Here is a 57199-nt window from a genome sequence, read left to right as displayed (position 1 = left end):
GTCCCAGCAGGACTCGTCCCGCGTCGCCCACAGGTAGAGGCTCGCCTCGCTGTGCTCGATGCGGAATCCGTGCCCCTCCAGCGCCGCGCGCAGCGCCGTACGGCGGGCCGCGTACCGCTCCCGCTGCTCGCGGACGTGGCTGTCGTCGCCCAGGGCCGCCACCACGGCCGCCTGCGTGGGCGCCGGCGTCATCATGCCGCCGTGCTTGCGGATCTCCAGCAGCGGGCCCAGGACGGCCGGGTCGCCGGCCAGGAAGGCCGCGCGGTAGCCCGCGAGGTTGGACCGCTTGGAGAGGGAGTGGACGGCCACGACGCCCTCGAGGGAGCCGCCGTTGACGTCCGGGTGCAGCACCGAGACGGGGTCGGCCTCCCAGCCGAGCTCCAGGTAGCACTCGTCGGAGACGACCAGGACGCCGTGGTCACGGGCCCAGGCGACGATCCGGGCCAGCTCCTCCTTCGGCAGGACCCTGCCGGTGGGGTTGGAGGGCGAGTTGAGCCAGAGGAGCCTCAGCCCCTCGGGGTCGAGCTCGGTCGGGTCGTCGTAGGCCTCGTACGCGGCGCGGGCCAGGCGGGCGCCGACCTCGTACGTCGGGTACGCCAGCCGCGGGTGGGCGACCCGGTCGCCGGGGCCGAGGCCCAGCTGTGTCGGGAGCCAGGCGACGAGCTCCTTGGAGCCGACGACGGGCAGGACGTGCCGGTGGGTGATCCCGCGGGCGCCGAGCCGTCGCTCCACCCAGCCGGTGATCGCGTCGCGCAGCGCCGGGGTGCCCCAGACCGTCGGGTAGCCCGGGGAGTCCGCCGCGTCGATCAGGGCCTTCTGGACCAGGTCGGGAACGGGGTCGACCGGGGTGCCCACGGAGAGGTCGACGATGCCGTCCGGGTGCGCGGCGGCCGTCTTCTTGTACGGCTCCAGCTTGTCCCAGGGGAAGGTGGGCAGGCGTTCGGAGACTGCGGACACGGGATCTGGCTCACTTTCTGGTACGGCAACCGGCCCCGGCACGGCAAACGCCCCGGTCCCGCACGGCGATCGGGGCGATGTGGCCGTACGGGACCGAGGCGGCACGGTGTGCGGGCCGCCTGCTGGTTACTCGGCCTGCGGCGGCAGCGCGGCGATGAAGGGGTGGTCCCGCTCGATCAGGCCCAGCTTGCTGGCGCCGCCGGGGGAGCCGAGCTCGTCGAAGAACTCGACGTTCGCCTTGTAGTAGTCCTTCCACTCCTCCGGAGTGTCGTCCTCGTAGAAGATCGCCTCGACCGGGCAGACCGGCTCACAGGCACCGCAGTCGACGCATTCGTCCGGGTGGATGTACAAGGACCGCTGGCCCTCGTAGATGCAGTCGACCGGGCACTCCTCGATGCACGCCTTGTCCTTGACGTCGACACAAGGCTGCGCGATGACGTAGGTCACGCTGTCGTTCCTCCTCGATTGGGCGCTGGCGGGCCTCCGTAGGCTCCGCCGCCTGGCGCGCGGGAGCGCGGCGTCGTCGATGCCCGCCCCTAGTATCTCCGTTCCTGGGCATGATCCGAACAGGAGGGGTGAACCGACCTGTGGAAATCTCGGCCAAAGGACGTCTCGAGGTCCGCATCACCGCTGCTGACGTGGGGAAACGGGTCTCGATCCGGTGCCTGACCGAATCATCGATCCCGGAGGAGAAGTTCACCGACACGGTGGGTGTTCTCACATCATGGGACGACGGTGTGCTGCTGATCACACGGAAGGACGGCGAAAGCGTCCGCATCGCGGAATCCGCGCTGGTCGCGGGGAAGACCGTGCCCCCGGCCCCGGCGCGGCGCCGCGGGCCCGCCGCCCCCTACGAGGAGCTCGCCCGGGTCCTCGCGCGCGCGTGGCGGCCGGTGGAGAGCGAGCGGCTCGGTGAGTGGGAGCTGCGGGCCGCGTCCGGGTTCACCCGGCGCGCCAATTCCGTGCTGCCGCTGGGCGACCCCGGGCTGCCGCTCGACGCGGCGCTGAGCGCCGTACGGCGCTGGTACGGCGAGCGCGGGCTGCCCGCCTACGTCCAGACCGCCACCGGCGCCGAGGGCACGCAGGAGCCGCTGTGCGCGGAGCTGGAGCGACGCGGGTGGGTGCGCGAGGTGAGCGCGGAGGTGTGGACCGGGGCGCTCGCGCCGGTCGCCGACCGGGCGGAGGGAGCGGACGTCACGCTGTCCCGGGACGCCGACGAGGGGTGGCTCGCGCGCTATGGGCGCAAGGGCGTGAGCGAGGTGGCGCTGAGGGTGCTCGCAGGCGGCTCGCCCGGTCCGGGCGGGGCCGGGAGCGGGGGAGGTCCGTCGGTGTGGTTCGCGTCGGTCCCCGGTGACGGCGCCCCCGCCGCGATCGGGCGGTGCGTGGTGGACGGCCGGTGGGCGTCCTTCGCCGCCGTCGAGGTGGACCCCGCGGTCCGGCGCCGCGGCCTCGCCACCACCGTGATGGCGGCGCTGGCCGGGCGGGCGCTGGCCGAGGGCGCCTCGGCCGCCTGCCTCCAGGTCGAGCGGGACAACGCCGGAGCGCGGGCGCTGTACGCCGGGACGGGCTTCGCCGCGCACCACGCGTACCACCACTACCGGGAACCGGCGGCTCCCGGCGGCGAGCAGTACCGATCGCCGTGAGGGGGCACGAGCCTGCTATGCGTCCCCCCTACCCCCCTCCGCCCGAGCGGTCCGCCGAGCTGCGGCGGCGGTTCGCCGAGGAGGCGCGGTCCGAGCGGCCGGACCTCTCGCAGCTCTGCCTGCTGGTGGGCGCGGAGGCGGACGGGGCGCTGGACGAGGCGGGCATCGACGCCGCGCAGATGGAGCTGGACCGGCTGGCGGGGCAGCTGCCGTTCCGGCCCGGCGGCCCGATGTCCTGGGCGACGGCGCTGCACCATCTGCTGGGCGCGCGGGAGGGCTTCCGCGGCTCCCCCGCCGACTACCGGCGCCTGGAGTCCTCGCTGCTGCACGAGGTGCTGCGGCGACAGCGCGGGCTGCCGATCCTGCTGTCGGTGGTGTGGGTGGAGGTCGCGCGGCGGGCGGGGGCTCCGGTCTACGGGGTCGCCCTGCCGGGGCACTTCGTGGTCGGCTTCGGCCCCGAGGACGCGCAGGTCCTCGTCGATCCCTTCGCCGGGGGCCGGGTGCTGACCGGCGGCGACGCGGAGGTGCTGGTGGCCGGGGCGACGGGAGCGCCGCTGGACCGGTCGATGCTGGTGCCCGCGGCGCCCTTGGAGGTGGTGTCGCGCATCCTGAACAACGTCCGCGCGTGGGCGGCCGCCCGTCCGGAGCGGTCGGACGTGGCGCTGTGGGCGGTGGAGTTGTCGCTGCTGCTGCCCTCGCATCCGGCGCGGCTGCGCTACGAGCGGGCCCATCTGCTGGTGCAGCGGGGCGATTTCGTGCGGGGGGCCGCCGAGCTGGAGGCGTACGCCGAGGTGGTGGCCGCGGCCGACGAGGCCGCGGCGGAGCGGGTGCGGGGGCAGGCGCGGGTGGCTCGCGCGATGCTGAACTGAGCGCGCCGCCTCGCCACGGGGGTTCGCGCGGCGGGGCGAGTGCGGGTGCGTCGTGGCGCGTCGCGCAGTTCCCGGCGCCCCTGGAGGTGCGTACCGGGACGGAGCTTCAGAGCCAGCCCTTCTCCCGTGCCGTGCGCACCGCCTCCGCCCGGTTTCTGACCGCCAGCTTCTGGATCGCCGTCGAGAGGTAGTTGCGGACCGTGCCCTGGGAGAGGTGGAGGGCCGCCGCGAGTTCGGCGTTGGTGGAGCCGTCGGCCGCCGCGCGGAGGATCTCGCGTTCGCGGTCGGTGAGGGGGTTGGCACCCTCCGCGAGGGCCGCCGCGGCCAGCGTGGGGTCGATGACCCGCTCGCCCGCCAGCACCTTGCGCACCGCTTCGGCGAGCTGGGCGGCCGGGGCGTCCTTGACCAGGAAGGCGTCGGCGCCCGCCTCCATGGCGCTGCGGAGGTAGCCGGGGCGGCCGAAGGTGGTGAGGACGACCAGTTTCACCGCGGGCAGCGCCCGGCGGACCTGGGCCGCCGCCTCGATGCCGGTGCTGCCCGGCATCTCGATGTCCAGCAGGGCCACGTCCACGCCGTGCTCGCGCACGGCCGCCAGCACCGCGTCACCGCGCGCCACCTGGGCCACGACCTCGATGTCCTCCTCGAGTCCGAGGAGGGCTGCCAGGGCCTCGCGGACCATCGACTGGTCCTCGGCGAGCAGAACCTTGATCGTAGGGCTCATGCACCGGATCCTACGGCCGGCGGGTTGCCTGCCGGCACGCGGGCGACCAGCCGGAAACCGCGCCCGGCGCGGCCCGCCTCCAGGGTGCCGCCCGCCTTCTCCAGACGCTCGGTCAGACCCGTCAGGCCGTTGCCCGGGTCCTTGCCGGAGCCGCCCGATCCGTCGTCCTCGACGGAGAGTTCGAGCATGTGGCCGTCCAGGGTGTGCCGCTTGAGCACCTCCACGGTGCAGCGCCCGGCGCCGCTGTGCCGTACGACGTTGGTGACCGCCTCGCGCAGCGCCCAGGCCAGGGCCGCCTCGCTCTCCTCGGGGACGCCGTCGAGGTCCGGTTCGCCGGGCACGTCGGCGACGATGCCGGCCGCCGTGAGGGCGACCTGGGCGCCCGCGATCTCCGCGGCCAGGCGCGGGCGGCGGTAGCCGGTGACGGCCTCGCGGACGTCCACCAGGGCCTGCCGGCTGACCTGTTCGATGTCGGCGACCTGCTGGGCCGCCTTGCCGGGGTGGTCGGGGAGCATCCGGCCCGCGAGCTCGCTCTTCAGCGTGATCAGCGACAGCGAGTGGCCCAGCAGGTCGTGCAGGTCGCGGGCGAGGCGCAACCGCTCCTCGTTGGCGGCCAGTTGGGCGACGGTGGCGCGGGCCTTGCGCAACTCGACCGTCGTGCGCACCAGTTGCTTGACGCCGGTCATGGCGAAGCCCAGGAGGACGACCACCAGGACCAGGCTCCAGTCGAACCTGCTCTCGGTCAGGCCCACCGAGACCATCGCGAGGGCGTTCAGCCCGATCGCCCAGTAAGCCGCCCGGATCGGGAGGGTGGCGCCGCAGGCGACGGAGACGTAGACGAACAGGCCGATCCAGGCGTAGCCGAGGGTGAGGCCCAGGACGACGGCGAGCGCGCCGAGGAACACCACCAGGACGGCGACGCTCCGGCCGGTGATCGGACGGCCCATGTTGCGGAAGACCAGCGTCAGGTAGACCGCGGTGAAGGACACCAGGGCCAGCCAGCCGGCCGCCGTCACGGCGGCCGGGTGCGCGCCCGAGGTCAGGTCCTGCACCGGCGCCCCGAGGAAGATCAGCCAGGGCAGGATCCAGACCAGCTTGCGCAGGGCCTCGGCCCGGTCGCGGGGCGGCTGGCCCACCCGGATCGCGTTCTCGGCCCGGCATTCCTCGGGCAGCCCGTCATCCGTCATCGTGCTCACGCCTTCAGCGTGTCCTTCCGGTACAGCCAGGCCGCGCCGCCCGCGAAGAGCAGGAAGAAGACGACGAGGATGGCGACGTCCTCGGTGTGCGGGGCCCGGCTCTGCTCGATGGCCTGCCCGAGAGCAGCGTACGCGTGCGTGGGCAGCCACTTCGCGATGTCCTGGAGCCACTGGGGGAACGTGGTGGAGGGGAACCACAGGCCGCCGAGGATCGACAGGCCGAAGTAGGTGATCATCGTGATCGGGCGGACCGTGTCCCCGGAGGCGATGTAGCCGATGGCGACGCCGAGGGCGGCGAAGACCAGGCTGCCGGCCCAGATCGCGCCGGTGAGCGCGAGCCACTGCCAGGCGTCCAGGCGCACGTCCTTGACGGCGGCTGCGACCAGGAAGACGACCACGATGGAGGGGAGGCTGACCACGGCGGCGCCGGCGGTCTTGGCGAGGACGTAGCCGCGCCCGGGCAGTGTGGTCAGCCGCAGTTGCCGCACCCAGCCGTTCTCGCGCTCCTTGGCGATGCGCTCGCTGTTGCCCATGAGGACGGCGGTCAGGGCGCCGAAGGAGGCCATGGAGACCATGACGTACTTCGCGACGCTCAGGCCGGTGCCCCGGACGTCACCCGTCTGGTTGGCGACGAGCAGGAAGATCACCGACGGGTAGATGACCGAGAAGAACAGGAACTTGCGGTTGCGCAGGGCCCGGGTGAGCTCCAGCTTGATCAGGCTGTTCATGACTGCTTGGACTCCTCGGCGGTGGTGATGGCGACGAAGGCCTGCTCCAGGCCGAGGCCGGCGACTTCGAGGTTGCGGGGGTAGACGCCGAGGCCGTAGAGCGCGTGCACGGTCGCGTCGGCGTCGGTGGACTGCATCCGCACGGTCTGTCCGGAGATGTCGACGGAAGTGAGGAACGGGAGGTCGCGCAGCGGGGCTTCGTCGATCGTCCCCTCCAGGTCGAAGGCCACCCGCCGGGCGCCGGCCTTCGCCTTGATCTCGGCGGCGGTGCCGTCGGCGAGGAGCCGTCCCCGGTGCAGGACGAGCACCCGGTCGGCGATGGCGTCGGCCTCTTCGAGGTAGTGGGTGGCGAACAGCACGGTGCGGCCCTGGTCGGCCTGCTCGCGCATGGTGGCCCAGAAGGCCTGGCGGGCGGAGACGTCCATGCCGGTGGTGGGCTCGTCCAGGACGATCAGGTCGCTGTCGCCCGCGGTGGCGAGGGCGAACCGGACGCGCTGGGCCTGGCCGCCGGAGAGCTTGTTGACCTTGCGGTCGGAGATCTGGGTGATGCCGGCGCGGGCGAGCACGTCGGCCGTCCTGTAGGGCTTCGGGTGCAGGTCGCAGGCGAGCTTCACCAGTTCGGCGACCGTCACCTCGTCCATCAGCCCGCCGCTCTGCAGCATGGCGCCCACCCGTCCGGCCACGATGGCCTCGCGGGGGCTGGTGCCGAAGACGCTGACCGTGCCGCTGTCGGCGTGCCTCAGCCCGAGCAGCAGGTCGAGCGTGGTCGACTTGCCGGCCCCGTTGGGCCCCAGCAGCGCCACGGTCTCCCCCGGGTGCAGCGCGAGCGTCAGCCCGTCCACGGCGCGGACGCTCCCGTACACCTTGCTCACCTGCTCGAACCCGACCACCGGCGCGGTGGTCGCTGTCGCTGTCGTCGTCATGTGATCCATGGTGTCCGCGGGCGGCGGATCACGGCAGTGTCGGCCGTCCGCAGTGCCGGATGACAGATGTCATGCGCCGGGTGTGACCTACGGCGAGAGGGCACCCGGCGCGTGCCGGGTGCCCTCTGCCGCTTGGTGTCGCGCGGTGCGTCAGTTGGGGTTCGTCTTGATGATCCCGACCCGGTTCGACGTGCTCAGCAGGGCCTGACGCAGGGCGCCGTAGACGTCCTGCGGGGTGACGGCCGTCTTCTTGCCGGTGGCGCGGGTGATCAGGACGCCGTCGAACTGGCCGCCGTAGAGCTCCTTGAGCGCGGCGAGGTCCGGCTTGTCGACGAGCTTGCCGTCGACGGCCTGGACCCTGAGGAACTTCCACAGGGACTTCTCCGGGCTCATCGGCAGCGAGACGCCCGTGTCCGTCTTGACCGTGACGAGCCCCGACATGGCGGGCTCGGCGAAGGCCTTCATCTCCCGGTCGACCTCGGCGTTGGAGACCGTCGGCTGCCGGGTCGTCGTGGCGACCTGGACCGCGGGGGCCGAGCCGGTCTCCACCTGGGTGCGGTAGGCCGCCTCCACGGCGTCGGCGGACCGGGTGACGTCGATGCCCTTGCCCGGCTTGCCGTACACCGGCACGGCCTTGCCGGACTTGAACCGGATCGTGCCCTCGACCATCGAGCCGGAGCCGCCCGAGGTGGTCTTCAGGGCGGCGGCCAGCTTCTCCCCGTCGACGGGCATGACCGGGTCGACGACGCGGCGGCCGCCGAAGAGGGAGCCGATGACGGAGACCGGGTTGTAGTCGCTCTTCGCGGCCGCGGCGACCGTGGCCTGCTCGTCGAGCTGGAGGCCGGCCTGGTCGGGCTTGAGCGCGGCCGTCCTGCCGCCGACCGACAGCTTCAGCGGCTTGTTCACATTGCCGCCGAAGGCCTCGTCGAGCTTCTTGACGGCGTCGTCCCGGGTGCCGCCGCCGATGTCCACGCCGAGCACGGTGGTGCCCTTCGGCACGTCGGAGTGGTTCATCAGCAGCCCGGCGCCGTAGCCGAGACCGGCGATGACGACCACGCCGGTGGCGACCAGCACCAGCTTGTTGCGCCCCTTCTTCTTTTTCTTGGGGGCGGAGGCGGGCGGCACGTTCTGTGCCACCGGCTCGGGGAGCTTCGGGGGCGTGTGCGGCAGCGGGCCCTCGTTCGGGGCGCCGGGGCCGAACGGCGAGTTCGAGCCGGGCGGCACGACGGGGATGCCGCTGGTGACAGTCTGTCCGGAGACGTTGTCGGGCGCCGGATACCCCTGCGCACCCGGCTCGGGGGCCGGCTTCTGCGGGGTGAGGATCGCTGTGTCGTCGCTGAGGCCGCCGCCGGGGCCGAGACCGGCGCCGTGCGGGTGCCCTGCGCCCATGGCGCCGGGGGGCGGGGCCAGGTGGCCGTCGCCGGTGACCGGTCCGCCGGTCGGGCCCGCGGGCCCCTGACCGCCGTCCGGACCGCCGCGGCCGTTCGGGCCGTTGAAGCCGCTCGCGCCGCCGGCGACGCCGTAGGGGTCCTGGCCGCCCGGCCCGCCGGGGCCGCGCTCGCCGTCCGCGAAGTACGGCAGGTCGTCACGGCGCGGCTCGCCGCCGGGACGCGCGCCGAGCGGTCCCGCGGCCAGCGCCTCGGTGACGTCGAAGGAACCGGTGCCGCCGCCGTGCCCGGGGGCCACCGGCCCGCCGGTCGCTCCGGGGAGGCCGGCGCCGTTCGTCCCGCCGGGGCGCGAGGCACCCGGCACGCTCATGGAGCCGACGACACCGCCGGGACGGCCGCCGCCCGGACGCGGAGCGCCGGGAGCGGCACCGGCGCCGGGCGCCCCTGCGCCCGCGCCCTGCGTGCCCGGTGCGCCCGAACCGCCCGGCAGTCCGGCGCCGTTGGTCCCCGCGCCGCCCTGACCGCCCTTGGCCGCCCCGGACTTGCGGGGGGCGAACCAGTCGCTGGTCTTCTCCTCGGCGGGCGGCGCGGGCTCGGCGGGGGGCTCGACGGCGCCCATGGGCCGGGGCGCCTGCGGCGGCGGCGGAACCTCGGTCTCCCCGGTCTCCTCCGGGGAGCCTGCGTCCGTGACGGGCGTCCGCACGACGACCGGCGGAATGGGCCGCGACCCGGGGATGTTGATCCGGATCCGGGTCGTCAGCGTGGTCTCGGTCTTGCGCTCCTCCGGCTGCGCGGCCGATCGGCCCGCGTCCGCACCGGCGTCGGAAGCCATGGGCGTCCCGTAAGGCGGCGTGCCCGACGGGTATGCGGCTCCGCCGCGCCCTTCGGGCCCGGAGGACGGAGTGTCAGTTTCACGACTCAAGGCAGGTTCTCCCGGTTGGCTCCGCCGCCCGACACAACCTCACGGGCGGCTCGGCGGCGCGCACCACCATACTGGCCACTTCTGGCGCGTATCCCATGACCGCCGGGGAAACCCACACGGGACTCGCACGCGCGGTTAATGGCGAAGTGGTACGTCACTTGCCAAGTCGGACGTCACGGCCCCCCGGTTGCCACCCCTGACCGAGGGTGGCGCAGATCACAGCCACGGCCATACCGCCGAGGAGGAAGAGGTACGAGCCGCCTCCCGCGCCGAACAGGAAGTCGCCCTCGGGCCTGCTGGCGGTGAGCAGGATGACGGCGATCAGCCAGCCTGCCGCGGGCGCGACCGACCCGCCCCGGCCGCGCGCGGCCAGTCCGCCGCCGAGACAGAGCCCCGCCTCGCCCGCGAGCGCGAGCAGCAGCCCGCCCGGGAACCAGGCGCCCTGCAGCAGCGATCCGGCCACGCCGACGGCGAGGCCGAGCACGAACAGGCCCAGGTACAGCAGGACCCGGCTCGCGGAGGGCGGCCGCAGCGGCTGGGTGAGCAGGGAACCACGCTCGTTCATGACGCCTCCCGCGCGCCGGCGCCGGCGTCGAGCCCGGCGAACAGGTCGCTCTCCCGCGCCGCGCCTCTCTCGCCGCGCACCAACTCGTAGTACTCGGTGGTGAACAGGGGCTGGGCCAGCTCGTTGGAGAGCGCGAACCAGCCGTCCGCGACCTCGATCTGGGTGGCGTGCGCCCGCATCGCGGCGGCCTTGGCGGCGGCGTGCGCGGCGCCGTCGATCTCGGTGGTGACGCGGCCGTCGGGCACGACGCCCGGTACGTCGCCGACGGCGGCGGCGCCGGAGAAGGGCAGAGCGGGCAGTTCCTCCGCGAGCCGGGCGAAGGCCGCCTTCGCCACGGACTCGGGCACCCGGTTCCAGTACACCTTGGGGATGTCCCAGCCCGCCGCGGCGGCCAGTTCGGCGGCGCGCGTGGCGACGCGGTGGGCCTGGATGTGGTCGGGGTGGCCGTAGCCGCCGTGGTCGTCGTAGGTGACCAGGACCTGGGGCCGTACCTCCAGGATCACCTCGACGAGGTGCCCGGCCGCCTCGTCGACGTCCGCCTGCCAGAAGCAGTCCGGGGCGTCGTTGTCGGCCAGCCCCATCATCCCGGAGTCGCGGTAGCGGCCCGGGCCGCCGAGCTGACGGAAGTCCTCGACACCGAGGGCGCCCATGGCCTCGGTGAGCTCGCGCAGCCGGTACTCGCCCAGCGCCGCGCCGGTGAGGTGCCGCAGCCGCGGCGGGATGACCTCGCCGCGTTCGCCGAGGGTGCAGGTGACCAGGGTGACGCGGGCCCCCGCGGCCGCGTAGGCGGCCATGGTCGCGCCGTTGTTGATCGACTCGTCGTCCGGGTGCGCGTGCACCAGCAGCAGACGCCGGGTGGGCAGTTCCGTCATGGAGCCCACCCTACGAGGCCGCGGGACCCGGCCGGCCACCCGCCGACCGCCGATCCTCCATCGGCCGTCGGCGTGGAGGGAGCGACCCTCAGAACTTGATGCTGCCGATCATCCCGGCGATGTTCGTCGTCAGTTCGTTGATGGTGGGCGCGATGGTCGAGGACGCGAGATAGAACCCGAGCAGCATGCACACGATGGCATGCCCCGCCTTCAGTCCTGACTTCTTGATCAGCAGGAAGACGACGATCGCCAGCAGCACCACCGCCGAAATCGAGAGTGCCACGGCGGTTCACCTCCAATGGTCCCAGCAGTGGGGGATCGGACTTGGGGGGCAGATAAATCCACGCAACAACCAGCAGGTTCATACCCACCATGCGCCAGTGATCATAACTATCCGGACGCGCGCATCGATCGGCGCACGGCCGCACAAGGGGGCGCATGGCCAATATGGTCGGAGCATGACGACGAGGTCCGACTCCTTTCCCCGCAGGCACGCACGCACCCAGCGGTTCACGCTCGGCGCGCCGCGCGCTTTCACCGTGGCGCCCGACGGCGCGCGTGTCGTGTTCCTGCGCTCCACCTCCGGCACGGACCGGGCGAGTTCGCTGTGGGTCCTCGACCCGGCACAGGGCCAGGAGCGCGTGGCGGCCGATCCGCGCGCCCTGCTGGGCGGTGCCGACGAGGACCTGCCGCCCGAGGAGCGGGCACGCCGCGAGCGCAGCCGTGAGGGCGGCGCCGGCATCGTCGGCTACGCCACCGACGCGACCGTGGAGTTGGCGTCTTTCGCCTTGTCGGGGCGGCTTTTCACGGCCGAGCTGCGGGCCGGCACGGCGCGCGAGCTCCCGGCCGCCGGGCCGGTGATCGACCCGCGCCCCTCGCCCGACGGCCGGCACGTCGCCTACGTGGCGCACCGCGCGCTGCGGGTCGTGAGCGCCGAGGGCAAGGACGAGCGGGCGCTCGCGGAACCGGAGTCGGCGGAGGTCACCTACGGGCTGGCCGAGTTCATCGCGGCCGAGGAGATGGGCCGCTCACGGGGCTTCTGGTGGTCGCCGGACTCGGAGCGGCTGCTGGTCGCGCGCGTGGACGACACCCCGGTGCGGCGCTGGTGGATCTCCGACCCGGCCCGGCCCGAACGTGATCCACAGCACGTGCCCTACCCGGCGGCGGGCACCGACAACGCGGACGTACGGCTGTTCGTGATCGGCCTGGACGGGGAGCGCACCGAGGTCGTCTGGGACCGGGCGCGCTATCCGTACCTGGCGCATGTGCACTGGTCGGAGGCGGGTGCGCCACTGCTGCTCGTACAGGCGCGCGACCAGCGCAGCCAGCTGTTCCTGGCCGTGTCGCCGGAGACCGGCGAGACCCGGCTGGTCCATGCGGACGAAGATCGGGTTTGGCTTGATCTTTTTCCCGGAGTGCCCTGCTGGAGCCCGTCGGGACAGCTCGTGCGGATCACCGACGAGGGTGGCGCGCGCGTGCTGGCGGTGGGTGAACGCCCGTTGACGGGACCCCAGTTGCACGTCCGTGGCGTGCTGGACGTGGGGCCGCACGACGTGCTGGTCTCCGCGTCGGCGGGCGCCGAGGCCGACGCCCCCGAGATCGGCGAGGTGCATGTGTATCGCGTCAACGAGCTCGGCCTGGAGCGCGTGTCGCAGGAGCCCGGTGTGCACGCGGCCGTACGCGCCGGGGGCGTGACCGTGCTGGTGTCCGCCTCGGTCGACCGGCCGGGCAGCCGGGTGCGGGCGCTGCGCGACGGCAAGCAGTCGGCCACCATCACCTCGTACGCCGAAGATCCCGGTATGTCCCCGCGCGTGACCTTGACCGAGGGGGGCGCACGGCGCATCCCGTGCGCCGTGTTGCTCCCCCGTGACCACGACGGCCGGACCCCGCTGCCGGTCCTCATGGATCCCTACGGCGGTCCGCACGGCCAGCGGGTGGTCGCCGCCCACCATCCGCACCTGACCTCGCAGTGGTTCGCCGACCAGGGCTTCGCGGTCGTGGTCGCCGACGGCCGCGGCACCCCGGGCCGCTCCCCGGCCTGGGAGAAGGCGGTCCGCGACGACCTCGCGGCGGTCGTCCTGGAGGACCAGGTGGACGCGCTGCGGGCACTCGCCGGCGACTTCCCGCTCGATCTGGACCGGGTCGCCATCCGCGGCTGGTCCTTCGGCGGCTATCTGGCGGCGCTCGGGGCGCTGCGCCGCCCGGACGTCTTCCACGCGGCGGTGGTGGGCGCGCCGGTCACCGATCTGCGCCTGTACGACACCCACTACCAGGAGCGCTACCTCGGCCACCCGGACGAGCAGCCGGAGGTCTACCGGCGCAACTCGCTGATCGACGACGCCGGTCTGGTGGACGCCGCCGATCCGCACCGCCCGATGATGGTCATCCACGGCTTCGCCGACGACAACGTGGTGGTCGCCCACTCCCTGCGGCTGTCCTCGGCCCTGCTCGCCGCCGGCCGCCCGCACGAGGTGCTGCCGCTGTCCGGCGTCACGCACATGACCCCGCAGGAGTCGGTCGCCGAGAACCTGCTGCTGCTGCAACTGGACTTCCTGCGCCGGTCGCTGGGCCTGCGGTAGCACGGCAGCGGGCCGGGGCGACATGGCGCGCCCCGGCCCGCTTACGGCACCCGCACGGCCGTACGCTGCAAAGACTGGCGCGTCCGTATATCGGAGGCGGGTCGGCGAAGTTGCCTGCTTGTTACTCCTCCTCCGGCTCCTGCTCCCCCTGTTCCTCCGGCGGCACGACCTGCTTCTCCTCCGCGAAGTGGCAGGCCGAGTCGTGGGCGGTGGGACCGGTCTCGTACCGGAACACGGCGGGCACCGCGAGCTCCGGCACCTCCAGCGAGCACCGCTCCTGCGCCTTCCAGCAGCGGGTGCGGAAGCGGCAGCCGGAGGGGACGTTGGTCGGGGAGGGCACGTCGCCCGCCAGGATGATCCGCTCCCGGTGCTCGCGCGCCTCCGGGTCGGGCACGGGGACGGCGGACAGCAGCGCCTGGGTGTACGGGTGCGTCGGGTGGTCGTAGATCTCGCTGTCGCGGCCGGTCTCCACGATCCGGCCCAGGTACATCACCCCGACCCGGTCCGAGATGTGCCGGACGATCGACAGGTCGTGGGCGATGAAGAGGTAGCTCAGCTCGAACTCGCTCTGCAGCCGGTCGAGGAGGTTGATCACCTGGGCCTGGACGGAGACGTCGAGCGCCGAGACCGGCTCGTCGGCGACGATGATCTCCGGGCGCAGGGCCAGCCCGCGCGCGATGCCGATGCGCTGGCGCTGGCCGCCGGAGAACTGGTGCGGATAGCGGTTGATGTACTCGGGGTTGAGCCCCACGACGTCCAGCAGCTCCTGGACCTTCGCGCGCCGGTCGCCCTTGGGCGCCACCTCGGGGTGGATCTCGTACGGCTCCCCGATGATGTCGCCCACCGTCATACGGGGGTTGAGCGAGGTGTACGGGTCCTGGAAGACCATCTGGATGTTGCGGCGGACGGAGCGCAGGGCCTTGCCGGAGAGCCGGGCGATGTCCTCGCCCTTGTACCGGATATGACCGGCCGTCGGCTTCTCCAGGTTGACCAGCATCTTGGCGACCGTCGACTTGCCGCAGCCGGACTCGCCGACGATGCCGAGGGTCTCACCGCGGCCGAGTGCGAAGTCGACGCCGTCGACGGCCTTCACGGCGCCGATCTGCTTCTTGAAGAGGATGCCCTGGGTGAGCGGATAGTGCTTGACCAGCCCGCTGACCTCCAGAATCGCCTCAGCCATGCAGGCACTCCCTCCAGAAGTGGCAGGCGCTGCGCCGGTCCTCGTCCACCTCGGCGAGAGGCGGAAGATCGGTGCGGCACACGTCCTGGGCCATCGGGCAGCGGGGGTTGAAGGCGCAGCCGGGCGGGATGCTCATGAGGTTGGGCGGCAGGCCCTTGATGGCGTAGAGCTCCTCGCCCTTCTGGTCCAGGCGCGGGATCGACTCCAGCAGGCCCTTGGTGTACGGGTGCGCGGGGGCCTTGTAGATGTCGTGCACGGGCGCCGACTCCACGATCCGGCCCGCGTACATCACGGCGATCCGGTCGGCGACGTCGGCGACCACGCCCAGGTCGTGGGTGATGAGGATGAGCCCCATATTGTACTCGCGCTGCAACTCGGCGAGCAGGTCCATGACCTGGGCCTGGACGGTGACGTCCAGGGCGGTGGTCGGTTCGTCGGCGATGACGAGGGCGGGCTCCAGGGCGAGGGCCATCGCGATCATGATGCGCTGGCGCATGCCGCCGCTGAACTGGTGCGGGTAGTCCCTGACGCGCTCCTTGGCCGCCGGGATGCGCACCCGCTCCATCAGCTCCACGGCCTTGCTCCGCGCGTCCTTCCTCGACATCCCCCGGTGCACGACGAACATCTCGCCGAGCTGGTCGCCCACGGAGAGCACGGGGTTGAGGGAGGAGAGCGCGTCCTGGAAGATCATGGCCATCTCGGCCCCGCGGACCTTGCGCCGCTCGTCCTCCTTCAGCTTCAGCAGGTCCCGGCCCTGGAAGAGGATCTCGCCCCCGGTGATCTTCCCGGGCGGGGTGTCGAGGATGCCCATGACCGCCTGCGCGGTGACCGACTTGCCCGACCCGGACTCCCCGAGCACGGCGAGCGTCTCCCCCGCGTCCACCCGGTAGTCCACCCCGTTGACGGCCTTGGCCACCCCGTCCCGGGTCCGGAACTCCACCTGCAGGTCCCGCACTTCGAGCAGCAAGGCCATCACCTCAGCTTCGGGTCGAGAGCGTCCCGCACCGCGTCGCCCAGCATGATGAAGGCGAGGACCGTGATGGCGAGGGCGCCGGCCGGCCACAGCAGCATGTGGGGGGCGTTGCGGATGTAGGGGGAGGCGGCGGAGATGTCGATGCCCCAGCTGACCGTGGGGGGTTTGAGGCCGACGCCGAGGTAGGACAGGGTCGCCTCCAGGGCGATGTAGGTGCCCAGCGCGATGGTCGCCACCACGATCACCGGGGCGACCGCGTTGGGCGCGATGTGCCGCAGCAGGATGCGGGAGTGGGAGGCGCCGAGGGCGCGGGCCGCCTGGACGTAGTCGTTCTCCTTGGCGGTGATGACCGAGCCGCGGGCGATGCGGTAGACCTGCGTCCAGCCGAGCAGCACGATGAACCCGATGACGGGCCAGATCGTGTTGCTGGTCACCACCGAGAGCAGGACCAGACCGCCGAGCACGACCGGGATCGCGAAGAAGATGTCGGTGATCCGGGACATCAGCGAGTCCCAGCCCCGGCCGTAGTACCCGGCGAGCCCGCCCAGGACCGAGCCGAGGAGCGCGACGCCGATCGTGGCGAGGACGCCGACGCTGATGGAGATGCGGGTGCCGTACACGGTGCGGGTGTAGACGTCGCAGCCCTGGCCGTCGTAGCCGAAGGGGTGACCGGGCTGCGAGCCCTCCTGGGCCTTGGCGAGGTCGCACTTGAGGGGGTTGCCGGAGGCGATCAGCGACGGCCAGATGGAGATGACGACCAGGAAGAGAATCACGAGCGCCGAGACGATGAAGACGGGGTTGCGGCGCAGGTCCCGCCAGGCGTCGGACCACAGGGAGCGCGGCTTGCCGGCCGGCCCCGTGCCCTCCGGTCCCCCGGGCACGCGCTCCAGCGTCTCCGCCTCGGTCACCGCGAGGTCCATCGCGCCACCCGTGCCCGCGGAGGAGATGACGCCCTCGGACTCGTACTGCTCAGGCATAGCGGATCCTCGGGTCGAGTACGGCGTACAGGAGGTCGACGAGCAGGTTGGCCACCAGGAAGACGAGGACGAGGACGGTCACGAAGCCGACGACGGTCTGCGTGTTCTGCCGCAGGATGCCCTGGTAGAGCTGGTAGCCGACGCCGTGGATGTTGAAGATCCGCTCGGTGACGATCGCGCCGCCCATCAGCGCCCCGATGTCCGTGCCGATGAAGGTGACCACGGGGATCAGCGAGTTGCGCAGCAGGTGCCGGACGATCACCCGCCGGCGCGGCAGGCCCTTGGCGACGGCCGTGCGGACGTAGTCGGAGCGCCGGTTCTCCGCGATGGAGGTGCGGGTCAGCCGGGTCACGTAGGCGAGGGAGACGGAGGCCAGGACCAGGCCCGGCACGATCAGCTCGCCGAACGTCGCGTCCGGGGAGACCGACGGTTTGATCCAGCCCCACTCGACGCCGAGCAGCAGTTGCAGCAGCAGGCCGGTGACGAACGTGGGCACGGAGATGACGACGAGGGTCAGCAGCAGCACCGAGGTGTCCACGGGGTGCCCGCGCTTGAGCCCCGTGACGACGCCGAGCGTGATGCCGATGACGATCTCGAAGAGGATCGCGACGATGGTGAGCCGGATGGTGACGGGGAACGCCGTCGCCATCAGCTCGGTGACCTTCTGCCCGTTGAACGCGGTGCCGAAGTCACCGGTGAACACGTTCCCCATGTACGTCAGGTATTGCTGCCAGACCGGCTTGTCGAGGCCGAACTCCTTCTTCAGCTGGGCCGCCGTGGCCGGGTCGCACTGCCGTTCGCCGCACAGACCAGCGATGGGGTCGCCCATCACGTTGACCATCAGGAAGATCAGCAGGGTGGCCCCGATGAACACCGGGATCATCTGGATGAGACGCCGGACCACGTACCTGCCCATGACGGCTCAGCCGACCTTGATCTCGTTGTAGACCGGAACGCTGAAGGGGTTGAGGGCCACGTTGGAGAGCCGGTCGGACCAGCCGGCGCTGCCGTTCTGGTACCAGAGCGGGATGGCCGCCATGTTGTCCCGGACGACCTTCTCGGCGCTCTGGAAGAGGGAGATCGCCTTGGCGGTGTCGGTCTCGCTGTTCGCCTGGTTCACGAGCTGGTCGAAGTCCTTGTCGGACCAGTGGCCGTCGTTGGAGGAGGCGTTGGTGTAGTAGAGCGGCTGCAGGAAGTTCTGGATCAGCGGGTAGTCCATCTGCCACCCGGCCCGGAACGGACCCGTCATCTTCTTCTGGGTGATCTGGTTGCGGAAGTCGGCGAAGGTGCCGACCGGGTTGCCGACGCAGGCCTTGTCGTTGCCGAGCGCGTTGTTGATGGAGTTGCAGACGGCGTCCACCCACTCCTTGTGCGAGCCCGTGTCCGCGTTGTAGCTGATCTTGACCTGGCCGCCGGGCAGCCCGCCGCCCTCCTGGACCAGCTTCTTGGCCTCGGACGGGTTGTAGTCGCAGCTGCCGCCGCACAGCCCGTCCTGGAAGCCGCCCTTCTCGCCGAGCACCGGGGAGGTCCAGTCGGTGGCCGGGGTGCGGGTCTTCTGGAAGATCGTGTCGGTGATCTGCTTGCGGTTGATCGCCATGGACAGGCCCTTGCGGACCTTCAGCGCGCCGCTGGTGTCCCAGTTCTTGTCGTAGAAGGGGAAGGCGAGCGTCTGGATGATGCCGGCGGGAGTGTTCAGGTAGCGGCCGCCCAGGTCGCTCTTGACGTTCTTGAGCTGGGCGGCCGGGACGTCGTCCACCAGATCGAGGTTGCCGGCCATCAGGTCGGTGTAGGCGGTGTTGTTGTCGGTGTAGACCTTCAGGTCCACACCGCCGTTCTGCGCCTTGTCCGAGCCCGGGTAGGCGTCCCACTTCCGCAGGGACATCTTCGAGCCCTTGGTGTACGACTGGATCTCGTACGGCCCGTTGCCGACCGGCTTCTTGATCCACGCGGCGTGGTCGGTGAAGAAGGCCTGGGGCAGCGGCGCGAAGGCGACGTAGCCGAGGGTGTCGGGGAAGGTCGAGAACTTCTGGGTCAGCTTGATGGTGAAGGTCCGGTCGCCGGTGACCTTCAGGCCGGAGAGCGTGTCGGCGGTCTGCGTGCCGCTGTCGGGGTGGACCTTGTCGTAGCCCTCGATGTACCCGAAGAAGTACGCGTTCTTCTGGTTGTTCTTCAGGCTGGCGCCGTAGTTCCAGGCGTCCACGAAGGACTTGGCGGTGACGGGCTCGCCGTTGCTGAACTTCCAGCCGCTCTTGACGGTGACGGTGAAGTTCGTGGAGTCCGTGGTGTCGATCTTCTCGGCGAGCATGTTCTCGGCCGCGCCGGTCTTCGGGTTGTACCGCTTGAGCCCGCGGAAGATCATGTCGAGGACCTTGCCGCCCTGCACCTCGTTCGTGTTGGACGGCTCCAGCGGGTTCTGCGGGTCTCCCCAGGAGGAGCTGAACACCGCACCGCTGTCGCCACTGCTGCCGCCGCTGTCACTGCCGCCCCCGCAGGCCGTCGCGGCGAGTGCGACCGCCGCCGCGCCTGCGACCCATGTGGCGTGCGTGGCTCCACGCATGCTGTGCCTCCTCATGACTGCCAGTCCATTACCGGCAATATCGACTCAAAAGGAGCGCACCGCACTCGCACCGGGCCCATTGGGGGATCTTCGGCGGCCCACACCATCCGGATGGGCGCGCGAGGACCTCCCTCCGTCCGTGGATCTTCCACGGGACGCGCAATGGATCTTTGCCATCCGATGCCGAAACGTTGGATTGTTACGCGGAGATGTACGGATTTCGATACTGAGGCGTCCGCATATCGAACTCCTTGCCCGTTTCGCGCAGTTGGCCCGAATCGGGACACGGATCGATTACGACGCACTACACGCGTAGCTACAAATCGACCAAGGAACGGCAAAGAAAGTAAAGAGAACGCCAAGTCGGCCGAGATTTTATTGACCTTGAACGAATTGCGTTGAAAAAGTCCGGCGTAGCCCGTAGGGGAGCGCCCTGCGGAGTCACTCAGACCCTCCCTTGGGCCAGGAGCATCATGACCCCCCCAACTCCATCCGCGGCTGCACCGCTCGAGGTGACCGACGCAAGCGTCGAGAACTCGTCTTCGCCCTCCACCCCTCAGGGCAACGAAAGCCGCTCACCCGGACGGCTGGCGTGGAACCGCTTCAAGCGGGACCGCACCGGCGTCATATCGGCGTGCGTCGTGATCTTCTTCTTCGTGATCGCGGTCGCCGCTCCGCTCATAGCGAAGCTGTACGGCAAGAACCCCTACACCACCTACGCGAGCCAGCGGCCGGAGCTGCTCAACGCCTTCGCGTACCCGGCCGGCCCGAACGGCGGCATGAGCGGAGAGTTCTGGTTCGGCATCGAGCCCCAACTGGGGCGCGACGTCTTCACCTTCCTGCTCTACGCGATCCGCAACTCGCTGGGCATCGCGATCGCGACCACCCTGCTCACGGTGTTCCTCGGCGTGGTCATCGGCACCACCGCGGGCTATCTGGGCGGCAAGACGGACTACCTGGTGGGCCGGGTCATCGACATCCTCCTGTCCTTCCCGTCCACCCTCTTCTTCATCGCCTTCATGCCGGTCGTCTACGGTCTCTTCGTCGCCCCCGACGAGAACATCCCGACCGCGCTGCGGGCCGTCGGCCTGATCATCGTCCTCGCCGTCTTCGGCTGGGCCTCCCTCGCCCGGCTGCTGCGCGGGCAGGTACTCGGCCTGCGCGAACGGGAGTTCATCGAGGCGGCCAAGGTCACGGGTGCGTCACCGGGGCGTATCGTCTTCAAGGAGCTGCTGCCCAACCTGTGGACGCCGATCATCATCCAGTCCACGCTGATGCTCCCGGCATTCGTCACCATCGAGGCGGGCCTCGCCTTCCTCGGGGTCGGCATGATCGACCCGACCCCGGACTGGGGCGTCATGATCCAGCGGGGCGCGATGTTCTACACCGAGGACCTCACCTTCATGCTCTTCCCGGGTCTTTCCATGGTGATCTTCGTCCTCGCGTTCAACCTGCTCGGCGACTCGGTGCGTGACGCACTCGACCCGAAGTCCAAGCGCTAGCCGGCCCTTCACAGGCCCACGGCGAAGACGCCGGGCTGGGCTGCCGGAACTCTCTCATCACTCTTACTCAAGGCAGGAAGCATGTCCTTCTCGCGCAGAAACTTCCTCATCGCCACCGGCGTCGCCGCGGCGTCGACCTCGGTGCTGAGCGCCTGCAGCAGTGGCAACGAGGGTGGCTCCTCGCAGAGCAAGGCCCCGAAGGTCACCGGCTCCAAGACCACCGAGATCCCGGTCGGCACCAAGGCCGACTCCACCGGCCCGGCCCCCGAGGTCAAGGGCGCGGTCACGGGCGGGACGATCTACTCGCTCCAGCAGTTCGACATGGACCACATGGACCCGGCGCAGATCTACGTGTCGACCGAGGGTGCCATCACCGTCCCGGTCATGCGCGCTCTGACCGGCTACAAGCTGGACGACAAGGGCAACGCCACCCTCGTCGGCGACGCCGCGACCGACGCCGGCACGATGAAGGACGGCGGCAAGACCTGGTCCTTCACCCTCAAGGACGGCATCAAGTGGGAGGACGGCTCCGACCTCTCCATGGACGACGTCCGCCACACGTTCGAGCGCCTCTTCGCCTCCTTCGTCACCGAGGGTCCGCGCTACGTCCAGGACTTCATGGAGGGCGGCGACAAGTACAAGGGCCCCTACGACGGCAAGAGCCTCGACTCCATCGAGATCGACGGCAAGACCGTCACCTTCCGCCTCAAGGAAGCCCGCGTCGACTTCAACTACACGCTCGCGATGCGTGGTTACTCCTTCGTGCCGAAGAAGCACGACACCAAGGAGAAGTACGACAAGCGCCCGATCTCCTGCGGCCCGTACAAGGTCGACGTCCGTAACGTCGGCAAGCAGATGACCTTCGTGCGCAACGAGCACTGGGACCCGAAGACGGACCCGATCCGCAACGCCTACCCGGACAAGTACGTCTTCCAGATGGGCTACGAGCTGGTCGCCTCCACCGACCGCTGGATAGCGGACAAGGGCAACGACCAGTACGCGGTGCCGATCTTCAACGAGATCGCCCCCGAGCGCATCGCCCAGGTGCTCACCAACGCCGACCTGAAGAAGCGCGTCCTCACCGCGGTCGACACGGTCACCTACTACTGGCCGATCAACATGACCCGCGTCAAGGACCTCGAGGTCCGCAAGGCCATCAACTACGCCTGGCCGCACCAGCAGCTGCAGACCATCCGCGGCGGCGCCTCCACCAGCGAGATCGCCACCACGATCTTCGCCCCGGTGACCCCCGGCTACACCAAGTTCGACCTGTACGGCGTGGACAAGCACCCGGGCGGCCAGCCCGACAAGGCCAAGTCCGTGCTGAAGGACGCCGGCAAGCTCGGCTACAAGCTGGTGATCGCCTACCAGCAGTCGGACAACGCGGTGAAGAGCGCCGTCGCCATCAAGAACGCGCTCGAGGCGGCCGGCTTCAAGGTCGTCAACAAGCAGGTCGACAAGTCGACCTTCTACACCCAGATCGGCAAGATCGACAACGGCTTCGACCTGTTCGCGGCCGGCTGGAGCCCGGACTGGCCGGGCGGCTACTCGGAGTTCTACCCCTGCTGGAGCGGCAAGAACATCGGCGACGGCCGCAGCAACTACGCGCAGCTGAACGACCCGGGCGTCAACAAGGCCATCGACGCCGCCGCCCAGACCGCGGACGTGGAAGAGGCCAACAAGGCCTGGGGCAACGTCGACAAGATGATCATGGAGCTGGCGGCGGTCGTGCCCGACTACCACTCCATCCGCAACTACCTGTACGGCTCCAAGGTCGGCAACGTCGTCTGGGACGGCGGCAACACCTGCGTCGCGCTCTGCAAGCTCTACGCCATGAAGTAACCGAGCACGACCTCGTGGGGGGCGGCCGACCGTACGGCCGCCCCCTGCGGCCCACCCCCCTCTCCTCACCCCGGCGACGGCGCCCCGTCCGGAAAGTCACGCCTCATGCTCCGCTTCCTCGTCCGCCGAGTCACCGGCGCGCTGGTCATCCTGTTGATCATCAGCGCCGTCACCTTCTGGCTCTTCTACGCCGTGCCGCGTGACCCCGCCATGATGTCCTGCGGCAAGAACTGCACGCCTGAGAACCTCGCGCAGATCCGGAAGAACCTGGGGATCGACCACCCCATCCCGGTGCAGTACTGGTACTGGCTCAAGGGCGTCTTCGTCGGTCGCGACTACAGCGGCTTCGGGCACTGTGACGCCCCCTGCTTCGGCTACTCCTTCGCGAACAACGTGCCGGTCTTCGACACGATCAAGGACCGGCTGCCGACGACCCTGGCGCTCGCCCTCGGCTCGGCCGTCGTCTTCCTGATCTTCGGTATCGGCGCGGGCATGCTCGCCGCTCTCAAGCAGGGCCGCTTCCTGGACAAGTTCGCCAGCTCGGCGTCGCTGCTCGGCTCCTCCCTGCAGATCTACTTCGTCGGTTACATCGCGATGTTCATCTTCGTCGCGAAGCTGGGCTGGCTCGACCAGCCGCAGGACAGCGCCTCGCTGTTCCAGGACCCGGTGTCCTGGTTCTCCGGGCTGCTGCTGCCCTGGCTCGTCCTGGCGATCATCTTCACCGCCAACTACACCCGTATGACCCGCTCCCAGATGGTCGAGCAGCTCAGCGAGGACTACGTCCGCACGGCCCGCGCCAAGGGCCTGTCCCGGGCGAACGTGTTCTTCCGGTTCGCCTGGCGGGGCGCGATGGGCCCCATCGTCACGCTGTTCGGCATCGACCTGGGCACGCTGATCGGCGGTGCCATCATCACCGAGTCCACCTTCAGCCTGCACGGTGTCGGCCGGCTCGCGGTGCAGTCCGTGGACCAGAGCGACCTGCCGATGCTGCTCGGAGTGACCGTCCTCGCGGCCGGCGCGATCGTCTTCGCCAACATCATCGTGGACGCCGTCTACGCCCTCATCGACCCGCGGATCCGGCTCGCCTGACCTCCGCCCCACCCCCGACCTCTCGCATCACCCCCCAGGAGCGTCCCCGTGACGAGCACCGATCAGCAGCCCTTCCTCTCCGTCAAGGACCTACAGGTCCACTTCTCCACCGAGGACGGCATCGTCAAGGCCGTCGACGGGCTCACCTTCGACCTGACCAAGGGCCAGACGCTGGGCATCGTGGGCGAGTCGGGCTCCGGCAAGTCGGTCACCAACCTGGCGATCCTGGGCCTGCACGACCCCTACCACACCCGGATCGACGGCGAGATCCTCCTGGACGGCCAGGAGTTGCTCACCGCCTCCGAGAGCGAACTCTCGCGGCTGCGCGGCAAGAAGATGTCCATGATCTTCCAGGACGCGCTGGCCTCGCTGTCGCCTTACCACACCATCGGCACGCAGATCGGCGAGACCTACCGCAAGCACACCGGCGCCTCCAAGAAGGAGGCCCGGGCGCGGTCGATCGAGATGCTGAGGCGGGTCGGTATCCCGCAGCCGGACCTCCGGGTGGACGACTACCCGCACCAGTTCTCCGGCGGTATGCGGCAGCGCGCGATGATCGCGATGGCGCTGGTCTGCGACCCCGAGCTGCTCATCGCCGACGAGCCCACCACGGCCCTCGACGTGACGGTCCAGGCGCAGATCATGGACCTGCTGAAGGACCTGCAGCAGGAGTTCGGCACGGCGATCATCTTCATCACCCACGACCTCGGCGTCATCGCCGACATCGCGGACGACGTGCTGGTGATGTACGGCGGCCGGTGCGTGGAGCAGGGCACCAAGCAGGAGGTGCTCCGCACACCGCAGCATCCCTACACACTGGGCCTGCTGAGCTCCATGCCGAGCCTCGAAGGCCCGGTCGACGTGCCGCTGTCCCCGATCCCGGGCGCGCCGCCGTCGCTGCTCAACCCGCCCTCGGGCTGCCGCTTCCACCCGCGCTGCGCCTTCACCGAGAAGGTGGCGGGCGGGCTGTGCTCCACCGAGCGGCCGCAGCTGGAGGTGGTGGACGGCCGGGGCTCGGCCTGCCACCTGCCGTCGGGGCAGCGCAAGGAAATCTTCGCCGACTTCGCCGTGACCCGGCACTGACTGGCGTACACGAGACGGGACTTCACCATCATGAGCAACGAACCCCTCCTTGACGTCAGCGGGCTGACCAAACACTTCCCGATCAGGGGCGGCTTCCCGTTCCCGCGCACCGTCGGCGCCGTGCAGGCGGTCGACGGCCTGGACTTCCAGGTGGCCGCGGGCGAGAGCCTGGGCCTGGTCGGGGAGTCGGGCTGCGGCAAGTCGACCACCGGCCGGCTGATCACACGGCTGCTGGAACCGACGGCGGGCACGATCTCCTACCGCGGACAGGACATCACCCACGCCGGCCGCAAGCAGCTGGCGCCGATCCGCTCCGAGATCCAGATGATCTTCCAGGACCCGTACGCGTCCTTGAACCCGCGGCAGACGGTCGGGAAGATCATCGTCGGCCCGATGGAGATCAACGACATCAATCCGGCGGGCGGGCGTGAGAAGCGTGTGCGTGAGCTGCTGGAGATCGTGGGCCTCAACCCCGAGCACTACAACCGCTTCCCGCACGAGTTCTCCGGCGGTCAGCGCCAGCGCATCGGGGTGGCACGGGCGCTGGCCCTGGAGCCGAAGCTGATCGTGGCCGACGAGCCCGTCTCGGCCCTGGACGTCTCCATCCAGGCCCAGGTCGTCAACCTGCTCCAGAAGGTGCAGCAGGAGCTGGGCATCGCGTTCCTGTTCATCGCCCACGACCTGGCCGTCGTACGGCACTTCTCGCACCGCGTGGCGGTCATGTACCTCGGCAAGATCGTCGAGATCGCCGACCGCGACGACCTGTACGGCAACCCGCGCCACCCCTACACCCGGGCGCTGCTGTCCGCCGTCCCCGAGGCCTCGGCGGACGACGCGCCGGCCCGTGAGCGCATCCGGCTCCAGGGCGACGTCCCCTCCCCCATCTCCCCGCCCTCCGGCTGCCGCTTCCGCACCCGCTGCTGGAAGGCGACCGACAAGTGCGCGAGCGAGGCGCCGCCGCTGGTCCAGGTCGAGGGCAACAAGCCCGGTCATCTGACCGCGTGCCACTACCCCGAGACGGCGGACGCCGTGCCCGCCGCGCTCTCCAAGGACCCCGAGGCGGCGGTCTGACACACCCCTTTTCGTCAGCCGCCCCCTTTCGGAACGGACCTTCAAGGCCCCTTGACCCGAGCCCCAGAACGTCCGCTTCCCGGGGAAGGAGGCCCACGCCGCGCTCTCGCGCCGCGTGGGCCTTTCTCCGTCCTCGGGTGTGGTCAGGTACCCGACTGATGTTCCGGGGCCGGGGAGGGGGCCCCCGCGGCGCCGGAGGGTGCCTTCTCCGTGCCGAGCCTGCGCACCTGGGGCGAGAGCAGGGCCGCCGCGGTGGCCAGGACGATCAGGGCGGCGCAGCCCGCGAGGGCCCGGCCGGTGCCCACGGCCTGGGCGAGGGGTCCCGCCACGAGCAGGCCGAGCGGGGCGAACGCCAGGGAGCCGAACCAGTCGTAGGAACTGACGCGGGACAGGGCGTGCTCGGGGATGTGGCGCTGGATGGTGGTGGCCCACAGGACGCCGAAGACGTCGCTCGCGATGCCGGCGCCGAACATGGCTGCCGCGACCAGCCAGACGGGCGCCCGGACGCAGAGCAGGGCGATGGGCACGGCGGCCGGGAACGTGCACGACACGGCGACCAGCATGGGCCGTCGCACCCTGACGCGGGCGGCGAGTCCCGCGCCCGCGATGGTGCCCAGGGCCCGCGCGGCCACGATGACGGCCCAGGCCCGGGCCCCGCCCAGGTGCTGTTCGGCCATCAGCGGTCCGAGCACCCCGACGTTGGCGTTGAGCGCGGCGACCACGACGGCGTACTGGACGACCACGACCCACAGCCACTGCCGGGAGGAGAACTCGTGCCAGCCCTCGCGCAGATCGGCCCAGCCGGACGCCTTCCTGCGCGGCGCCGCGGCCACGCCCAGGCGGGAGGTCAGCGCGGCGCTGACCACGAAGGAGGCGGCGTTGATCGCGAGGGCCCAGCCGGCCCCGACGAAGGCCACCGTGACGCCGGAGAGGGTGAGGCCGAGCAGCAGGGCGCTGTTGCTGCCCATCCGCAGCAGGCCGTTGGCGCGTTGCAGCCGGTCGGCCGGCACGATCAGCGGCAGCAGACCGTCCATCGCGGGCGCGAACAGGGCCGTCGCCGAGCCCGCCAGGGCCGCGAGCACGCACAGCGCGACCAGGGGCGCGTGGCCGGTCAGCACCATCGCGGCCAGGCCCCCGTACGCCCCGGCCCCCAGGACGTCGGCGAGGGCCATCAGCCTCGACCGTGACATCCGGTCCGCGACGACGCCGCCGGCCAGGACGAACACCAGCTGCGGCAGGGCCTGGCAGGCCACCACCAGCGACAGCCGGCCCCCGTCGCCGCCCGGGAGCGCCAGCACCGCGAACGCCAGCGCCACCCGTGCGAATCCGTTGCCCAGCACCGAGACGACCCGCGCACCGGCGAGCATCACGAACCGCCCGTCACGCCACAACGGCGCCCTGCTCGAAGAAGAAGTCACGGCCAAGCACCCTACGTCCGCGAGGTGTTGAGTGGGGCGGACGGGTCAGGTGAGCCGCCGCCCCATCCTGGCCGACTGCCGATTGTGTCCCTTCGTGTCCCACCACTCCTCCAGATGGGCGCGGACGAGACGCACGAGCTGCGGCAACCGGTCGGGAGCGGGTGCGGGCGAAGTGAGCACATCGGCAAAGGACTTGTCGCCCCAGGGGAGGGTGACGACCCACCGCTCGTCCGGGTGGCCCGGTCGGCCCACGGACAGCCGGTACGTCAGCGTCGCGGTGCGGTCCGGACGGTGCTCGACCGTCATTCCGTCGACGTCGAACCGGACTCCGTCGGCGGTGACGTACGAGCGGCTCAGGGCCCGCTCGGCCGGCGTCTGTTCCTCCACAGGGGTCGACCACCCTTTCTCACTTCGGCCCGCACCCGGGCACCGGGTCAGCAGCGGGCGGCGGCGACGGCCGGCTGGTCCACCTTGTAGGCGGTCAGGAGGTCGTTGCGACCGCCCGGAGTACCGATGATGGTGCGGAACTTCTCGATGCGCGGGCACTGGTTGGTGTAGGTGGAGTAACCGCCGCGCCCGTTGGGGTCCCCGGTGCCGATGGCGGCGCTGATCTTGCGGTCCATCGTGCTGTTCCAGCCGTGCCGCGCCTTGATGTGCTTCCAGCCCCACGTGCTGGTGCCGCAGCGCAGGGTGACGAAGGTGGGCGGGCCGACGGGCACCTGGTGGTAGTACTTCTTCAGGACGTAGGTGCGGCCGTGGCTCCTGCACTTGGCGTCGTAGCTGGTGGCCTGTGGCGTCACGGTCCGCCCGGACGCGGGTGACGCGGCGGACGCGGAGCCGGCTGCCGGGATCAGCAGGGCCGATATGACGGCAGCACCGGACAGCGCTGCCTTGACGGCAGTGCGGTGAAGCATGTTTCCCCCTCTGTTCTCCCCGTGGTCAGCGGGAAGTCGAGTACGAAGCGCCCCATTGATGGCGCGGCTTCACCGTTCCATCGCCCGCCGCACGCCGTCAATCGAATACTTCCAGGCCATCCGGTCCCACGCGCCTACGCGGACGCCAGCTCGCACCACACGTACTTGCCCCGGTTCCCGTGTCTGGACAGCGGCTGCCAGCCCCACGCGTCGGCGCAGGCCCGGATCAGGGCCAGCCCTCGCCCTTCCTCCGCCTCCACGAGCCGCTCCAACACCTGCGGCGGCTCGGGGGGTTCGGGGTCGGCGTCCCAGGCCCCGATCCGCAGCACACCGGCGGCCCACCGGACCCGTAGAGCGGCGGGGCCCTTCGTATGGCGTACGGCGTTGCAGACCAGCTCCGTGGCAAGCAGCTCGGCGACGTCCACGAGCCCGATGAGGCCGTGCATCGTGAGGATCAGCCGGAGGGTACGGCGACAGACGGTGACGGCGCGCGGGTCGTGCGGGATGAAGAGGGAGTACTCCCAGGATTCCGACGCGTTTTCGGGCATGCGTCAACTCCGTTTGGTTCGTGGGGGTTTGGGAGAGCTGCGGCAGCGCAAGGTTGGGGGCGTGGCGCGTTCACCACATCACCGACAGTAAACCTGGATTTCCAGGTCTAGCAAGCCGGTCGCGTAACCTGAACTCGAACGAGTCGCGCCCGCAGGCGCGTTGAACCGAGGAGAAGTGCATGGCCGGGTTGAGGCGCGACCCAACGGCGCGTCAGGTACGCCTGGGGACCGAGCTGCGCAGACTTCGTGCCTCGGCAGGCCTGACAGGCCGGGAGGCGGCGGCGCTGCTCGGAGTCAGCTCCACGCAGATCAACCAGGTCGAATCCGGTCTCACCGGTGTGAGCGAGAAGCGTCTGCTCCGCCTGGCCGCCAACTACGCCTGCTCGGACGGGAAGTTGATCGACGCCCTGGTGGCGATGGCGACGGATCGCACGCGCGGCTGGTGGGAGGAATACCGCGGTCTGCTCCCCACATCGTTCCTGGACCTGTCCGAGCTGGAGCACCACGCCACCTACCGGTGGGACGTGGACTTCCTTCACGTACCCGGCCTCCTGCAGACCGAGGACTACGCCCGGGCGCTGTTCTCGCACCGCGTGCCCGCACTGCCGCTCGACGACCTGGAGTTGCGCGTCCGGCACCGGATGCAGCGGCGCGTCGTCGTCGAGAAGGAGGAGACCCCGTACGCGGCCGTGGTCCACGAGGCGGCGCTGCGCATCAAGGTGGGCGGCCGAGCCATCTCACGTGCTCAGCTCGCCCGCATCCTGGAGCTCTCCGAAGCAGCCCACATCACCGTGCGCGTCATTCCCTTCGCGCTGGAGGCATTCGCCGACATCACGGCCGCCATGGTGTACGCGGGCGGCACCGTCCCGGCATTGGACACCGTCGTACGCGACGGCCCTCACGGCTCGCTCTTCATCGACTCCGAGGCACAACTCGGCCTCTTCCGAACACTCTTCCGTAGAGTGGAGGCGGCGTCGCTCGACCCCGAGCGGTCGCGTGATCTCATCCACACGCTGACGAAAGAGCTGTGAGGCACCCGATGGTCACCCCCGACAACTGGCGGAAGTCCTCGTACTCGGGAAGCGGCGACGGCAACGCCTGCGTGGAGATCGCGCCCCACCCCACGCGCATAGCCGTCCGCGACTCCAAAACCCCGGCCGGAGCAACCCTCGTTTTCCCGGCCGAGGCCTTCACCCCCTTCATCGACGCCCTGAAGACCCCGCACCCCCCGCAGGGCTAGGCGTCCTCCTCCCGTACCGTCAGCGCCGGGTCCAGCACGATGTCCTCCGTCCGTGCCTCGATCGACGGTTCCTCCGGGAAGTGGCAGGCCGTCAGGTGCCCCTCGTGGTTGCCGGAGATGCGGACCAGGGGCGGCTCCTGCGTGGCGCACTTGTCCTGTGCCTTCCAGCAGCGGGTGCGGAAGCGGCAGCCGGAGGGCGGGGAGATGGGGGACGGGACGTCGCCGGCGAGCCGGATGCGCTCGCGCTGGGCCTCCTCCTGGTCCGCGGAGAGGGTCACCTCCGGAACGGCGGAGAGCAGGGCGTGCGTGTAGGGGTGGCGCGGGCGGGTGTAGATCGACGTGCGGTCGCCGACCTCGATGATCTTGCCGAGGTACATGACCGCCACGCGGTGCGAGAAGTGCCGTACGACGGCCAGGTCGTGGGCGATGAACAGGAACGCGATGCCCAGCTCCTGCTGCACCTTCTGGAGCAGGTTGACGACCTGGGCCTGGATGGAGACGTCCAGGGCCGAGACGGGCTCGTCGGCCACGATCAGTTTCGGCTCCAGGGCCAGCGCCCGTGCCACCCCGATGCGCTGGCGCTGACCGCCGGAGAACTCGTGCGGGAAGCGGTTGTAGTGCTCGGGGTTGAGGCCCACGATCTCCAGCAGCTCACGCACACGCTTCTCACGCCCGCCCGCCGGATTGATGTCGTTGATCTCCATCGGGCCCGAGATGATCTTTCCCACCGTCTGCCGCGGGTTCAGCGACGAATAGGGGTCCTGGAAGATCATCTGGATCTCGGAGCGGATCGGCGCCAGCTGCTTGCGGCCGGCGTGGGTGATGTCCTGCCCGCGGTAGGAGATCGTGCCCGCCGTCGGTTCCAGCAGCCGTGTGATCAGCCGGCCGGTGGTCGACTTGCCGCAGCCCGACTCCCCCACCAGGCCGAAGCTCTCACCGACGTGCACGGTCAGGTCGATGCCGTCGACCGCCTGCACGGCGCCGATGGTGCGCCGGATCGGGAAGCCGCCCTTGACCGGGAAGTGCTTGGTGAGCCCGCTGACTTCGAGCAGCGGCTCCCCCTCCGGCCCGCCGGCCGTCTCCCGCGGAGCGGGGAGGACGAGGTCCTCTGTCATGCCGTCTCCTCCTAGCCCAGACGGGGCCTGATCTCTTCCACGAAGATGGTGTGCTTCTGCTCCGCCGTGAGGTGGCACGCGGAGTCGCGGTCCGGGCCCAGCAGCGGACGTTCGGTGACACAACGGTTCCCGCCGACGCGGTCCCGGAACGCGCAGCGCGGGTGGAACCGGCAGCCGGAGGGCGGGTTCAGCAGGGAGGGCGGAGCGCCGGGGATCGGCGCCAGCGGGGCGGCGAGGTCCGAGTCCAGCCGGGGCATGGAGTTCAGCAGACCCCAGGTGTAGGGGTGTTGCGGAGCCCGCAGCACCTCTCTCGTCGTACCGCGCTCCACCGCGCTGCCCGCGTACATCACCATGATGTCGTCGGCCATGTCGGCGATGACCCCGAGGTCGTGCGTGATGAAGATGATCGCCGAGCCGAACTCCTGCTGGAGGCTCTTGAGCAGGTCGAGGATCTGGGCCTGGACCGTCACGTCCAGCGCGGTCGTCGGCTCGTCGGCGATCAGCAGGTCCGGGTCGCAGACCAGCGCCATGGCGATCATCGCCCGCTGGCGCATCCCGCCGGAGAACTGGTGCGGGTAGTCCTTCGCCCGCTCCTTGGGGTGGGGGATGCCCACCTTGCCGAGCATCTCCACGGCCCGTTCCCAGGCGGCCTTCTTCGAGGCCCCGGTGTGCTTGATGAAGGGCTCGGCGATCTGCCGGCCCACCGTGTAGTACGGCGAGAGGGCGGTGAGCGGGTCCTGGAAGATCATGGCGGCCTTGTTGCCGCGCAGCTTCTCCAGCTCCGACTCCCGTGCCGTCGTCAGCTCCTGCCCCTGCAGCAGGATCTCGCCCTCGACGGTGGTGAACATCGGGTTGTGCAGACCGAGGATGGTCAGGTTGGTGACGGACTTGCCGGAGCCGGACTCGCCCACGATGCCGAGCGTCCTGCCGCGCTCCAGGTCGAAGGAGAGGCCGTCGACGGCCCTCACCACGCCGTCCTCGGTCTTGAAGCTGACATGCAGGTCACGCACCGAGAGGAAGGCTCCCGCGTCGGCCGGTACGGGAGCCCCTGCTTCCTTGGTCACAGTGGTCACGACAGTCTCCTCATACCCGGCCTAGGCGAGCCGCACGCGCGGATCGATCCAGGCGTACGCGGCGTCGACGACGATGTTGCAGAGCAGGATCATGGTGGCCGAGAACAGCATCACGCCCAGCAGCAGCGGCAGATCGCTGAACTGCACCGCCTCCACCGCGAGCCGCCCGAGCCCGGGAAGGCCGAAGGTGTACTCGGTGATGATGGCGCCGCCGAGCAGCGAGCCCAGGTCGATGCCGAAGATGGTGACGATGGGGATCAGCGAGCCGCGCCAGGCGTAGCGGAAGAAGACGTAGCGCCGCGACATGCCCTTGGCGCGGGCGGTGCGCACATGTTCCTCCTGGAGCTGTTCGATCATCGACGAGCGCGCCATACGGGTGTACTGCGAGGCGAAGATCGTGGACAGCACCACCCAGGGGACCAGCAGCCCGGCGAACCAGGCGAGGGGGTCGTTGGAGATGGGGTGGTAGACGGGCTTGTCGAAGACGTGGGCCTGGTAGACGAGAACCGCCAGGGCGAGCGGGCCGAGGAAGTAGATCTGCATCGAGCTGATCACCATCGCCCCGGCCGTGAACGTCTTGTCGACCAGCGTGCCGCGCTTCCAGGCGGCGATCAGCCCGGTGCCCAGACCGAGGACCAGGAAGCAGACGGCGCCGCCCAGCGTGAGCGAGACGGTGGTGGGCAGCCGGTCCATCAGCGTGCCCCAGACCTCCTCGTTGGTGTGGTACGAGTACCCGAAGCAGGGCGCGGGGCAGGGCCCTTGGGCGAATCCGTCGCTCCCGACCACGAGGTTGTGCAGGAAGATCCAGTACTGCTCGGGGATCGACTTGTCGAGGCCGAGCACATGGTGGATGTTCGCGACGTTGGCCGGCGTGCATCCCTTGCCGCACATCAGGAGTGCCGGGTCCCGGGGCATGCCGAAGAAGAGCAGGAACGCGACGATACTCAGCAGGAAGAGGATGACGAGGGCGCCGAGCGACCGGCGGACGAGGAAGCGCAGCATGGCAGTGGCAGCTCTCAGGCGTCAGCGGACCGGGCGGTGCCCGGCGCGTGCCGCACGAGGCGGGCCGACGCGCCGGACACCAGGTCGGGCGGCGGTTACTTGACGTACAGGCGTCGCGGGTCGATGCCGGCGATGATGTCGTCGTAGGCGAGTCCGCCGATCCTGGAACCGGCGATCTGGACCTGCTTGAAGTAACCGGTGGGGACGACGTTGACGACGTCCTTCACGATGTACTTGTCGAGCTTCTCCCACTCGGCCGCGGCCTTGACCGGGTCGGTGATCTGGTTGATGCGGTCGATCTCGCTGTTGATCTTCGGGTCGTTGACCTGGGAGTAGTTCGACGCGCCGTCGGCGATGGTCCGGCCGTCGTACAGCGGCGGGATGACGGTCGAGGCGGACGGCCAGTCGGCGCCCCAGTTGGTGTTGAAGATGTCGTAGTTGTTCTTGATCTTGCTGACCTGGTCGTAGAACGACTCGGCCGGGATCTCCTGGCGCTGGACGTCGAAGCCGGCCTTCTTCAGGCCCGCCGCCATGGCCGTGGAGTACTGCTGGCCCTCAGGGGTGTTGATGTAGCCGAAGGTCAGCTTCATGCCGGTCTTGCCCGCTTCCTGGAGCAGCTTCTTGGCCTTGGCCGGGTCACCGGCCGGCTTCTCCTTCTTGCCCCACGGGTCGAAGTTCGGGTCGTAGCCGCTGACCGTCGGGCTGATCAGGCCGCCGGGGATCTCCATGGCCTCGCCACCGCCGTAGGCGCGCTGGAACGGCGAGACGGGCAGGGCGTAGGCGATGGCCTCGCGGACCTTCTTGTCCTGCATCGCCGGGTGGCTCAGGTTGATGTTGATCTGGCCCACGAACGGCTGATAGCCCTTGACCGTACGGGACTTCATCTTCGGGTCGCTGAGGACCTTGGAGAGGTTGCCCGCGTCGACCGAGTTCTGGAAGCTCACCGAGGTCTGGTCGGCGCCGCTGTCCGCGATGAGCGCCTTGGTGGAGTCCTCGTACTGCTGGTTGAACGTGATGTTGAACTGGTCGACGTACTGGTGCCGCAGCGGGTCAGTCTTCGGGTCCCAGTTGGAGTTCTTGACGAGCACCATCGACTTGCCGGACTTGAACGACTGGATCTTGTACGGGCCGCTCGCCACCGGCTTCTTGTCGTACTTCTCCTTGGTGTCACCCTTCTGGGACACCAGCGCGTAGCCCACCATGCCGAGCGCGTACGGCAGGTCGGGGCGCGCCGTCTTGAAGTGGAAGACGACGGTCTTGTCGTCCGGCGTCTCCAGGACGCTGTTCGGCAGGTGCTTGCCCTTGTACGGGCCGTCCGGCAGCAGCTTGCGGTAGTCGGCGCCCGGCGTGTTGGCCATCCACTGCTGGATGTAGGTGGGGCCCTGGTTGATGAAGGGCGCGAAGAGCCGCTCGAAGGTCTGCCGGACGTCCTTGGACGTGATCGGGGAGCCGTCCTCCCACTTGACGCCGTCCTTCAGCGTGTACTTCCAGGTCTTGCCGCCGTCCGTGGTGGTGCCGGAGTCGGTGGCGAGGTCACCGACGACCTCGTGCTGCTTGCCGTCGTTGCTGGTCGCTTTGAAGCCGGTCAGCCCTCGGTGGTAGAGCTGCGCCATCTGGCTCTCGTTGGAGACGTAGATCTGCCCCGGGTCCAGGTGGGCGAGGCTGTCGCGCTGCGGCACGGCGATGGTGCCGCCGCTCTTGGCGCCCGGGACCGCGGCCGCCGGCCCCTGGGAGTCGGAGGCGTCACCGAACTTGATGGACTCCTGCTGCCGCTGGGCGTTCTCCTTGTCCGCTTTGTTGTTGTTCCCCGAGTCGCTGCCGCCCTTGCTGCAACCGGTCAGCACGAGTGCGCCGGCCGCGAGCACGGAGAGTGCGGCGTATGCGTGGCGTCCGCCCTTACTCATCACTCAGTTTCCACCCATCTGTGTGTCACCAGTGCGAAGGATGTGCCATCCGGTATCCGGGCGAGGACGCCCAATCCGTGGGTCAGCGCGCCGTCTTGGGATCGAAGGCGTCCCTGACCGAGTCCCCGAGCAGGTTGAAGGCCACGATGAAGATGATCATCGAGATGCCGGGGAAGAACATGTAGGTGATGTCGTTCTGCATCACGAGTTCGGTCGACGCCTTGGAGAACATCTGGCCCCAGTCAGGCGTCGGTTCGACGATGCCCACGCCGAGGAAGGACAGACCGGCCTCGGCGGTCACGAAGTTGGGCAGCATGTAGGTGCCCTGGACGAGGATCGGCGTGACCACGTTCGGCAGGATCTCCCGGCGGATGATCCGCCAGGGCGGCGCTCCGCTCACCCGGGCCGCCTCGATGAACTCCCTTTCCCGCAGGGCGAGTGTGGTGCCGCGCAGGATGCGTCCGAGGCTCATCCAGCCCAGGAACCACTGCACCATGATCAGCGCGACCACCCGGACGTAGACCGGTGTCTCGTCGGTCGGACTGACGAACAGCGACACCACGACCGGCATGCTGGCGATGAAGAACAGCTGCGCCGGGAAGGCGAGCAGGAAGTCGATGAGCCGGCTGATGAAGTAGTCGGCCCTGCCGCCGAGATAACCGGCCGTCACACCGAGGAGGATGCCGGTGAGGACGGTCGCGACCGTGACGGCGAGGGAGATCATGAGCGAGGTGCGGATGCCGTAGAGGAGCTTGGTGAAGACGTCGTAGCCGTTGCCGGGTTCGAGACCGAACCAGAACTCGCTGCTGATACCGCCGTTGGGCTGTACCGGCACACCGGCGCTGTCGAAGAGCTCGGGGCGCTCGTCCGCGTACACGGTGTAGGGGTTCTTGCCGTAGAGCTTCGCGATGAGTGGGGCCGCCGCCGCGATCAGGAAGAAGAACGCCACAACACCGGCCGAGACCACGCCGGTTCGGTCGCGTTTGAAGCGGATCCACATCAGCTGGCCGGGAGACCGGCCCTGAAGTTCCCTGGCCTCGTCTGCCGCCGGTGGCTGCATCGCTCCGTCGACCACGACCGACGTGTCGCCGCTGCCCTCGACGTCGATAGGACTTGTCACAGTTCGCCCATTTCACAGGTGTGGGTGTGAGAGGTTCCTGTTACCGCGAGGACGCGCGAACCCCCCAGGGGAACGCGCGTAGTTCTAGGACCTGATCACACAGCTGGAAGCGACGAACCGAACCACCTGACCCTTGTGACACCGCACATGGGGCTCCTCCTCATGACTCCACGTGTCCACCAACAGGCGGGGGTACGTTCCTGCCCTCCGACACCCCTGACGGACGGTCAGACACCCCCGGGTGCTCGTGAGTCGGGCGCTGCCCCACAGCGCCTGGCCCATTGACCCGAGCTACGCGGCTAACTATCTGCCATGAGCAGGAGGCCGACCACCGTCTGTAAATCTCAATTCAGTCACAGCTGACGCGTAGAGCTTCCAAAAGTTGGACAAAGTGTTCGGAGGAGAAGGCCGCGAAACGGACGTGTTACATGGCTATCGGGCGCGTCGGTCCGCATTGCGGACGCGGTCGGCCCGAAAACCGGTTGCAAAAAGCCCGGTCGCCCCACACTTGGGGCGACCGGGCTTCAACCCAGGTGAAATCAGCCGTGCTTGGCGCGGCTCGCGGCGCGGGCGCGCTCGCGGGCGTCCAGGTTCACCTTGCGGATGCGGACCGCCTCCGGGGTCACCTCGACGCACTCGTCGTCGCGGCAGAACTCCAGCGACTGCTCCAGCGACAGCTTGCGCGGCGGCACGATCGACTCGGCCACGTCGGCCGTCGAGGACCGCATGTTGGTGAGCTTCTTCTCCTTGGTGATGTTGACGTCCATGTCGTCGGCGCGGGAGTTCTCGCCGACGATCATGCCCTCGTACACCTCGGTGCCCGGCTCCACGAAGAGCACGCCGCGCTCCTGGAGGTTGGTCATCGCGAACGCGGTGACGGCACCGGAGCGGTCGGCCACCAGCGAGCCGTTGTTGCGGGTCGTCAGCGTGCCGAACCAGGGCTCGTGGCCCTCGTGGATGGAGTGGCCGATGCCGGTGCCGCGGGTCTGGGTCAGGAACTCGGTACGGAAGCCGATGAGACCGCGCGAGGGCACCACGAACTCCATGCGGACCCAGCCCGAGCCGTGGTTGGACATGTTGTCCATCCGGCCCTTGCGGACGCCCATGAGCTGGGTGACGGCGCCCATGTGCTCCTCGGGCACGTCGACGGTCATGCGCTCGACCGGCTCGTAGACCTTGCCCTCGACGTCCTTGGTGACGACCTGGGGCTTGCCGACGGTGAGCTCGTAGCCCTCCCGGCGCATGGTCTCGACGAGGATGGCGAGCGCCAGCTCACCACGGCCCTGGACCTCCCAGGCGTCGGGCCGCTCGGTGTCGAGGACGCGCAGGCTGACGTTGCCGATCAGCTCGCGGTCGAGACGGTCCTTGACCTGGCGGGCGGTGACCTTGCGGTCCTTGACGGCCGCCTTCGCGTCGGCGCCCTTGCCGGAGCCGCCGCGGCCGACCATCGGCGAGGTGTTGGTGCCGATCACCATCGAGATCGCGGGCTCGTCGACCGTGATCAGCGGCAGCGGGACCGGGTTCTCGGTGTCGGCCAGGGTCTCGCCGATCATGATGTCCGGGATACCGGCCACGGCGCAGATGTCGCCCGGACCGGCCTTCTCGGCGGGCTTGCGGGTGAGCGCCTCGGTCATCATCAGCTCGGAGATGCGGACGTTGGCGATGCTGCCGTCGCGCTTGATCCAGGCCACGGTCTGGCCCTTGCGCAGCTCGCCCTGCTCGACGCGGAGCAGCGCGATACGGCCGAGGAAGTTGTCCGCGTCCAGGTTGGTGACGTGGGCCTGGAGCGGCGCGCCCTCGTCGTAGGTCGGGGCCGGGATGTGCTCCAGGATCGTGGAGAAGAACGGCTCCAGGCTGGTGGAGTCGGCCGGCACGGTGCCGTTCTCCGGCTTGGTCAGCGAGGCGATGCCGTCACGGCCGCAGGCGTAGACGATCGGGAACTCGATCTGCTCCTCGTCCGCGTCCAGGTCCAGGAAGAGGTCGTAGGTCTCGTTGACGACCTCGTCGATCCGGGAGTCCGGGCGGTCCGTCTTGTTGATGCACAGGATGACGGGCAGGCGCTGCTGGAGCGCCTTGCGCAGCACGAAGCGGGTCTGCGGCAGCGGGCCCTCGGAGGCGTCCACCAGCAGCACGACGCCGTCGACCATCGACAGACCGCGCTCGACCTCGCCGCCGAAGTCGGCGTGGCCGGGGGTGTCGATGATGTTGATGGTGATCGGGTCCCCGCCGTCCTTGGGGTGGTACTTCACCGCCGTGTTCTTGGCGAGGATCGTGATGCCCTTCTCACGCTCCAGGTCGTTCGAGTCCATCATGCGGTCGTCGACCGAGTCGAGCTGGTGGGCGGCGAAGGCACCGGCCTGCTTCAGCATGCCGTCGACGATGGTCGTCTTCCCGTGGTCGACGTGGGCGACGATGGCGACGTTGCGGATGTCGTGGCGCGTGGCCATGAAGGCGTACTCCTGGAGTGTGAGGAAGGCCGTTCGCGTACGTCCGTGTGACGCGGGCCCTGCCGGGCTGGACACGCCACGGCCTTACCCCATGGTACGTGGCCCCGGCGGGGGTGGCTTTCGCAGGGCCGGGGGGCTCAGTCGCCGGAGGGTGCGGGCGAGGGCCTGGCCCCCTTCTTGAGGAAGCCCATGTCCTCGTAGACGGGTGTGCGGAACCCGAACGAGCCGGCGTTCGCCAGGCCCTTCTTCGCGGCCGTCAGCTGGGGGCGCTGGTAGAGCGGGATGGAGCCGGCGGCGGCCCAGATGCGCGAGTCCGCCTTGCGCAGCAGGGAGCGGCTCTCGCTGCCGTCCAGGGTGGACGCGGCCTGGTCGAAGAGCTGGTCGACCTGGTCGGTGCCGACGCGGGTGTAGTTCTGCTCGACGTCGAGGGAGCCGTCGGCGGCCGGGACCGGCTTGGCGTAGACGGGCCGCGCGTCGGTCGCGGGAAAGGCGGAGGCGGGCCAGGAGTACAGGGCGAGGTCGAACTGGCCGGACGCGATGTGGTCCTTGAAGTAGCTGTCGTCGGGGACCTTGGTGATCTGCGTGGTGATGCCGACCCGCTCGAGCATGCGGCCGATCCGGTCGGCGACGGTGCGCAGCACCTCGGAGCCCGCTCCCGACGGGAGCACGAAGCTCAGGGTGAGCGGCTTGCCGTTCTTGGCCAGCGGGCGGGCCGCGAGACCCGCCGGGGCGGCGGTGCCCTTGGGGGCGTAGGCGCCGGGGACGCCGCCCTGCCGCCCGGTGTACTGCCGGCCGTCGGCGAGGTGCTTGCCGCCCTCCTCGCCCCCCTTGCCGTTCTCCTGCCTCGGCGCGTGGTCCCTGGGGTCCTTGTCGTCCCCGCCGCGGCTGTCCCCGTTCTTGTCGTCCTCGCCGACGATGTACGTGCCGTCGTCGCCGTCGGACTCGTCGTCGGACTTCTTGCCCGCCGCGCCCGCGGCCTTCTCGCCCTTGTCCTTCTCCTTCTCCTTCTCCTCGGCGAGCGGACCGCCGCGCACCCAGCCGGCGTCCTCGAGCAGCGCCTGCGCCTTCGCGGTGTCCTGGCCGCCGAGGGCGCCGCTGCCGTCGGCGTAGACGGCCTGCCCGGACAGGGCGAGATGGCTGCCGACGGGCAACGCGGGCAGCCCGAGCGGCTTGAGCACGGTCCGGGCCAGCGAGAGCCGGTCCAGGGCGCGGGCCACGGCCCGGCGGACGCGCTCGTCCGCCAGGGGGCCCTTGGAACCGTTCAGGGCGAGCTGGGTGTAGGCGGGCTCCAGCGACTTGCGGACGGTGAAGCCCTGCAGGGCCTTGGCGGGGGCGCGCCGGGAGCCGGGGCCCATGAGCGGGGTGCCGGTGCCGTTGGCGCGGCCGGCCAGGGCGAAGCGGTCGGCGTCGGACGGGTCGATCTCGGCCAGGTCGAGCTTCCCGTCGGCCAGCGCCTCGGCCCGCTTGTCGAGCGGCACGGCCTTCAGGTCGATCGCGTCGAGCTTGGCGGGCCGGCCCCACCAGCGCGGGTTGCGGACCAGGGTGACCTGGTCGTTCTTGGTGTCGACCTGCTTCAGCGAGAAGGGTCCGGCGGTGACCTTGAGCTTGCGGCGCGCGCCGTCGTTGAAGGCGTCCGGCGTCCCCATGACGTCCTTGGGGTACAGCGGCGTGAACAGCGACCGCCAGTCGGCGTACGGCTTCGCGAAGGTGACCTTGACCTCCAGGTCGCTGGCGCCGCGCTCGATCTTCCCGATGCGGTCGTAGCCGGCGTTGCGGGCCGTCCAGTACGCGCTGTCCTTGCCGGACAGGGCGCGCCACTGGGCGGCGAAGTCGGCGGCGCCGATCTCCCGGCCGTCGCTCCACACCGCCTGCTGGTTGAGCTTGTAGACCACGACCTGCTTGGGCTCGGTCTTGACGACCTTGGCGGACTCCAGGTAGTCGGCGTTGCGCACCGGCCGCCCCTTGCGGTCCATCCGGTACATCGACGGCAGGACGGCCTGCGCGATCCGTCCGGTGGCGGCGTCGGCGTCCGACTGGAAGGAGTTGAGCGTCTCCGGCACGTCGTCCACGGCCCAACGCAGTGTGCCGCCGTCGGCGACCAGGTCGCGCGCGGCGGGCGCGACGTCCGGCCCCGCGAGCGGCTTGCCCGCCGGGTCCTCGGCGCTGCAGCCGGTGAGCGCGGACACGGCGAGCGCGCCCACGGCCAGGAACGCGGCCGACCGCAGTGCAGCGCTGGGACGGACAGGCACGGGTCCGACGCCGTCGTGGGACATCTCTTCCTACCTCCGAGCAGCCGCTCCGGCCGGGGACATAAATGGGGCTCTGATCACATTTGGCGGTATTTTGGAGCTGATCAGATCTATGGCCCCACTGAAGAGGAAAGGGTTCGTCTCTCGACGGCGACACGGCGGCGGGCGCGGGGAAGGTCACTCGTGCGGCGCAACGTGCGCCGGGGGCGCATACAGAGCGCATGCGGGCGTGCACGTGGAGGCGTGCAATCCGCCAATCGCTGCACATCCCTTCCCACCGGCAGGTGTGACGCGCAACACTCGCAGGCGCATGAACGTTGCCACCTGGGGCCCGACGGCCCATGGAAGTGAGGTCACGTCATGTCCGTGCAAGACGACCTGACGACAATGCAGCGCTGCCTGGACGACCTGTCCCGGTCCGTGGGCCGCCTGGAGAAGCAGCTGGGCAGTGGCGGGCTGGACATGCGCCGCGTCCGCGCCGACGCCGACCACCTGCGCGAGAGCGTCGCGCTCCTGCGCGCGGCGGCGTCGAGTCCGGCCGCACCACGCAAGCCCGAGCTCGTCACCATCCCCGACACCCCGTACGACGACTCGCTGTGGGTCGACACGGACGACGAGGGACTGGGTGCGCACCACGGCGACCACCACTGAGCGCCCCCCGACACCGACCGGAGTCATGAGTTGGCCACTGGTACGGAACCACATCTGAACAGCGGCGGCGTACGGACCGGTACGCGCGCCGCGATCGACGCCCCGCACCTGCGCACCGACCGCTGGTGGCTGGCCCCCGCCGCCACCGCGGCCGGTCTGCTCGCCTTCATCGTGTACTCCACGTGGCGGGCCTTCGCGAACGCGGACTACTACTCGGCGCCGTACGTCTCCCCGTTCTACTCGCCCTGCCTGGCGACCAACTGCCAGCACATGCCCTCGGGCCCCAACGCCGATCTCTTCGGCGACTGGTGGGCGATCTCCCCGGCGATCATCATCCTGATCTTCCCGCTGGGCTTCCGTCTGACCTGCTACTACTACCGCAAGGCCTACTACCGGGGCTTCTGGGCGTCCCCGCCGGCCTGCGCGGTGGCCGAGCCGCACAAGAAGTACACCGGCGAGACGCGCTTCCCGCTGATCCTGCAGAACATCCACCGGTACTTCTTCTACGCGGCGATCCTGGTCGCGTGCGTGCTGACGTACGACACGGTGCTGTCCTTCCGCGACACGGACGAGAACTGGGGCCACATGGGCCTCGGCACCGTCGTGTTCCTGGTCAACATCGCGCTGATCTGGGCGTACACGATCTCCTGCCACTCCTGCCGGCACATCGTGGGCGGCAAGCTCAAGCACTTCTCCAAGCATCCCGTGCGCTACCGGGCCTGGCAGTTCGTCGGAAGACTGAACGCCCGTCACATGCTGCTCGCCTGGGCGTCGTTGGTGAGCGTGGCGGTCGCCGACTTCTACGTCTATCTGCTCGCCTCGGGCGCTTTCGACGATCCGCGATTCTTCTAGTGAGTGGGGCCTTGTGATGTCCGTGGTCGACCGCCAGGAGTGGGACGTGGTCGTGGTCGGTGCCGGGGGCGCCGGACTGCGTGCCGCCATCGAGGCGCGCGAGCGAGGAGCCCGCACGGCAGTCATCTGCAAGTCCCTGTTCGGCAAGGCGCACACGGTGATGGCCGAGGGCGGCATCGCCGCGGCGATGGCCAACGCCAACGAGCACGACAGCTGGCAGGTCCACTTCCGCGACACGATGCGCGGCGGCAAGTTCCTCAACCAGTGGCGGATGGCCGAGCTGCACGCCCAGGAGGCCCCGCAGCGGGTGTGGGAACTGGAGACCTGGGGCGCCCTGTTCGACCGCACGAAGGACGGCCGGATCTCCCAGCGCAACTTCGGCGGCCACGAGTACCCGCGCCTGGCGCACGTCGGCGACCGCACCGGACTCGAGCTGATCCGCACGCTCCAGCAGAAGATCGTCTCGCTCCAGCAGGAGGACAAGAAGGAGACCGGCGACTACGAGTCCCGCCTGAAGGTCTTTCAGGAGTGCACGGTCACCCGGATCCTGAAGGACGGCTCACGCGTCTCCGGCGTCTTCGCCTACGAGCGTGAGAGCGGCCGCTTCATGGTGCTGGAGGCCCCCTCCGTCGTGATCGCGACCGGAGGCATCGGCAAGTCCTTCAAGGTGACGTCGAACTCGTGGGAGTACACGGGGGACGGGCACTCGCTCGCGCTGCTCGCCGGAGCGCCGCTGCTGAACATGGAGTTCGTGCAGTTCCACCCGACCGGCATGGTCTGGCCGCCGTCGGTGAAGGGCATCCTCGTCACGGAGTCCGTGCGCGGCGACGGCGGGGTGCTGCGCAACTCCGAGGACAAGCGGTTCATGTTCGACTACATCCCCGACGTCTTCAAGGAGAAGTACGCGGAGTCGGAGGAGGAGGCGGACCGCTGGTACGAGGACCCGGACAACAACCGGCGTCCCCCCGAGCTGCTCCCCCGCGACGAGGTCGCCCGGGCGATCAACTCCGAGGTGAAGGCGGGCCGCGGCTCCCCGCACGGCGGGGTGTTCCTCGACGTGTCGACGCGTATGCCCGCCGAGATCATCAAGCGCCGGCTGCCCTCCATGTACCACCAGTTCAAGGAGCTGGCGGACGTGGACATCACGGCGGAGGCCATGGAGGTCGGCCCCACCTGCCACTACGTGATGGGCGGCATCGCGGTCGACTCCGACTCGGCGGCGGCGCGCGGGGTGCCGGGGCTGTTCGCCGCCGGTGAGGTCGCGGGCGGCATGCACGGATCGAACCGGCTGGGCGGCAACTCCCTGTCCGACCTGCTGGTGTTCGGGCGCCGGGCGGGCTGGCACGCGGCCGAGTACGCGACCGGGTCGGCGGGCGGGCGTCCGCCGGTGGACGACGTCCAGGTCGACGCGGCCGCGGCGGAGGCCCTGCGGCCGTTCTCCGCGGAGGGCCCGGCACCCGGCGAGGACGACGGCCGCCCGCCGGAGAACCCGTACACCCTGCACCAGGAGCTCCAGCAGACCATGAACGACCTGGTCGGCATCATCCGCCGCGAGGGCGAGATGGAACAGGCCCTGGAGAAGCTGGCGGACCTTCGGGTACGGGCCCGCCGGGCCGGTGTCGAGGGCCACCGCCAGTTCAACCCCGGCTGGCATCTCGCACTGGACCTGCGCAACATGCTGCTGGTCAGCGAGTGCGTGGCGCGGGCGGCGCTGGAGCGCACGGAGTCGCGCGGCGGCCACACCCGCGAGGACCACCCGGACATGGAACGCACGTGGCGCAACGTCAACCTGCTGTGCCGACTGACCGACCCCACGGGCGGGTTGGCGGCCACGGACCCGGTCCGCGGTCAGATCACCCTCACCCGGGAGACCACCGATCCCATCCGCGCCGACCTGCTCGCTCTCTTCGACAAGGAGGAGCTGGTCAAGTACCTCGCCGAAGAGGAGCTGTACGAGTGAGCAGCTACGAGGCCCGCTTCAAGGTATGGCGGGGCGATCCGAAGGGCGGCGGCCTGGAGGACTTCACGGTCGACGTCAACGACGGCGAGGTGGTGCTGGACATCATCCACCGCATCCAGGCCACCCAGGCCCCCGACCTCGCCGTGCGCTGGAACTGCAAGGCGGGCAAGTGCGGTTCGTGCTCGGCGGAGATCAACGGCCGGCCGCGCCTGATGTGCATGACCCGTATGTCGGTGTTCACCCGGGAGGAGACCATCACGGTCACCCCGCTGCGGGCCTTCCCGGTCGTCCGCGACCTCGTCACCGACGTCGGCTTCAACTACCAGAAGGCGCGTGAGGTCCCGGCCTTCGTGCCGCCGGCCGGACTCGCCCCCGGCGAGTACCGGATGATGCAGGAGGACGTGGACCGCTCGCAGGAGTTCCGCAAGTGCATCGAGTGCTTCCTGTGCCAGGACACCTGCCATGCGGTCCGCGACCACGAGGAGAACAAGCAGGCGTTCGCCGGACCGCGCTTCCTGATGCGCGTCGCCGAACTCGACATGCACCCGCTGGACGCGGCCGCCGACACCGGCCTGGACCGCAAGAAGACCGCCCAGGACGAACACGGCCTCGGCTACTGCAACATCACCAAGTGCTGCACGGAGGTCTGCCCCGAGGGGATCAAGATCACGGACAACGCGCTGATCCCCCTCAAGGAGCGGGCGGTCGACCGCAAGTACGACCCGCTGGTGTGGCTGGGATCGAAGATCAGGAGGCGGCAGACCTGACGCGGGCCGAAGCCCGCGCTCAGCGCACCCAGCCCTCCCGGTAGGCCGACCAGTCGCCTTCCGTGGCCGCGAAGTCGACGTAGAGGGCGACGCCGAAGTTCTCGCGGCCCGCGTCCGTGCGGGAGAGGCCGAGACGAACCCCGCGGACGGCGGCGGGGACCGTCTCGGCGCGCGCCCGGTGACCGAAGCGGTTCTCGTGGTAGAAGGGCAGGCCCATGAGGAGGTCCGTCGACTTCGGGGTGACCTCCAGGGCGAGCGAGGTCTGCTCGGCGACGTAGCCGCCGTACAGGCTCTGCAGCGGCTGCATGGTGTCGTACGACATCACGGCGATCTGGTCGACGCGGCGCGCCACCTGGCCGAAGTACGCCTGCGACCACCACTTGGGATGGCCGGTGAGCGTGCCCCAGAGGGAGTGGAAGGCGGGGAGCGGGTCGATCTGGTGGGCCGCGACGGAGAGCGGGACGCCGGCGGCCGCGGTGACCCTGTGCAGGGCGTCGAGAAGGGCCAGGTAGTCGCGGTCGCCCGAGTGCAGGGGTTCGAGGTCGAAGTGGGCGCCGTCGAAGCCTGCCGCCAGGACCTGCCGGGTGGAGGTGACCACGGCGGCCCGGGTCGCCGGCCGCTCCAGCCGCATTCCGTCGGGCCCCTCGCTCGCGAGCACGTCCCCGAGCCAGGCCTGGACGCGGATGCCGGGGGCCGCCCGGTGGACGGCGCCGATGAGCCGGCGCGCCCCGGGGTAGTCCGAAGCGGGCAGGGTGCCGTCGTGTTCCAGCGGGCCGGCGTGCACGTACAGGTCGCGGATGCCGGTGTTCCTCAGGCGGCGCGCGAGGGCCGTGACGTCCGCGTCCGTCCTGCGGCCGTCGACCCAGGCGTGGCCGAGCCAGATCGCGTCCCGGTTCCTGGTGTGCGTGCCGGCCGCCGGATCGCCGTTGTAGTTCAGGCGCAGCGCCAGCTCGGCGGCGAGCACCGGGAGGAGGAGCAGCAGGACCAGAGCCAGGGCGGCGCGTCCGAGCCTGCGGCGCCGTTTCGCCCCGCGTGCGGCCGCGGGGTCGTGGGGCGCGGTGTCCGTCGCGGCCCGCGCCGCCGTCTCCTCCTCGGCGGCCGGCTCCCCCGCCGTCTGCGCCGTCGGCTCCATGGCCGCTCCCCCTCCGCCGTCCGCCGTCTCGCTCGTCCGTCTCCCCGGGCCGCCACCGCCCCACCCCGGACGTATCCCGGTCGCGCACCCGCATTCCTGCTCATACGCTCCGAAATGTGACGCCACCCTTGATCCGGGGCCGGCCGCGGCGGGCCGCCTCCCACATATCCGCGCGGGTCGCGCACGCCCTGGTGGGGGGCATCGCCGGGGTCGTGTGGCTGGTGCTGCCCTGGATGACGATCAACCACCACGTGCCGGTTCCGGCCACCCGCGCGGCCCCCTCCGCCCCGAGCGCCGCCGGGGCCGAGCAGGACGAGACGTCGGCCACCGCGCTGCTGCTGCCGCTGGTGGCGGTGATCGTGGTGGGCGTGCTCGCGGGCTACGGGTACGTGCGCCGCACCCGGCGGGCCCGGACCCGTACGACGCCGGGCGGCGCCGTCGTCCCCGCCGTCCCGGCCGCGGGGCCGCTCTCCGAGGACGACGAACGCGCGCGGGCGGCCCTGGTCGAGGCGGACGACTGCGTCCGCACCAGCCGGGAGGAGCTCGGCTTCGCCGAGGCGCAGTGCGGTGCCGACGCCGTGGCACCGTTCGCCCTGGCCGTACGGGACGCGGGATCGGAGCTGGCGGCCGCCTTCCGGATGCGGCAGCAGTACGACGACGGGGTCCCGCAGGACGAGGCGTCCCGGCGGCACGCGCTCGCGGGGGTCGTCGGACGGTGCCGGGAGGCGGGACGGCGGCTGGACGCGGAGGCCGCGGCCTTCGACCTGCTGCGCGCGCCCGCGCCGGGCGGCCCGGCCGCCGCGCTGGAGCCGGCCGAGGCCCGGTTCCGCGAGCTGACCGCGCGCACCGCGGCCGCGCAGACGGCGCTGGCCGGCGCCACCGGACGGTACGGTCCCGCCGCGACCGCCGCCGTCACCGGTCACGTCGAACAGGCCAAGGACCGCCTGGTGTTCGCCACGGTCGGGTTCAACCAGGCCCGCCAGCGCGCCGACGCGGGGGACGGCGAGGGCGCGGCCCGTCATCTGCGCGCCGCCGAGGGCGCGACCGCCCAGGCGGACGTCCTGGTGACCTGTGTCGAGCGCCTCGCCGCGGATCTGACGGCCGCCGCGGAGCTGGTGCCGGCCGCGCTGACGGGCGCGGAGGCGGAGCTCGACACCGCGAGGACCTCGGACACGGCCCTCCCCACGGGCGAGTTGCACGCCCTCGCCGGGCGCGCCGACCTGGTCCTGACCGCCGTACGGGAGGAGGTGACCGCCGGGCCGTACGACCCGCTCGACGCGCTGCGGAAGATCACGGGGGCCGTCGCGCCGCTGGCCACCGGGCGGGCCGGCGCACTGCCGGCCGGCGCGCTGCTCGCCGCGCGCAGCGCCGTCGCCCTCGCCGACGGCTTCGTCGCGGCGCACCGGGGCGCCCTGGGCAGCACCGCCCGCACCCGGCTGGCCGAGGCGGAACGACTGCTCGGCGCCGAGCCCCCCGACCCGGGGGCCGCCGACGCCCTGGCCCGCCAGGCCCTCGCGCTGGCCGAGCAGGACGTGCGGATCTACGGCAATCCGATCGCCGGCGCGGCCGAGCACGCGAGCGGTGCCGCCGGAGCCGTCGTCGGCGGAGTCCTCCTGGGCGGAGGCCCCGACGGCGGCCCGCCCGCGAGCTTCGGCGGACCGCGCACCCGCGCCCGCCGGGGGAAGCCCGGCTGAGGGCGCTCGCGACACCTCCTAGAACAGGCTCAGCAGAGCCTCCGCCGGATCGGCCAGCCCCGTCTCCCCGTCCGGCAGCGGCAGTTCGAACCAGACCGTCTTGCCGCGCGGTGTGCGGCGCGAGCCCCAGGCGGCACTGAGCAGACCGACGAGCTGCAGGCCGCGGCCGCCCTCGTCGGTGTCGCGGGCGCGGCGGCGGCGTGGCTGGACCAGGCCGGAGTCCCAGACCTCGCAGACCAGGGTGCGGTCGAGCAGGAGCCGGAGCCTTATCTCGCCCTCGCCGTAGCGCAGGGCATTGGTGACCAGCTCGCTGACCAGCAACTCCGTGGTGTCCACCAGGGGTTCGAGATCCCACGACAGCAGCTGGCCGCGGGCGTACTCGCGGGCCCGGCCCACGCTGCGCGGCTCGCGCGGCAGCGTCCAGTCGCCGACCGAGTCGGTGGGCAGGCCCTGGACCCGGGCCATCAGCAGCGCGATGTCGTCCTCGCCGTGGTGGGTGTCGAGGGTGTTGAGGACGTGGTCGCAGACGTCCTCCAGGGGGCGGCTGGGGTCCGTGAGCGCCCCGACGAATGCCTGCAGGCCCTCGTCCAGGGGGTGATCGCGGCTTTCGACCAGTCCATCCGTGTAGAGCGCGAGCAGGGCGCCTTCGGGCAGTTCGACCTCCACCTCCTCGAAGGGCTCGCCCCCGACACCGAGCGGCATGCCCGGCGGCACGTCCAGCATCAGCGCGTCCTCGCCGGGTTCGACCAGCACGGGCGGCAGATGCCCCGCGTTGGCGAAGGTGCAGCGGCGGGTGACGGAGTCGTAGACCGCGTAGACACAGGTCGCGAGGTACACCTCGGAGAGGTCCGCCTCCCGGGGGCGGCGGGCCGACCGGGTCGCCTGCTGGACGCCGCCGGGGGCGCCGAGACCGCGGGCGATCTCGTCCAGCGCGCTCAGCACCTCCGCCGGTTCGAGGTCGAGGAGCGCCAGCGTCCGCACCGCGGAACGGAGTTCGCCCATCGCCACCGCGGCGCGCAGCCCGCGGCCCATCACGTCCCCGACCACCAGCGCCGTCCGGTGGCCGGGCAGTTCGATGACGTCGAACCAGTCGCCGCCGACCTCGCTCGGGCGGTCCGCGGAGGAGGCGCCGGGCAGATAGCGGCAGGCGATGTCCAGGCCGGAGGCCACCGGGTCGCCGGGCGGAAGCAGCGACCGCTGCAGGATCAGCGCGCGTTCGTGCTCCCGCCGGTACAGCCGCGCGTTGTCGATGCACACGGCCGCCCGCGCGGCGAGCTCCACCGCCAGATCCCGGTCCCGGTCCCCGAACGGCTCGCTGCCCTTGGTCCGGGCGAACTGCGCCAGTCCTACGACGGTGTCGTGGGCGACCATGGGCACGGCCAGCGTGGACTGGACGAGACCGCCCTCCTCGGCGGGCACGAGCCGGGGCCGGGCGGTGCGCAGGGCGTCCGCACAGGGGGAGTTGAAGGGGTAGTGGTGGACGGCGCCCACGGCGACGGGCGCGCCCCCGCCCACGAAGGGCGCGTCGGAGACCGCGCTGGCGAACGCGACCCGGCGCAGCTCCGCGCTGCTGTCGGCGAGTCCGGGCGGTGTCTCGTCGCCCGCGAGCAGCCCCTGGTAGAGGTCGACCGTCGCGAGGTCGCAGAAGCCGGGGACGACGACGTCGAGCAGTTCGCGGGCCGTGGTCTCCAGGTCCAGGGAGTTGCCGATGCGGGCCCCGGCCTCGTTCAGAAGGGCGAGATTGCGCCGCGCGGCGGCGGCCTCGCGGGCGGCCGCGCGGCGGGAGGTGATGTCGGTTCCGAGCCAGGCGATGCCGATGGGGCGGCCGGAGCCGCTGTGCACGCGGTAAAGGTTGATGGACCAGTGACGCCGGTCGTCCGAGCCCGGCACGAAGCCCGTGACGTGCATGTCCGTGATGGAGTCGCCGGTCTCCAGGACCCGGCGCAGGGTCGCCGAGACCCGTTCGGCCTCCGGGCTGCGCAGATAGTCGTGGACGCCGCGGCCGCGGTGGTCGTCGGGCGTGCCGCCGAACGTGCTGGCGAACTGCTGGTTGGCCCGCCGGATGCGCAGATCGGGGTCGATCAGCAGGAAGCCGAAGGGAGATTGACCGAAAATCGACTGCGAGGCGGCGAGGTCGGTCTCGATGCGGCGCAGCGTGCGGACGTCGACCACGATGCAGACGGCGGCCTTCTCGCCGTCCTCCGTCCGCGTCGGCATGACGTAGACCTCGGCGAGGGCCTCGCGCCCGCCGCCGTCCTCGGCCGTGCTCGGCGTACGGAACGGCACGACGCCCGTCCACTCCCGGCCGTCGAGGATCTCGGCCATCTTGCGCTGGCCCTGTTCACGCAGGCCGGGGTCGACGAAGGCCTCGATGGGGTCCATGCCGACCGCGTGCCCGGCGGAGATCCCGAAGAGCTGCTCGGCGCGCAGGCTCCACTGGTCCACGAGCCCGTCGGGGCCGATGGAGAAGGACGCGACCTTGATGTAGTCGTACATGGAACCGGGCGGGCTGCTCTGCCACATGGCGTCACCGGCGGGCGCGTCGTCACCGAGGCCGGTGTCCCGGCCCCCCGCGCGGGGGGCGTGGGGCTCCTCGTGGGCGGGCATGCCCGCCCCGCCCGCCGTGCCGCCCGGCGCGCCGGCCGCGGTCCCGTCCGCGGCCTTTGTCCTCGCGCCGTCCGACGGGTCCTCGGACTCCGTGGCCTTCGCTGGTATCTCGCTCACGCGAACCGTCCCCTCCAGCTCACCGCGTCCGGCATCGGTCACCGGGGGCGGCTGCCCGCAGTATCCAGCACTACGGCGCCGCACAACACGGTGTTCACGATCACAGCATGGTCCCGACGGTTTTCGGTCCCGGCTGCGACAACACTTCCAGTCTTCTAACCAGCCAACACCTCGTCGAATCACATGCGTCGCACCCTGCCGGCGGCCTGAACCGGCCGTTGTACGCGATCACGAACCGCGTACAGCCTCCGCGGACGGTCCGCGGCCGTTCGCACAGCGCACGGCGGGGCCGGACGCCGGGTCCGCTCAGCCCGGCACGGCGAGCTCGAACCACACCGTCTTGCCCGCCTCGCCGGGCCGGGTGCCCCAGCGGCGCGAGGCGAGGGCGACCAGCTGAAGTCCGCGTCCGCTCTCGTCCTCGGGGCGGGCCACGCGTTCGCGCGGCGGGTCCGGGAGGGGGTCGGAGACCTCCACCAGCAGCACGTCCTCCAGATTCGCGGGGCGCACGAGGCGCAGGCCGATGGGTCCGGTGGCGTGCCGCAGGGAGTTGGTCACCAGCTCGCTGACGAGCAGGGCGGCGAGATCGCCGAGGACATCGAGCTCCCAGGTGTGCAGCTGGTCACGGACGGCGGCGCGGGCCTTGCCAACGGCACCCGGCTGTGCGGGGAAGCTCCACTCGGCGCAGCCGTCTTCGGTGTCGATCACGCCGATCACTTCCCAGCCAAGCCCGCCCATGTCCGGTTTCGTGGGGTTAAGGGCCACATACCCGATATCCGGCAGCCAGTACCGTCGGGCACGGCGCACTGTGGCGCGAACAGCGCGGGAGGGGGCGCTCAGCGCGTCCCGGCGTCGAGTCCCGCGGTCGCCTCGCGCACCGCGGCCACGTCCTGGTCCAGCCAGTCCACGTCCCAGATCTCCTCGGGGGCGAGCCAGCGCAGTGCGTCATGGTCCTGGAGGGGCCGGGGGCCGGCGGAGCCGGGGTGCAGCCGGGCGGTCCACACCTGGAGGACGTACGGGGACCTCAGGGGCCACTCCCCCGGAATCCGCTCGACGGTCTCGGACTCGACGCCGAGTTCCTCGCACAGTTCGCGCACCAGGGCGGCCTCGGGCGTCTCGCCCGGCTCCACCTTGCCGCCGGGCAACTCCCAGCGGCCGGCCAGCTCGGCGGGCGCGCTCCGGCGCGCGGCGAGCAGGCGGCCGCCGTCGAAGAGAGCGGCTCCCACCACCACGATCCGTTCCGTCATGCGCGGGAGCCTACGGGACCGGGGGTCCGCTCGCGGAGCCGTGCACGGGCCGGTCAGGCGCGGGCGGCGTCTCCGTTCTGGCCGATGCGCTCGACCCAGTACAGCTGCTTGTGCTCACGGCGGTCGAGACTGTCCGCGATCTTCTGGGCCTCGGCCCTGGTCGCGTACCTGCCCACGCGGTAGCGATTGCCGTTGTCGTCCTGCCGTATGACGAGCCAGGGAAGTGTGATCGTGCTGTCGTTCATCACGCCCCACCGCTCCTTCCCGTCCTGGCCCGACCGCCGCCCGTCCGCGGTGCGCGCCGTGCCCCACCCGATAAGGAAACCGCAATCCGCATATGCCTGAGCCTACGCCTAACCTTTACGCAGCGAATACGACTTCTCACAAGGAGGTACGCAACCGGCCAGGCCCCAGGGGGCGCACGACAGGGAGTGCGCCGTGCCGGGACGACGACGCGTCCGGTCAGGGGCATGTCGGACATGGGCGGGAGCGACCTGCGAGAACGGCCAGAATCAACCGGCGGACGGGCGCGCTCCGGGGGCGCCCGTCCGGAGTCGCGGCGCGGGGGCGCCCGGGCCCGTCGCCGTGAGGGTGTGCGCTACTTCACTGGGAGGTGGTACGCGACGCGGTAGCGGTCGGCCGGGACGACGACGTCCGCGGTCTCCACGGGACGGCCCGAGGCGAAGAACGTCCGCTGGATGACGAGGACGACATGACCGGGGACACCGCCCAGGGCGTGCAGCTCCTCGGCGAGGCCGGGGCGGGCGCCGACCTCCTCGGTGACGTTGTCCACGATCACGTCGATCGCCGCCATGCGCTCGACGACGCCCATGCCGCCGAGCGGGCCCTCCTCGGGGAGCATCACGGGGGTGCGGCCGGTGACCGCGAGGGGTTCCCAGGAGGTGGAGAGCATCATCGCCTCACCGGCCTCCCGGAAGACGTATCTGGTGCACATCACGCGGTCGCCGGGCTTGAGCGAGAGGCGCTCGGCGACCGAGGCGCCGGCCTCGGTCTGGGCGCTGCTCGACTCCCAGGTGCCGCGCCCGTCGCCGTCGGCCTGCTCCTGGCGGAAGGGCGTGGCCCCGCCGGCCGGGCGGTAGCCGGAGCGGGCGACGCTGCGGGGCACCGGGCGCTCGCGGACGTACGTCCCCGAACCCGAGCGGCCCTCGACCAGGCCCTCCGCCATCAGCACCTTGCGGGCCTCCAGCGCGACGGTGTCCGAGACGCCGTACTCCTCGCGGATCCTGGCCTGGGAGGGGAGACGGGTGTGCGGCGGCAGCGAGCCATTGACGATCTTCTGGCGGAGATCACCCGCGACGCGCAGGTACGCCGGCTGCTCACCGAAAGTCACTGGCCGCTCCCATCAGGTTGTACAGACAGCAACAGCGTGGCAACCGTGGGTTCTGCGGTGCAAGTAAAGGCCAGAGAATCACTCGATGTAGTGACATGTGTGTGGGGAGGGCTTCACCCAGGCACTTTCTCCCCACTCCGACGGCGATCACACATCGAGTGCCGAACCACCGCCTCCGTCGTCCCGTCCGCCGCTCCCGTCGCCGGACACGGGCGGGGTCGTGGCCAGGCCCAAAGCCTTGCGTGCGGTGACGGAGGTGTCGGGGTCCGCGAGCACCATGGCGCGGTCGTAGTGCGCGGAGAAGCCGTCCGCGTCGGTCGCCTTCGCCGCCAGGGCCCACTCCTTGCGGCCCGCCGCCACGTTCGCGGCGACCTCGGCGACCGGCTTCCCGGCGGCCGCCGGCCAGGTGTGGCCGCGCAGCAGCCTGGTCTCCCGGGCGAGCGCGGCCGACATCTGCCCGGCCCACTCGCGGCTGCCCCGGAGGTCGTCGTCGGGGCTGTCCACGGGCTGCCGGTCCAGGGCGGCGTCCTCCACGTCGACCGCCTTGAGATAAGCGACCTGGTCGGCGTCCAGGCTCCGCTCGTCGTTGCGCAGCGAACCCGTCAGGCCGGCCGCCTCGCCGGTGCTGCCGAACAGGCAGGTGACCTCGCGGTCGCCGAATCCCCAGCTGTCCCGGGTCGGCGTCATGTAGTACACGTCGACGTGGTCCGGCACCGCCCAGGCGTCCATGGCGTAGCCGTAGCGCAGCGCGTAGCACCGGGCGTCGGCGATGTCCGCGACCTTGCCGTCGCCCGGGTAGGCGGAGCCGCCCCTCATCCGGAACACGGCGAAGACCTCACCGTCGTGCTGCTTGTCGCAGAGCACCTTGTCGACGTCGTAGGCCGTGCCCTCCAGGGAGCCGCCCGGCGCGTCGAAGCAGTCGCCCTCGGCGAGGGAGTAGGCGCTGCCGTGGCGGTCCGCGGCCTCCTTGACGCCGGACCAGACGGAGGAGTGCGCGCCGGTGGCCAGCGCCACCGCCCACAGCGCGAGCCCGACGGTGGACAGGACCGAGCCCGCGACGGCCATGCCCTTGCCGCGGTCGCCCCGCTTCCGGATCTGGGCGAGCGCGACGACGCCGAGCACCAGCCCGACGGCCGGGACGAAGCAGAGGATGCCGAGGACCAGGGAGGCGATGGCGACGCCGTTGACCGGGACCGGGCGGTTGACCGGGCTGTAGCCCTGGCCCCAGGGCCGGTACGGATACGGCCCCGGAGCGCCGTGGGGGCCCTGGGGACACGACGGGTCCCCGCCCTGCCGGTACGGCCCGGAGGGCCCGGGTGGCTGGTGGGGCCCGGGCGGCGGAGGTGTGGACACGGGCACCGTGCTCCTGCTTCGGACACTGACGCACTGGACCGGCGTACGACTGGGCGCATGGTATGCGTGCGGTGAGCGGGGACGGAACGGTGATCGCGGAACCCGTCGTCCGCGGTGAACGGCCTGGCCGCACGGTGGGCCCCGGGTCAGGAATCCGAGGCCGTGTCCCCGGCACCCGCGAGCCTGCGCTGCTCCTCCTCCACGATGCGCCGCGCGATGCCCGGGTCCGAGACGTCGATCGCGTCCGGGGTGGCGTCGGCGACGTCGCTGCGGCGGGCGTAAGCGTCGAAGAGGCGGTCCTTGTTCTCCAGGATGCGCAGCAGGCGTTCGTCGACGCTGTCGGTGGCGAGGAGGCGGTGCACCTGGACCGGGCGGATCTGGCCCATGCGGTGCGCGCGGGCCACGGCCTGGTGTTCCAGGGTGGGTTTGACCTGCGGCTCGCACAGGATCACCACGGACGCGGCCTGGAGGTTGAGGCCGACACCGCCGGCCTCGATCTGCGCCAGCAGCACCGCGTGCCCGTCGGCGGCGGCGAAGTCGTCCACCAGCCGCTGGCGCCGGACGGCGGTGACGGAACCGGAGATCGGGCCGAAGACGCCCTTGCCGAGGGTGTCCCGGACGGTGGCGAGGACCTCGCGGAAGTAGGAGAACACGACCACCTTCAGGCCGTTCTCGGCGGCCTCGGCGACCAGGTCGCGCAGCCGCTGCAGCTTCGCGGACGTCTCCGGGTCGGCGTACGCGGCCCTGCGCATCGCCATGAAGTTCCCCGCGGCGACCGCCGTGCCGTAGGCGTCCTGGTCCGCCGCGCCGAGCTCCTCCCACTCGTCGACCTGGAGCAGGGCGGGCAGCTCGGTGAGCACGTCCTGCTGGTTGCGGCGCAGGTAGGCGGGCGCGACCGATCTTCGGAAGACGTGCGGGCCGGCGACGGCGTCGCTGTCGCGTATGCCGGGCACCAGCTCCGGGCGGAGGAGGCGCACCAGGGCGCGGAACTCCTCGACGCGGTTCTCCATGGGGGTGCCGGTGAGGAAGAGGACGCGCTCGCAGGCCCGCGTCCAGCTCGCGATCGAGCGGGCGCGGCGGGTGACGGGGTTCTTCACGTAGTGCGCCTCGTCGACCACGAGCATGCCCGGCGGGGTGCCGTCCGGCGCGGGGAGCGTGTGCAGCAGGTCGAAGGTGGTGAGCGCGACACCGCCGCGCTCGCGCCAGGCGGCGTACGCGTCCTGCCGGTCCGGACCGTGCACCTGCACCGCGCGCAGGGTGCTGCGGGAGCGGATCTCCCGCGTCCAGTTGATGAGGACGCCGGCCGGGCACACCACCAGGAAGTGGGTCTGCCCCTCGGCCGCGAGGTGGGCGAGCGCGGCGATGGCCTGGACGGTCTTGCCGAGCCCCATCTCGTCACCGATGACGACCCGGCGCTGGGCGAGCGCGAATCGGGCACCGAAGGACTGGTACCCGCGCAGCGAGACCCGGCGGTGGGTGTCGTCCAGCGGCTGGGCGTGCACCCGCTCGGCCACCTCGGAGGGCAGGAAGCCCTCGGCGGCGGCCTCGTCCGTGCGGTGCTCGGAGACCTCGGCGAGCTGACTGTAGTACTCGGCGGAGCGCAGCTCGAAGTCGACCCAGGCCTCGATGTCGGAGGCAGGCCCGCGCAGCAGGTCGGTGGCGGCCTGGGTCAGCTGGAGCCGGGTGCCCCTGTCTCTGGCCTCGTCGGTCAGCGCGCGCAGCTCCGCCGCCGCCGCGAGGGCGGCCTGCTTGCGGCGCCGCCCGGTGAGGGCCAGCCGCAGCCGGCCGGTGGCCGGGCGGGCGGCGGGGAGCAACTCGCGCAGCCTGCGGTCGAGTTGCTCCGCGGTGTCCACGGCCCGGCGCAGTTCGGGCCCCGCCTCGACCAGGCGGTGCAGCGCGACGACCAGCGCGGTGGTGCGCGGCTCGGGCCGGTCGACGTCGATGCGGACGGTGACGGTCTCCTGCACCGCCCGGGCGATCTGCCGTGCCGCGGCCAGGGCCTGGTCGGCGGTCTGGGCGCCGACCCCGGGGATCTGCCGGAGCTCGTAGCGGCTGGCCTCGTACACCGCGCGCACGGAGGTGAGCCCGGCCGCCTCGACCGCCGCGAGGCGCAGTCGGCCCTCGGTGGCGTCCTTGAGCCGGCCGATCGGGATGGACGCCAGCTCCTCGACGACGAGTTCGTCCCGGAGCGGGGCCAGGGCGGAGCGGACGGCGTCGAGTGCGCGGGCGTGATCGGCGAGCACGGTGCGGGCGGCGTCGTGCAGCCGCGTGCCCCGCGTGCACAGCTCCCGGGCCCGCCGCCCCACGGGCGGCTCCCGCACCTCCCCCGCCTGCGCCATGCCACCCCTCCCGCGCCGCCCGTCCCGGTACGCACATCTTGGCACCGGGGTACGACAACCGGAGCGGTGGCGTACGTCCGGTTCATCCGCCCTCGGCGCGGTCGCCTGCGGCGGGAGGCGGCGCAGGCGCTCGTGACGGGAAGCGGCGCGGTCGCCTGCGGCGGGACACCCCACGATCGCCCACGGCGGGAAGCGGCTCCCTCGCGCACGGCGGGAGCCGGCGCACTCGCCCGCCGCGAGAGGCCGCACAGACGCCGGCGACGGGAAGCGGCTCAATCACCCGCGACGGGACACCACACGATCGCCCACGGCGGGAAGCGGCTCAGCCACCCACGGCGGAACGCCACACGATCGCCCACGGCGGGAAGCCGCTCCCTCGCGCACGGCGGGAGCCGGCGCACTCGCCCGCCGCGAGAGGCCGCACAGACGCCGGCGACGGGAAGCGGCTCAATCACCCGCGACGGG

49 protein-coding genes (1 of these 49 only partly in view) are annotated in these 57199 nt (G+C 70.9%); 15 read left to right on the top strand and 34 right to left on the bottom strand.

Annotated features, from left to right (window positions below):
• Both ACIRPX_RS11390 and fdxA read right to left on the bottom strand, forming a co-directional pair.
• Window positions 1–957, bottom strand: the 5' portion of a protein-coding gene (locus tag ACIRPX_RS11390; protein ID WP_404191681.1) for a bifunctional succinyldiaminopimelate transaminase/glutamate-prephenate aminotransferase. 135 nt of this gene lie to the left of the window's left edge; the window shows 957 of its 1092 coding nt (coding positions 1–957); the start codon lies at window positions 955–957; its stop codon lies beyond the left edge, outside the window.
• A 126-nt stretch (window positions 958–1083) separates the two neighbouring features.
• Window positions 1084–1404, bottom strand: coding sequence for a ferredoxin (gene fdxA / locus ACIRPX_RS11385; protein ID WP_030929316.1), 321 nt, complete (start codon window positions 1402–1404; stop codon window positions 1084–1086).
• A 140-nt stretch (window positions 1405–1544) separates the two neighbouring features.
• Between fdxA and ACIRPX_RS11380 the strand changes: the two genes are divergently transcribed.
• Together ACIRPX_RS11380 and ACIRPX_RS11375 are read left to right on the top strand one after the other, a co-directional pair.
• The gene (locus ACIRPX_RS11380; protein WP_404192136.1) at window positions 1545–2600 is read left to right on the top strand and encodes a GNAT family N-acetyltransferase; all 1056 of its coding nucleotides are present in this window, start codon (window positions 1545–1547) and stop codon (window positions 2598–2600) included.
• Between the two features lie 17 nt (window positions 2601–2617).
• Window positions 2618–3469: a transglutaminase-like domain-containing protein gene (locus tag ACIRPX_RS11375; protein ID WP_404191678.1), complete on the top strand. Its 852-nt coding sequence runs from the start codon at window positions 2618–2620 to the stop codon at window positions 3467–3469.
• 106 nt (window positions 3470–3575) lie between these two features.
• Here the strand turns inward: ACIRPX_RS11375 and ACIRPX_RS11370 are convergent, their stop codons facing one another.
• The 8 genes from ACIRPX_RS11370 to ACIRPX_RS11335 all read right to left on the bottom strand — a co-directional run bounded on the left by ACIRPX_RS11370 (window position 3576) and on the right by ACIRPX_RS11335 (window position 11067).
• The gene (locus ACIRPX_RS11370) at window positions 3576–4190 is read right to left on the bottom strand and encodes a response regulator (RefSeq protein WP_404191675.1); all 615 of its coding nucleotides are present in this window, start codon (window positions 4188–4190) and stop codon (window positions 3576–3578) included.
• Entirely contained in the window at window positions 4187–5377 is a 1191-nt protein-coding gene (locus tag ACIRPX_RS11365; RefSeq protein WP_404192135.1) for a sensor histidine kinase, read from the bottom strand. The genes ACIRPX_RS11370 and ACIRPX_RS11365 overlap by 4 nt, the downstream gene beginning before the upstream one ends.
• A 5-nt stretch (window positions 5378–5382) precedes the next feature.
• Window positions 5383–6114: an ABC transporter permease gene (locus ACIRPX_RS11360; RefSeq protein ID WP_404191673.1), complete on the bottom strand. Its 732-nt coding sequence runs from the start codon at window positions 6112–6114 to the stop codon at window positions 5383–5385.
• Window positions 6111–7037 carry an ABC transporter ATP-binding protein gene (locus ACIRPX_RS11355; protein WP_404191670.1) on the bottom strand — a complete coding sequence of 309 codons (927 nt, stop codon included), beginning with the start codon at window positions 7035–7037 and terminating at the stop codon, window positions 6111–6113. The genes ACIRPX_RS11360 and ACIRPX_RS11355 overlap by 4 nt, the downstream gene beginning before the upstream one ends.
• A gap of 150 nt (window positions 7038–7187) precedes the next feature.
• A complete protein-coding gene (locus ACIRPX_RS11350; protein WP_404191668.1) occupies window positions 7188–9347 on the bottom strand; it encodes a hypothetical protein in 2160 nt (719 codons plus the stop codon).
• Between the two features lie 154 nt (window positions 9348–9501).
• Window positions 9502–9912 carry a DUF6113 family protein gene (locus tag ACIRPX_RS11345; RefSeq protein WP_404191665.1) on the bottom strand — a complete coding sequence of 137 codons (411 nt, stop codon included), beginning with the start codon at window positions 9910–9912 and terminating at the stop codon, window positions 9502–9504.
• Window positions 9909–10784 carry an N-acetyl-1-D-myo-inositol-2-amino-2-deoxy-alpha-D-glucopyranoside deacetylase gene (gene mshB, locus ACIRPX_RS11340; protein ID WP_404191663.1) on the bottom strand — a complete coding sequence of 292 codons (876 nt, stop codon included), beginning with the start codon at window positions 10782–10784 and terminating at the stop codon, window positions 9909–9911. The genes ACIRPX_RS11345 and mshB overlap by 4 nt, the downstream gene beginning before the upstream one ends.
• Window positions 10785–10872: 88 nt before the next feature.
• On the bottom strand, window positions 10873–11067 hold the full coding sequence (locus ACIRPX_RS11335) for a hypothetical protein (RefSeq protein ID WP_384250654.1): 195 nt from the start codon (window positions 11065–11067) through the stop codon (window positions 10873–10875).
• 175 nt (window positions 11068–11242) lie between these two features.
• Here ACIRPX_RS11335 and ACIRPX_RS11330 point away from each other — a divergent pair, with 175 nt between their 5' ends.
• On the top strand, window positions 11243–13363 hold the full coding sequence (locus ACIRPX_RS11330) for a prolyl oligopeptidase family serine peptidase (RefSeq protein WP_404191660.1): 2121 nt from the start codon (window positions 11243–11245) through the stop codon (window positions 13361–13363).
• A 121-nt stretch (window positions 13364–13484) separates the two neighbouring features.
• Here ACIRPX_RS11330 and ACIRPX_RS11325 read toward each other — a convergent pair whose 3' ends face one another.
• The 5 genes from ACIRPX_RS11325 to ACIRPX_RS11305 are packed head-to-tail and all read right to left on the bottom strand — an operon-like array spanning window position 13485 to window position 19050.
• Window positions 13485–14543 (bottom strand): ABC transporter ATP-binding protein, encoded by a 1059-nt coding sequence (locus tag ACIRPX_RS11325; protein ID WP_404191656.1) that lies wholly within the window; start codon window positions 14541–14543, stop codon window positions 13485–13487.
• Entirely contained in the window at window positions 14536–15510 is a 975-nt protein-coding gene (locus ACIRPX_RS11320) for an ABC transporter ATP-binding protein (RefSeq protein WP_404192133.1), read from the bottom strand. Before ACIRPX_RS11320 ends, ACIRPX_RS11325 begins: the two co-directional genes overlap by 8 nt.
• A 5-nt stretch (window positions 15511–15515) precedes the next feature.
• Complete coding sequence (locus tag ACIRPX_RS11315; protein WP_404191652.1) at window positions 15516–16493, bottom strand: ABC transporter permease; 978 nt, start codon at window positions 16491–16493, stop codon at window positions 15516–15518.
• Window positions 16486–17409, bottom strand: a complete 924-nt coding sequence (locus ACIRPX_RS11310; protein ID WP_404191649.1) for an ABC transporter permease — start codon at window positions 17407–17409, stop codon at window positions 16486–16488. The genes ACIRPX_RS11315 and ACIRPX_RS11310 overlap by 8 nt, the downstream gene beginning before the upstream one ends.
• A gap of 6 nt (window positions 17410–17415) precedes the next feature.
• Window positions 17416–19050, bottom strand: a complete 1635-nt coding sequence (locus ACIRPX_RS11305; RefSeq protein ID WP_404191646.1) for an ABC transporter substrate-binding protein — start codon at window positions 19048–19050, stop codon at window positions 17416–17418.
• A 512-nt stretch (window positions 19051–19562) separates the two neighbouring features.
• Here ACIRPX_RS11305 and ACIRPX_RS11300 point away from each other — a divergent pair.
• The 5 genes from ACIRPX_RS11300 to ACIRPX_RS11280 all read left to right on the top strand — a co-directional run bounded on the left by ACIRPX_RS11300 (window position 19563) and on the right by ACIRPX_RS11280 (window position 25637).
• Complete coding sequence (locus ACIRPX_RS11300) at window positions 19563–20552, top strand: ABC transporter permease (RefSeq protein WP_404191643.1); 990 nt, start codon at window positions 19563–19565, stop codon at window positions 20550–20552.
• An 81-nt stretch (window positions 20553–20633) separates the two neighbouring features.
• Window positions 20634–22394: an ABC transporter substrate-binding protein gene (locus ACIRPX_RS11295; protein WP_404191639.1), complete on the top strand. Its 1761-nt coding sequence runs from the start codon at window positions 20634–20636 to the stop codon at window positions 22392–22394.
• 105 nt (window positions 22395–22499) lie between these two features.
• On the top strand, window positions 22500–23483 hold the full coding sequence (locus ACIRPX_RS11290) for an ABC transporter permease (protein WP_404191635.1): 984 nt from the start codon (window positions 22500–22502) through the stop codon (window positions 23481–23483).
• A gap of 48 nt (window positions 23484–23531) precedes the next feature.
• The gene (locus ACIRPX_RS11285; protein ID WP_404191632.1) at window positions 23532–24566 is read left to right on the top strand and encodes an ABC transporter ATP-binding protein; all 1035 of its coding nucleotides are present in this window, start codon (window positions 23532–23534) and stop codon (window positions 24564–24566) included.
• 30 nt (window positions 24567–24596) lie between these two features.
• Window positions 24597–25637, top strand: a complete 1041-nt coding sequence (locus tag ACIRPX_RS11280; protein ID WP_404191629.1) for an ABC transporter ATP-binding protein — start codon at window positions 24597–24599, stop codon at window positions 25635–25637.
• Window positions 25638–25780: 143 nt separating this feature from the next.
• Here the strand turns inward: ACIRPX_RS11280 and ACIRPX_RS11275 are convergent, their stop codons facing one another.
• The 4 genes from ACIRPX_RS11275 to ACIRPX_RS11260 form a co-directional block, all read right to left on the bottom strand.
• Window positions 25781–27055 (bottom strand): MFS transporter, encoded by a 1275-nt coding sequence (locus tag ACIRPX_RS11275; protein ID WP_404191626.1) that lies wholly within the window; start codon window positions 27053–27055, stop codon window positions 25781–25783.
• Between the two features lie 45 nt (window positions 27056–27100).
• Window positions 27101–27442 (bottom strand): hypothetical protein, encoded by a 342-nt coding sequence (locus ACIRPX_RS11270; protein ID WP_404191624.1) that lies wholly within the window; start codon window positions 27440–27442, stop codon window positions 27101–27103.
• 47 nt (window positions 27443–27489) lie between these two features.
• Entirely contained in the window at window positions 27490–27969 is a 480-nt protein-coding gene (locus tag ACIRPX_RS11265) for a hypothetical protein (RefSeq protein WP_404191621.1), read from the bottom strand.
• A gap of 134 nt (window positions 27970–28103) precedes the next feature.
• Window positions 28104–28517, bottom strand: coding sequence for an ATP-binding protein (locus tag ACIRPX_RS11260; protein WP_404191618.1), 414 nt, complete (start codon window positions 28515–28517; stop codon window positions 28104–28106).
• Between the two features lie 179 nt (window positions 28518–28696).
• Between ACIRPX_RS11260 and ACIRPX_RS11255 the strand changes: the two genes are divergently transcribed.
• Complete coding sequence (locus tag ACIRPX_RS11255) at window positions 28697–29548, top strand: helix-turn-helix domain-containing protein (protein ID WP_404191615.1); 852 nt, start codon at window positions 28697–28699, stop codon at window positions 29546–29548.
• A gap of 8 nt (window positions 29549–29556) precedes the next feature.
• Window positions 29557–29757 (top strand): DUF397 domain-containing protein, encoded by a 201-nt coding sequence (locus ACIRPX_RS11250; protein WP_404191612.1) that lies wholly within the window; start codon window positions 29557–29559, stop codon window positions 29755–29757.
• Here ACIRPX_RS11250 and ACIRPX_RS11245 read toward each other — a convergent pair.
• The 7 genes from ACIRPX_RS11245 to ACIRPX_RS11215 form a co-directional block, all read right to left on the bottom strand.
• Window positions 29754–30872 carry an ABC transporter ATP-binding protein gene (locus ACIRPX_RS11245; RefSeq protein ID WP_404191609.1) on the bottom strand — a complete coding sequence of 373 codons (1119 nt, stop codon included), beginning with the start codon at window positions 30870–30872 and terminating at the stop codon, window positions 29754–29756. The two genes, ACIRPX_RS11250 and ACIRPX_RS11245, sit on opposite strands and share 4 nt — an antisense overlap.
• 11 nt (window positions 30873–30883) lie before the next feature.
• Window positions 30884–31945, bottom strand: coding sequence for an ABC transporter ATP-binding protein (locus ACIRPX_RS11240; protein WP_404191606.1), 1062 nt, complete (start codon window positions 31943–31945; stop codon window positions 30884–30886).
• A gap of 21 nt (window positions 31946–31966) precedes the next feature.
• Window positions 31967–32947 carry an ABC transporter permease gene (locus ACIRPX_RS11235; protein WP_404191603.1) on the bottom strand — a complete coding sequence of 327 codons (981 nt, stop codon included), beginning with the start codon at window positions 32945–32947 and terminating at the stop codon, window positions 31967–31969.
• 95 nt (window positions 32948–33042) lie between these two features.
• Entirely contained in the window at window positions 33043–34851 is a 1809-nt protein-coding gene (locus tag ACIRPX_RS11230) for an ABC transporter substrate-binding protein (RefSeq protein ID WP_404191600.1), read from the bottom strand.
• 82 nt (window positions 34852–34933) lie between these two features.
• Entirely contained in the window at window positions 34934–35971 is a 1038-nt protein-coding gene (locus ACIRPX_RS11225; protein ID WP_404191597.1) for an ABC transporter permease, read from the bottom strand.
• A 539-nt stretch (window positions 35972–36510) separates the two neighbouring features.
• Window positions 36511–38418 carry a translational GTPase TypA gene (typA, locus tag ACIRPX_RS11220; RefSeq protein ID WP_404191594.1) on the bottom strand — a complete coding sequence of 636 codons (1908 nt, stop codon included), beginning with the start codon at window positions 38416–38418 and terminating at the stop codon, window positions 36511–36513.
• Between the two features lie 137 nt (window positions 38419–38555).
• Window positions 38556–40691: an ABC transporter family substrate-binding protein gene (locus ACIRPX_RS11215; RefSeq protein WP_404191591.1), complete on the bottom strand. Its 2136-nt coding sequence runs from the start codon at window positions 40689–40691 to the stop codon at window positions 38556–38558.
• A gap of 336 nt (window positions 40692–41027) precedes the next feature.
• On the opposite strand from ACIRPX_RS11215, the gene ACIRPX_RS11210 reads away from it, so the two are divergent.
• Genes ACIRPX_RS11210 through ACIRPX_RS11195 form a run of 4 tightly spaced genes read left to right on the top strand, consistent with a single transcriptional unit; the run spans window position 41028 to window position 44897 of the window.
• Window positions 41028–41318, top strand: coding sequence for a hypothetical protein (locus ACIRPX_RS11210; protein ID WP_404191588.1), 291 nt, complete (start codon window positions 41028–41030; stop codon window positions 41316–41318).
• A 30-nt stretch (window positions 41319–41348) separates the two neighbouring features.
• A complete protein-coding gene (locus ACIRPX_RS11205; protein ID WP_404191585.1) occupies window positions 41349–42170 on the top strand; it encodes a hypothetical protein in 822 nt (273 codons plus the stop codon).
• 16 nt (window positions 42171–42186) lie between these two features.
• Window positions 42187–44130 (top strand): fumarate reductase/succinate dehydrogenase flavoprotein subunit, encoded by a 1944-nt coding sequence (locus ACIRPX_RS11200; protein WP_404191581.1) that lies wholly within the window; start codon window positions 42187–42189, stop codon window positions 44128–44130.
• Window positions 44127–44897 carry a succinate dehydrogenase/fumarate reductase iron-sulfur subunit gene (locus ACIRPX_RS11195; RefSeq protein ID WP_404191578.1) on the top strand — a complete coding sequence of 257 codons (771 nt, stop codon included), beginning with the start codon at window positions 44127–44129 and terminating at the stop codon, window positions 44895–44897. Before ACIRPX_RS11200 ends, ACIRPX_RS11195 begins: the two co-directional genes overlap by 4 nt.
• Window positions 44898–44916: 19 nt before the next feature.
• On the opposite strand, the gene ACIRPX_RS11190 is transcribed toward ACIRPX_RS11195, so the two are convergent.
• Window positions 44917–46029, bottom strand: a complete 1113-nt coding sequence (locus ACIRPX_RS11190) for a hypothetical protein (RefSeq protein WP_404191575.1) — start codon at window positions 46027–46029, stop codon at window positions 44917–44919.
• Window positions 46030–46145: 116 nt separating this feature from the next.
• On the opposite strand from ACIRPX_RS11190, the gene ACIRPX_RS11185 reads away from it, so the two are divergent.
• On the top strand, window positions 46146–47723 hold the full coding sequence (locus tag ACIRPX_RS11185; protein ID WP_404191572.1) for a hypothetical protein: 1578 nt from the start codon (window positions 46146–46148) through the stop codon (window positions 47721–47723).
• An 18-nt stretch (window positions 47724–47741) separates the two neighbouring features.
• Here ACIRPX_RS11185 and ACIRPX_RS11180 read toward each other — a convergent pair whose 3' ends face one another.
• From ACIRPX_RS11180 to ACIRPX_RS11150, 7 genes are all read right to left on the bottom strand, one after another.
• Window positions 47742–50447, bottom strand: a complete 2706-nt coding sequence (locus ACIRPX_RS11180) for a SpoIIE family protein phosphatase (RefSeq protein WP_404191569.1) — start codon at window positions 50445–50447, stop codon at window positions 47742–47744.
• A gap of 306 nt (window positions 50448–50753) precedes the next feature.
• Complete coding sequence (locus ACIRPX_RS11175) at window positions 50754–51182, bottom strand: ATP-binding protein (protein ID WP_404191566.1); 429 nt, start codon at window positions 51180–51182, stop codon at window positions 50754–50756.
• Between the two features lie 98 nt (window positions 51183–51280).
• Window positions 51281–51691 (bottom strand): (deoxy)nucleoside triphosphate pyrophosphohydrolase, encoded by a 411-nt coding sequence (locus tag ACIRPX_RS11170; protein ID WP_404191563.1) that lies wholly within the window; start codon window positions 51689–51691, stop codon window positions 51281–51283.
• 53 nt (window positions 51692–51744) lie between these two features.
• Window positions 51745–51936, bottom strand: a complete 192-nt coding sequence (locus ACIRPX_RS11165; RefSeq protein ID WP_404191560.1) for an SPOR domain-containing protein — start codon at window positions 51934–51936, stop codon at window positions 51745–51747.
• Window positions 51937–52289: 353 nt separating this feature from the next.
• A complete protein-coding gene (locus ACIRPX_RS11160; RefSeq protein ID WP_404191557.1) occupies window positions 52290–53042 on the bottom strand; it encodes a GntR family transcriptional regulator in 753 nt (250 codons plus the stop codon).
• A gap of 147 nt (window positions 53043–53189) precedes the next feature.
• Window positions 53190–54395 carry a DUF4190 domain-containing protein gene (locus ACIRPX_RS11155; protein WP_404191554.1) on the bottom strand — a complete coding sequence of 402 codons (1206 nt, stop codon included), beginning with the start codon at window positions 54393–54395 and terminating at the stop codon, window positions 53190–53192.
• Window positions 54396–54541: 146 nt separating this feature from the next.
• Complete coding sequence (locus tag ACIRPX_RS11150) at window positions 54542–56734, bottom strand: DEAD/DEAH box helicase (protein ID WP_404191551.1); 2193 nt, start codon at window positions 56732–56734, stop codon at window positions 54542–54544.
• Between the last annotated feature and the right edge of the window lie 465 nt (window positions 56735–57199).

It is taken from the genome of Streptomyces sp. NPDC101225 (genome assembly GCF_044767585.1).
Lineage (GTDB): Bacteria > Actinomycetota > Actinomycetes > Streptomycetales > Streptomycetaceae > Streptomyces.
The sequence above is the reverse complement of the archived record's forward strand: the minus strand, read 5'-3'. Positions and strand labels throughout refer to the sequence as shown.

What these genes read in the sequence shown, in the direction of transcription:
- ACIRPX_RS11150 (WP_404191551.1), bottom strand. Translation starts at nt 56,734, where the DNA reads ATGGCGCAGGCGGGGGAGGTGCGGGAGCCGCCCGTGGGGCGGCGGGCC.
- ACIRPX_RS11250 (WP_404191612.1), top strand. Translation starts at nt 29,557, where the DNA reads ATGGTCACCCCCGACAACTGGCGGAAGTCCTCGTACTCGGGAAGCGGC.
- ACIRPX_RS11230 (WP_404191600.1), bottom strand. Translation starts at nt 34,851, where the DNA reads ATGAGTAAGGGCGGACGCCACGCATACGCCGCACTCTCCGTGCTCGCG.
- ACIRPX_RS11255 (WP_404191615.1), top strand. Translation starts at nt 28,697, where the DNA reads ATGGCCGGGTTGAGGCGCGACCCAACGGCGCGTCAGGTACGCCTGGGG.
- ACIRPX_RS11190 (WP_404191575.1), bottom strand. Translation starts at nt 46,029, where the DNA reads ATGGAGCCGACGGCGCAGACGGCGGGGGAGCCGGCCGCCGAGGAGGAG.
- ACIRPX_RS11305 (WP_404191646.1), bottom strand. Translation starts at nt 19,050, where the DNA reads ATGCGTGGAGCCACGCACGCCACATGGGTCGCAGGCGCGGCGGCGGTC.
- ACIRPX_RS11210 (WP_404191588.1), top strand. Translation starts at nt 41,028, where the DNA reads ATGTCCGTGCAAGACGACCTGACGACAATGCAGCGCTGCCTGGACGAC.
- ACIRPX_RS11290 (WP_404191635.1), top strand. Translation starts at nt 22,500, where the DNA reads ATGCTCCGCTTCCTCGTCCGCCGAGTCACCGGCGCGCTGGTCATCCTG.
- ACIRPX_RS11375 (WP_404191678.1), top strand. Translation starts at nt 2,618, where the DNA reads ATGCGTCCCCCCTACCCCCCTCCGCCCGAGCGGTCCGCCGAGCTGCGG.
- ACIRPX_RS11345 (WP_404191665.1), bottom strand. Translation starts at nt 9,912, where the DNA reads ATGAACGAGCGTGGTTCCCTGCTCACCCAGCCGCTGCGGCCGCCCTCC.
- ACIRPX_RS11175 (WP_404191566.1), bottom strand. Translation starts at nt 51,182, where the DNA reads ATGGGCGGGCTTGGCTGGGAAGTGATCGGCGTGATCGACACCGAAGAC.
- ACIRPX_RS11310 (WP_404191649.1), bottom strand. Translation starts at nt 17,409, where the DNA reads ATGGGCAGGTACGTGGTCCGGCGTCTCATCCAGATGATCCCGGTGTTC.
- ACIRPX_RS11215 (WP_404191591.1), bottom strand. Translation starts at nt 40,691, where the DNA reads ATGTCCCACGACGGCGTCGGACCCGTGCCTGTCCGTCCCAGCGCTGCA.
- ACIRPX_RS11260 (WP_404191618.1), bottom strand. Translation starts at nt 28,517, where the DNA reads ATGCCCGAAAACGCGTCGGAATCCTGGGAGTACTCCCTCTTCATCCCG.
- ACIRPX_RS11325 (WP_404191656.1), bottom strand. Translation starts at nt 14,543, where the DNA reads ATGGCTGAGGCGATTCTGGAGGTCAGCGGGCTGGTCAAGCACTATCCG.
- ACIRPX_RS11200 (WP_404191581.1), top strand. Translation starts at nt 42,187, where the DNA reads ATGTCCGTGGTCGACCGCCAGGAGTGGGACGTGGTCGTGGTCGGTGCC.
- ACIRPX_RS11355 (WP_404191670.1), bottom strand. Translation starts at nt 7,037, where the DNA reads ATGACGACGACAGCGACAGCGACCACCGCGCCGGTGGTCGGGTTCGAG.
- ACIRPX_RS11330 (WP_404191660.1), top strand. Translation starts at nt 11,243, where the DNA reads ATGACGACGAGGTCCGACTCCTTTCCCCGCAGGCACGCACGCACCCAG.
- ACIRPX_RS11280 (WP_404191629.1), top strand. Translation starts at nt 24,597, where the DNA reads ATGAGCAACGAACCCCTCCTTGACGTCAGCGGGCTGACCAAACACTTC.
- ACIRPX_RS11315 (WP_404191652.1), bottom strand. Translation starts at nt 16,493, where the DNA reads ATGCCTGAGCAGTACGAGTCCGAGGGCGTCATCTCCTCCGCGGGCACG.
- ACIRPX_RS11360 (WP_404191673.1), bottom strand. Translation starts at nt 6,114, where the DNA reads ATGAACAGCCTGATCAAGCTGGAGCTCACCCGGGCCCTGCGCAACCGC.
- ACIRPX_RS11235 (WP_404191603.1), bottom strand. Translation starts at nt 32,947, where the DNA reads ATGCTGCGCTTCCTCGTCCGCCGGTCGCTCGGCGCCCTCGTCATCCTC.
- ACIRPX_RS11170 (WP_404191563.1), bottom strand. Translation starts at nt 51,691, where the DNA reads ATGACGGAACGGATCGTGGTGGTGGGAGCCGCTCTCTTCGACGGCGGC.
- ACIRPX_RS11265 (WP_404191621.1), bottom strand. Translation starts at nt 27,969, where the DNA reads ATGCTTCACCGCACTGCCGTCAAGGCAGCGCTGTCCGGTGCTGCCGTC.
- ACIRPX_RS11370 (WP_404191675.1), bottom strand. Translation starts at nt 4,190, where the DNA reads ATGAGCCCTACGATCAAGGTTCTGCTCGCCGAGGACCAGTCGATGGTC.
- ACIRPX_RS11165 (WP_404191560.1), bottom strand. Translation starts at nt 51,936, where the DNA reads ATGAACGACAGCACGATCACACTTCCCTGGCTCGTCATACGGCAGGAC.
- ACIRPX_RS11295 (WP_404191639.1), top strand. Translation starts at nt 20,634, where the DNA reads ATGTCCTTCTCGCGCAGAAACTTCCTCATCGCCACCGGCGTCGCCGCG.
- ACIRPX_RS11365 (WP_404192135.1), bottom strand. Translation starts at nt 5,377, where the DNA reads ATGACGGATGACGGGCTGCCCGAGGAATGCCGGGCCGAGAACGCGATC.
- mshB (WP_404191663.1), bottom strand. Translation starts at nt 10,784, where the DNA reads ATGACGGAACTGCCCACCCGGCGTCTGCTGCTGGTGCACGCGCACCCG.
- ACIRPX_RS11245 (WP_404191609.1), bottom strand. Translation starts at nt 30,872, where the DNA reads ATGACAGAGGACCTCGTCCTCCCCGCTCCGCGGGAGACGGCCGGCGGG.
- typA (WP_404191594.1), bottom strand. Translation starts at nt 38,418, where the DNA reads ATGGCCACGCGCCACGACATCCGCAACGTCGCCATCGTCGCCCACGTC.